The organism is Acinetobacter nosocomialis NIPH 2119, assembly GCF_000368085.1.
GTDB lineage: Bacteria > Pseudomonadota > Gammaproteobacteria > Pseudomonadales > Moraxellaceae > Acinetobacter > Acinetobacter nosocomialis.
Genome location: NZ_KB849239.1, coordinates 3,518,428 through 3,564,800, shown reverse-complemented (window position 1 = coordinate 3,564,800; position 46,373 = coordinate 3,518,428). Strand labels below are relative to the sequence as shown.

Here is a 46,373-nt window from a genome sequence, read left to right as displayed (position 1 = left end):
TTGGTGCGCTCAGAGAGATTCGAACTCCCGACCCCTTAGTTCGTAGCCAAGTGCTCTATCCAGCTGAGCTATGAGCGCGTAACTTGTGTGCTTTTCAGCGATTCGTTCTGTTTTTACTTGGTGCGCTCAGAGAGATTCGAACTCCCGACCCCTTAGTTCGTAGCCAAGTGCTCTATCCAGCTGAGCTATGAGCGCATTAAGTAAATGGCGGTGAGAGAGGGATTCGAACCCTCGATACCAGTAATAGGTATGCTTCCTTAGCAGGGAAGTGATTTCAGCCACTCATCCACCTCACCGGAACGAGCCGCCATAATACAAACTAAAACCTTATTGTTCAAGTCATCATACTTAAATTTTCTTATTTTTTCGTTCAATGAATTATTTTTTAAGCAATTTCCTTATTATTTTCGTCTTTTTCGATCAAACGCTTGTTAAGATAGATATTATTTCTTCATTAAAATACAGTAGCGCATAACACATTATTGCAAACCTAAACGTGCAGTTCGGGTCTGCATGACTTATGCTAAACTTATCTGCCAAGCGTGAAACCAAAAGACATGACAAAAAACTGGGCTGATCCCGAAGCGAAAGCTGAAGCTGAACGTTATGACAATCCTATTCCAAGCCGTACTCTAATATTAGATACGTTGGAACAATTGCAAACGCCGCAATCTCATGCAGAACTTGTTGACCATTTTCATATTCAAGACCAAAAAAGTATCGAAGCTTTAAGCCATCGCTTAAGTGCAATGGTTCGTGATGGCCAAATCATGAAAGAAGGGTTCAAGTTTCAGTTAGTGGCAGACCAACCAACCTATGAAGCCACTGTCTATATTAATAGTAAAGGTTTAGGCACTGCACATATTGATGGCCAAGATGATCTTTTGCTTCCTGAGCGCGAGTTACGTTTAGTCTTTAACGGCGATCGCGTCCGAGTTCGGCAGACCTCAGTAGACCGAAAAGGTAAACCGTGGGGTTTCATTACCGAGGTTCTCCAACACCGTGTAAAACAGTTAATTGGTAAATTGTCGATACACGAGGGTGAATACTTTATTCAACCCAATAATCCAAATCAGCATCAACCTATCCCATTAGAAAAAGAATTAGTTGCACATGCCAAAGCAAATGTTGGCGATATGCTTCGTGTTGCTATCGATACCTATCCAACCCGCGAAGAGTTTGCTACGGCGCATATTATTCAATCTATGGCCGATAAAGCGGATACAGAAATTATTATCCCACAAACCATTCTTGAGTTTGGCTTGCCTTATGAATTCCCAGATGAAGTTATAAAAGAAGCAGAAAGTTTTAAGGAACCTTCTGCACAAGACCGTGAAGGTCGAGTTGATTTAAGAGATTTAGCACTCGTCACAATCGATGGTGAAGATGCTCGAGATTTCGATGATGCTGTGTATGCAGAAAAACGTCCTGGTGGCGGTTATCGCGTTGTTGTAGCAATTGCTGATGTAAGCCACTATGTACGCCTAGGCTCGGCACTAAATGAAGAAGCAGAAGAACGTGGTACGTCAGTTTACTTCCCTCATTTTGTTTTACCAATGCTACCAGAAGCATTATCAAATGGATTGTGCTCACTTAACCCACACGTAGATCGTTTATGTATGGTCTGTGACTTGAAGCTCTCACGTACGGGCCGCGTAACTGGTTATGAGTTTTATCCATCGGTAATGCATTCAAAAGCGCGTTTGACCTATACACAGGTAGCGCAATACTTTGACGGTGCAACTGACGCAATTCCAAAAGATCGTGATATTCACAAATCGCTAAATACGCTTTTCCAGCTTTATCAGATTTTGAAAAATTTACGTGCTGATCGTCATGCAATGGAGTTTGAAACCATTGAAACGTACATGACTTTTGATGAGCTGGGCGGAATTAAAGAAATTTTGCCACGTACACGTAATGAAGCACACAAACTGATTGAAGAATGTATGTTGCTTGCTAACGTTGCTGCGGCTGAATATGCATTAGAACATGATATTCCAATGTTATATCGCGTACACGAAGCGCCTGAGTTCTCACGTATTCAGAAAGTAAAAGACTTTGTAAAACTTCTTGGCTTACCGTTCCCCGACCAACCAACTCAAGCAGATTATCAAAAAGTTATTGAGGCAACTAAAGACCGCATTGATGCGCCAAGCATTCATGCAGTGTTATTACGCTCAATGATGCAAGCTTACTATGGTGCAAAAAATGCCGGTCACTATGGTTTAGCTTATGAAGCTTATACACACTTCACTTCACCAATTCGCCGCTACCCAGATTTATTGTTACATCGTGCCATTAAAGCGCATCTTAAACAAAAGCCTTATCCGCTTTCTGGTGCGGCTTTAGATGATGCTGGTGAACATTTCTCTCAAACCGAGCGTCGTGCTGATGAAGCATCTCGTAGTGTAACGACTTGGTTAAAGTGCCACTACATGCAACAGCACTTAGGTGATGAGTTCATTGGTATTGTGAGTGCTGTCACTGAATTTGGTCTATTCGTTACTCTTAAAGACTTATATGTTGATGGCATGATTCATATTAGCCAACTCGGCGATGATTTCTTTATTTATGATCAAGCGAGTCAAAACCTTATTGGACAAAATCGTGGTCAGGTTTTCGGTTTAGGCGATGAAGTTAAAATTCAGGTTGCTGGTGTAAATCTAGAAGAACGTAAGATCGATTTCCAACTTATTCAGCAAGTGACACATGCTGGACGAGTAGTTCGTAGTCGTGCCCCACGCACAACCAGAACAGCGGCACAAGCAACTGAAGAAGTTTTTGGTAAACCATCTACTCCTTCGAATGATGGTGAAAAACCTGTCCGTAAAAAGAAGGAAAAAGGTAAACCTAGTTCATATAGTAAAAAGTCTGGCAAAAAAACCTCTACGAAAGCAGAAGCCAAGCCAGAAAAAGTAAAGAAAAAAGCGAAACCCAAAAAGAAAAAGTCGAATGCCAAGTCTAAGGCTGACTAATTCATAGGTGTTTCTATTCCCTTTTATTAAGCTCCCAAGCATGGGGGCTTAATACTTTTAAAACGTTTATTTTCAAATTAAGCTTGATTTCCTGCCTAACAATACCTACATCTAATACTATGTTTAAAAAATAATGTGGCTATTAGCAATGACTTTACAGCAAGCGACTCTACCTACTCCCCGCTTTGACCAAATTACATTAGATAATTTAAAACAAGATATTCAACAAGCGATTCAAGCAGGACAAGAGTTCTTAAATACCCTTACGGCTGCACCATCCGAGACAGATCAGCAACTTGCCGTGCTTGAACAAATTGATGCACTTGAAAATAACCTCAGTGAATCATGGGGAGTGTTGTCACATTTAAATGCTGTGATGAGTAATGCTGAAACTAGAGAGGTCTACCAGTCGCTCTTACCTGCTTTAAGTGAATATTACACTCAGCTTGGCCAACATACGGCACTGTACCAGACTTATCAACACATTCATGATGGTCAGAGCTATTCAACGTTAAGCCCCGCAAAACAAAGTGCGATCCGCCTTGCATTACGTGACTTTAAACTTTCTGGCGTTGCTTTAGAAGGTGAAGAGAAAAAACGCTATGCAGAAATTTCTGCACGTCTTTCACAGCTTTCTTCGGACTTCTCAAACCATGTGCTTGATGCGACACAGGCTTATTTTAAACCACTGACAGAAGATCAGCTAAAAGGTCTCCCAGAAAGTAATGTTGAGTTATTAAAACAGTACGGCAAACAGCGTGAGCTTGATCAAGCAGTAGCAACTTTAGATTTCCCAGCTTATTTTGCCATTATGACCTACGCAGATGATCGTGCTTTGCGAGAAGAGCTTTATAAAGCTTATGTCACTCGTGCATCAGATCAATCTGAACAAACAGAATTTGATAACAGCAAGATTATGGAAGAAATCTTGAGCCTTCGCCAAGAGATGGCAAAACTACTTGGTTTCAATAACTACGCTGAATATTCTCTTGCTAGTAAAATGGCTCCAGATGTTAAAACTGTTCATGACTTTTTAGCCGACTTAGCTGAGCATGCACGTACCCCTGCTCTCCAAGAAGTTGCTGAGCTACAAGCCATTGCCAAACAAGATGGGATTGATGAACTCAAACCTTGGGATACCACTTACTATTCTGAAAAGCTTAAACAACAACAGTTCAATTTGTCACAAGAAGCATTAAAGCCTTATTTCCCTGCTCCGAAAGTCATTCAGGGTTTATTCCAGATTGTGCAGCGCCTATACGGTATTAATATTGTTGAACGTGAAGCTCCAGTTTGGCATCCAGATGCACGTTATTTTGAGTTAGAAGACCAAGGCCAAGTGATTGGTGGATTCTACTTTGATTTATATGCACGTACAGGTAAACGCGGCGGTGCATGGATGAGTGGCTTCCGCTCACGTATGCAAACTGTTCATGGTTTACAAAAACCAATTTGCTATATGGTGTGTAACTTCACACCACCTGTAGGTAACCAGCCTGCCTTATTAACTCATGATGAAGTCATCACCTTATTCCACGAATTTGGCCATGGCTTACACCATATGCTCACTGAAGTAGATAATATTTCGGTTGCAGGTACTCACGGCGTTGCTTGGGATGCAGTCGAGTTACCAAGTCAGTTTATGGAGTTTTGGTCATGGGATAAAGAAAGTCTGGATGTTTTAAGTGAGCATATTGAGAGCAAGCAGACCTTACCTCAAGAGTTACTTGATGCTTTATTAAATGCACGTTTCTTCCAGTCTGGTATGCAAACTTTACGTCAGCTTGAATTTGCATTGTTTGATTTAACCATTCATACCAAAACACCTGCATTAAATAGTGAGCAAATTCAACAGACTTTAGATGCTATTCGTAAACAATATGCAGTGGTTCCAACTGTTGAATACAATCGTTTCCAACATAGCTTTAGTCATATTTTTGCAGGCGGCTACGCAGCGGGTTACTACTCTTACAAATGGGCGGAAGTTTTAGCAAGTGACGCATTTGACCGTTTCGAAAATGAAGGTATTTTCAATACTCAAACAGGTAAAGAATTCCGCCAAGCAATTTTAGCTGTAGGTGGAAAAGACACTGCTCTTGAAGCATTTGTGAATTTCCGCGGTCGTGAGCCAAAAATTGATGCATTGTTACGTCATCAAGGTTGGACGAATGACAATAAAACCGCTTAAACTATGGGCCTAAATTGATCGTGTGGTTAGGGTGATAAAGATGAAGAAACGTTTCATTGCTGGAGCTAAATGTCCAAAATGTGAAGCCATTGATCGGATTGTCATGCTAACCACCGTTGAAGACGAATGGATTGAATGTATCGAATGCGGATATAGCGAAAATCGACCGACTCATGTTGATGAGCCCGAAACGCCTGCTATACCTGATGAAGTTGGAGTAATACAGTTCAAGCCTCGTCGTTCTGACTAAAGGTCTTAGACATGCCACTACAAAGAAAACAAAACTCAAAATTATTGTGGATTTTAATTGGGGGCTTAAGCATTCTCGTAGTGCTTTTTTTCGCAGCACAATGGTTTTTCAAAAAAACTGAATCGTCAACGCCAATGGTTGATCCTCAACCAGCCTCGACACCTGTACCTCAAAAAACTACACAACCATCTGCAAGTTCGGAGCCTGTAGCTCAAACACACACTGCTAACTCGCAGCAACTTGTAAATGAAGATGTGCTCAAACAGCCTGTACCTGCGCAAGAGTCTTTAGCAAAAGAAGAAGTTTCTAAACTTAATGACATTCATCAGCAGCTGCAAGATCAGGAAGCAACACTAAAAGCCCAGCATGCCGATGCAGACCAACTCATTAAATTAAAAGAAGAGCAAGTAAAACTCCTTGAAGCTCAGGTTAAACAGCAATAGTATTTATTTAAATCTCATTATGATGCAAAAAGCTAGTTCACTCTGAACTAGCTTTTTATTTATTAAGAATTTTTATATCAAAATAACTACCACATAAAAAAACACCCTCCTTAAAGAGAGTGTTTTTATTGAGCTTACGTATTTAGATTATTGGTACCAACCAAATAGTTTGAGTACTAATGGAGCATAAGTGACTAATACCAATGATGAGAACAAAACAATAATTGGTAATAACCAACGTTCATAACGGTAATAGAAACTTGTATATTTCTCTTTCGCTTCTGCATCGGCAGCATTTACCTCATCATCACCAACGGATAACCGCGTCAATAGATGGTTCAAGGCAACTGGTGGGGTTACATAACCAAACTCGAATGCAACCAATACAATCATCCAGAAGTGAATTGGATGAATACCATTTTCGTAGGCTACAGGTGCAATCGTTGCTGCTACTAAAATTACCGCACCAAATGGATCGGTACACATACCAATAATGGCAAGTAGTAATGCAATAAATGCTAGCGAAATATAAATATTACCCAAATGAGTCGGCAACATTTCAACAATTTCGGTACGCTCGATTAAACCACCCACACTTGCTGACAATGCCATCAAAATAATAAGTGCACCAATATGTCCAACTGTTTCTGATGTTGCAAAACGTAATGCTCCACCAAAACCCAGACGGAACTGTGAACTATGCGGATCGTGTGATTGTAAGAACGGAGATTTTTTCTCATGTTCACGAATAATTGCTTCATGAATATTTAAAGCTGGTGCCTCTTTAGGCATAACCATTTTATCGTACAAGATCATCGCAATCAGCACGAGTGGCAGAATTACTGGTGCAGTAAATTCGTTCATTCCGGTATCTAATGCATATTTATAAAATGCAAGAACAACTACTGTAATTAAGATATATGGAATAACGGGTACGAAAGCTCGTGCCATACCTGGAAGTGCTACTTTCGGCGAGTTCACGCGGAACTTCTCTTCTGCCAAGAAAAGAGAGACACCCAAGAAAATAAATGCAGTTAACCAGAAGACATAAATACCATGTCCAAACAATTCATCAGATGTAACATGGCGGCTGTCCAACATGGCAATTAAAACCACCAAAAGACAAGGACGCACCACTACACCTAGTGAACCAGACATTGCAGATACAGCGAGTGCATATTGGCGGCGAGCACCTGCATTCCAAACTTCTTTATAAATAATCGCACCGGCTGCGATTACGAAAATTCCAGAAGCACCCGTATAAGCAGTCGGCACAGCAGCAGCGATTAAAATTAACCAAGTTAAAGTTTCTGGGGCCAAGTTCCATGGACGAAGTACGTTTAGGAATAAATCCATAACACGTGTTTGTGTGAGTAACATACCCGCCCAAATAAATAAGGCAAGGTTTAAGAAAATGCCCGAGAACTCTACCAACTGACCAAGGTAAATCCCTTGGCCCATTGGATAATCCATAAAGAATGTAAAAGCTACACCTGTAATCACAGCCATATACGCATACAAAGGTACACATAATAAAGCTAGGCCAATATTGCCACCCTCACGTTTTGGCGCAGGGGAAACAAATAGCTGATAAAGGCTAATTAAGGTCAGAATGACAAACAAGATCATCCATAACCAATAAATAATGATTGTTTCATGAGTTGGAGAAACCCCTGAATTAATCACAGAACGGTACTGGCTAATTACTGAAGAACTGAGCAATGCATTACCAAGCAACATAAAGAAGGCATACACTTTGTAGTCCAGCTTTGTTGCAGGGTTACGTAAACCAATATGGTGAAACTTTAACGATGCAGTAATCGCTGAAATCAAAACCATAAAGACCAGCAAAATTGCGCGATTTTCTGTACCAAATTTAAATATACCAAAGAAACCCGTTTCAATCGTACGATATGTACGTACCCCTGGATGTGCTTCAATATATTTAATGGTTTTATCATAAGCCAAATATTTATCTTCACATTGCTGCTGTGCTGCTAGTAAGGATGCACGGACATCACTTTCTGAAGCTGCACCAAAGAAGCTTGCGAAATCATCAGATGCATTCGCTTTCATTTGCTCTTTTACTTGAGCATCAATATTTGGGTGTCGATCACAAGATGGCTTTTCAGGCTCAGCACGCAAAAACGAATATTGCATGCCTGAAGCAGGGTCACCATAAAGGCGTTCCCCGATACGTAATAATTGTCCGTGGATCATTTCCCCGGTACCAATTATGAGCGTCATTAATAACAAAATGAGGATCACGAATGTTGAGATCCATTCGTTCCATACATAACCCAGCAGACCTAATCCAGATCTTTTTTCTTGATATTCTTGCATAAATATTCCAATTTTGTTCTCTCAAATCCCTCATAACAAAGGCTTTGAGTCATGCAATTTCCTTGGTCAGGGGTATCGTCCATTCCCCTTCTACCAATCCCTTTATTCAACGATCAAATTTGCATCAAACTTTATCAATAAAGAATGACTAAAATCTCTTTTTTAACAGTTTGTATTGTCAATCTTTCTATTTGAATCTTTGTATTAGCCAATAGCATCCTCCAAAGATTGCACCGCCTATCGCCCCATATAAATGAGCTTCGGTTAAAACAGGACTTCCAATCAGCTGTGCTGTGCCTGTTTGACCAAATGTATTTTCCCAAATTAGCTTGGCGATAATTAAACCTAAAACCAGTAATGCAAAATTCCGCTCTTTACGGTATTGCAAATAAACTAAAGCAACAGCCGTATACAGCCCATGGAGCACTCCAGATAGACCGGCATATGCATCGATATAAGGCAAATAAAAATAGAAAACCAAACTAATAAAAGGCGGCAGAAGAAAAAGAAGACTTAAAATATGCCACACTTTGGTATGCGGAAATATGAAGGGCAAACATGCAAATGCCATCATATTTAATAAAAAATGAATCCAGCCGACATGTACCCAGTGTGCTGTCCACAAACGCCAAAATTCACCAAGTAAGCTTTCGCGCCAATAAATAAAATAGTCTGGAAATACCTGCAGACATGCAGAAACAGAAATGCACCCTGCGACCAAAAGCACTTTTTTATTGAGTACATGATCTTTCATAGCACACTCCTTTTAAAACTGAACTCCTTACGATTAATACGAAAATCAGTAGTAACGCAAGGAGTGAGTTTCTTCAGATCTTTTTACTGTGCAGGTGCAGTTGTTGAGTCAGCTGGAACTTCTGAGGCAGCCCCACCATCAAATAACTCATCCAGTTCTGCTGAACCTTCGTTTTTCTCATCCCAGAAATGAGACATACCACCATCGCCTGTACGAACACCGGTATGCTCAGTCCAGTAACGGTCAGAAATGCCACGAACGATTAAACCAGCCATACTATCAATTAACTTAAAGTTCGGATTAACTGGTTTATCATCTGCTTGAGATGCTGCATATGTTTTTAATGCATCACGGATTTTTGCATCGTCACCACTCGCCTGAGCAGCTACAGCATAGAGTGCGTGAGACAAACGAACACCTTTTTGTTCACCAATTTGGACTGACTGTTTTAAAGTCTCATACGGATCAGGCTTACCTTCGTTAGCCCCTGGTAATAAAGTCCAGATCACCGCACGTGTTGCATTTGGTGCACCCCAGAACTTTTGGTTATCAAGGCAGACCATACCACGCTCTACAATAGCAGCGATATCTTTCGGAACATTGACAGAACCACCTGAGTTAATATCATTCGTCACCGCTTGAAGACCGCTGATCATTCCAAGTAGATATACAGTCTGATCAGTATCACTACGCATAGTTGGACATGAGTCACCTAAATGGTACTTATATTTAGATTCCCAACGATCAGCGAATAATTTATAGCCGGTATATTGGCGTTCAGCAGCAATAGCAGCCCAACGCTTCTGCGCAATACGTGCATCTTGAGCTTCTGTGACCTGTCCTGCTTTTGAAGCGCGCAAGTAACGTAGCTCCTGTTCTAATGCTTGGTTTTCCGCGCATACACCTGAAGCAGCATACATTAAGACAGCAACACGAGTAGGATCTGCACCCATACCCTTAGTCGACATGATTGCAGGAGTTAAGGCACTACCAGTATTACAAACCATTTCCGCATCTTGCATTGCTAAAATAGGTGGAACAACGTGCTTTTCCGTAAAACCTAAAGCAACATTTGCTCCACTTTTCACGACGTATGAACAACCTGATAAAACTGAAGCTGCAAGAAAACTCATCGCCAAACCTTGGCTTATTTTTTGGACTTTAGACATCTTCCTGTCCTCGATGTAATTTGTTTTTTCCTTTTCAGATGTACATTAGCAGATGCATATCTTGAATAAAAGAGTAATTACTCTAATTGTAGCGCTTATACTTTGACACACTTCACAGCAGATAAAATTGACAGTTTTTCAGGCAAACAAAAATTTTAGGCAAAAAAAAGTAGCATTGCGACGGTTCAGCACATGCTACTTATTAACTGGGATAAGCTTTTAACGGCTTATATTATTGTTGTTCTATATAATCCTTGAGTAAAGTTCCTGCTCTTCCTACTACTACAGCCATAACAACTGCAATTAACAGAAACATCCACATTGAAATCTCCATGAGAGACCTCCTTACTACATTCGCACCCAGTAAAACTGGACACTTGATGAAATTAATCGATTAACCAATTAAACTATTGACTGACCGACGACCTTTGCATCCTCTGTCTCTTAACTTTGCTATAATTAGCTTTATTAAGATGTTCCCTGAGTAAAGTTCCTGCTCTTCCTATCACCACTGCCAGAATGATGGCAATGACCAAGAACGACCATGTTGGCATCTCCATTTGAGACCTCCGACACACTTTACGTTGGTGTTTGTACTTTAACCGATAGAATAATAACCATATTGAGAAATTGTCCGACAATTAACTTTCTTGCTCTTTTTTCTGTATTTTAACTAGACAATTTAAATTTCATGAAAAGAAATAAATATTAATTATTTGATTTTTAATGCTTTTAAATAAATATACAAATGTAGAATTGTCTAACAATTAATAAAATTTTTCTAAGGTTTTAAGTTGTTTCCAGTGAGATAGAGGCATTTGATCAAACCAAATAACAGAAGTTAATGTCTTACGCCCTTCAAAATAGACCACTATGAAAATCTGATAATCAATTATTTTTAAAATCTCTACCCGAGAAATTGTTTGTTCTGAATGAAAGCTAAGTGACCATAATTTTTGATCTAAATGAGCAATTTGAGCGAGCTGTGGCCGCTTTAAAAAGAAAATAAAACTTATGAATAGTAAACTGACCGTAACCAACCACCATAGTATTGGTAGGAGTTGATAAAATAGAACTGCCAAACTTAAGCCAATAAAAAACTGAAATATAATCGCAAAACGGCTATATTTCAGTTTGAAATTCAAATGGTTGGTCAAAACTAATCAGCCATGAACATAATGCTTTAATTTATGGATAAAATCACGTAACTCTGTACGTGGCGGTTCAGATACTTCCATAAACCAATCAAGTAAATCAGGATCTTCCTGCTCTACTAATTCAGCAAACAATGCTTTTTCTGCTGGATCTGCCTTTAAATAATAATTTTTCACATACGGGTCAAAATAGACATCAATTTCCTTTAAACCGCGGCGTGCGCGATAAACTACTTTACGTTCTTCCAAGGTCATTTCTTCAGACATTTATTTCCCCATCTGCGTTGATAGTGCGCCTAGTTTACCTGATCACATAAGAAAGTTCGCTAAAAATCTCAAATTGACCAAACTTATCACTTCATAGCTATAAATGAGCATTCATCACATTGTTAGACCTAGTAAGCTTCCCGTATGTTTAGACTTATAACATCAAGCCCAAACCAAGGAAGAAATACAATGCAATCTGGTGCTATTCGTCCCATTCCAAATATGTTACCTCGCCGTCTATTAAATGAAGAACATGAAGCTTTCCGAGAAACTGTACGCAAGTTTTATGAAAAAGAAGTGGTACCAAATACTGAAAAATATGAAAAACAACAACATGTTGACCGAGATCTTTGGAATAAAGCTGGTGCCTTAGGCTTACTGTGCACAACCATGCCTGAACAATACGGTGGCTCAGGTGTTGACCGCCTATACAGTATGATTCTTATTGAAGAACAAGCCTATGCAATGGACTCAAGTACAGGTTTTTCACTGCATTCCGATATTGTCGCGAACTATATCAATAACTTTGGAAACGAAGAACAAAAGCAAAAATGGCTCCCTAAAATGGCGACTGGTGAAACAGTAACCGCGATTGCCATGACCGAGCCAGGAACAGGATCCGATTTACAAGCTGTGAGAACGACTGCTGTTCTTGATGGCGATGAATATGTCATTAATGGTTCAAAAATATTTATTACCAATGGTTATTTGTGCGATATGGCTATCGTTGTTTGTAAAACAGGCAACAGTGATAAAGGCTCTGCCAATTTATCACTTATTATTGTTGAAGCTGATCGTGCAGGTTTTACTAAAGGTAAGCCACTCAACAAAATTGGCATGAAAGGCCAAGATACATGTGAACTTTTCTTCGACAACGTCCGTGTTCCTAAAGAAAATCTTTTAGGCATGGAAGGTATGGGCTTTATTATGCTCATGAAAGAATTAGCATGGGAGCGTATGTTGGTGGCAATTATCTGCCAAGCTGGTGCAGAAGCAGCGTTTGCTCATACTGTTCAATACACAAAAGATCGTAAAGCATTTGGCAAGCCAATTAGTGCTTTCCAGAATACACGTTTCAAACTCGCAGAATTACGTACAGAAATTGATTTCTGCCGTACCTATTTAGATCGTTGTATGGAATTACAACTCGATGAAAAATTGAGTGTTGAAGCAGCTGCTGCTGCAAAATATAAAATTTCAGATATGTTCTCAAAAGTTGTAGATGAATGTCTTCAATTACATGGTGGTTATGGCTATATGCTGGAATATCCAATTGCTCGCGCTTACATCGATCACCGAGCAAACCGTATCTATGCAGGTACCAATGAAATTATGAAAGAACTAATCTCTAGAACTCTTTAATGTTCACAATAAAAAGGAGGCTTATAGCCTCCTTTTTATTTTTGAATATCAAGATACTAATTTTGGTTTACGTGTAGTAACTTCTGAATGCTTATGAAAGCGTAGAACACCATCATCAAATTTTGCATTTTTTAATGATTTTCGGTCTTCAAGATAATTATTGGTTACCTGCCATGGTGCTTGTTTACCTTGTTTAGGAATCACGTCAGCAGCACGACTAATATAACCAGATGATAAGCTACCCATGACTGTGTCCTCTTCCATCACAGTCTTATCACCAAATGGGATGACTTCATCATAATTATTCTTATCCATATAGTTTAATAAACGACAGATATAATCTGCTGCAATATCAACTTTTAATGTCCACGAAGCATTTACATAGCCAATAATCATCGCCATATTTGGTACATCGCTGAGCATCACGCCGTTATAAAGCATGTGTTCAGATGATTTAACTGGCTCTCCATCAATAGTTGCCTGCACACCACCCATGATTTGAACCTGTAAACCAGTTGCAGAAACAATGATATCTGCATCAAGATGTTTACCTGATTTTAATTGAATACCGGTCTCAGTAAATTTTTCAATTTGATCAGTTTCAACACTCGCCTTACCTTCACGAAGAATTTTAAATAAATCACCATCAGGTACCACACACAAACGCTGATCCCAAGGGTTATATGAAGGTGTAAAATGTTTCATATCTACTTTACCCTTAAGCTGCATTTCAATTGCTTTTAAGAGTAAACGACGAACTGTCTTCGGATGCTTTTGAGACAATGCATAAATTGCCCGCTGCATACCAATATTACGTGCACGTGTAAATTTATAAGCCGCCTCTTCAGACATAAATCTACGTGTTTTTTCATAGATGAAATCAATAGACGGAACAGAAGCAATATAAGTCGGTGAACGTTGTAGCATCGTCACATGACCTGCGCCACCTTTTGACATAGCTGGTACTAAAGTAATTGCAGTAGCTCCACTACCAATAATTACTACTTTCTTACCCGTGTAGTCTAAATTCTCTGGCCAATGCTGCGGATGAATAAGTTGACCTTTGAAAGCATCTTGATTTGGGAATGTCGGCGCATAGCCTTGATCATAATTATAATAACCTGTACAACCTACAACAAAGTTGGCTACCCAAGTCTGCTGTTTTTTATTACTGTCTTCGACAACAACATTCCACTTCTTAGATGAAGAATCATAATTTGCAGAAAGTACACGATGACCAAAATGAATTTTTTCTTTTAATTTAAATTCATCAATAACTTCGCCTAAATATCCTTTGATAGAAGCTCCATCAGCCAATACATTTGCTTTACGCCATGGTTTAAAGTTAAAACCAAAAGTTGACATATCTGAGTCTGAACGAATACCAGGATAACGAAAGAGGTCCCAAGTCCCACCAAAAGATTCACGACGTTCTAAAATTTCAAACTGACGTTGTGGAGAATTTTTAGATAAATGGGCAGCCACTCCGATTCCTGAAATGCCGGCACCAATGATTAGAATATCAACTTGCTTTTCCATTTTATTTTTATACCCATTGTTGAGAATATGACTTTATTAAAGCACAATTTTGACAATACACAATGTCAAGTTTGACCGTTTATCCGTTTTTTTATGTCACTTGAGGACATTTTTTATTTTTATAGTTCCCAGAAAATAAAAAAGACCGGCATAAAGCCGGCCTTTTCCGAATAATATCAATTATTCAGCTGAAGTGTTCACTTCACGATCTACAAGCTCAACGTAAGCCATCGGTGCTGCATCACCAGCACGGAAGCCCGCTTTAAGAACACGTAGATAACCGCCGTTACGTTCTTTGTAACGAGGGCCGAGTACGGTAAATAATTTACCAACAGTTGCAGCATTACGAGTACGAGCAAATGCTAAACGACGATTTGCTACAGTATCGTTTTTTGCTAGAGTGATTAAAGGCTCAGCAACACGACGTAATTCTTTAGCTTTAGGAACAGTTGTTTTGATCAACTCGTGTTCAAATAAAGAATTAGCCAAGTTTTGGAACATCGCTTTACGATGGCTGCTTGTACGGCCTAATTTCACACCACTATTACGATGACGCATGGTGATAGTCCTACTTAATTAACGGCTACGATAGGCAAAACGGTCGTCCATACGAAGACTAGCTGGTGGCCAGTTTTCAAGACGCATACCGAGTTGTAAGCCTTTCGATGCCAAAACATCTTTGATCTCTGTTAACGATTTTTTACCAAGGTTAGGAGTTTTTAACAACTCAACTTCAGTACGTTGAACGAGATCACCAATGTAGTAAATATTTTCTGCTTTCAAACAGTTAGCAGAACGAACAGTAAGCTCTAGATCATCTACTGGGCGAAGCAAGATTGGGTCAACTTCTTCACGAGGCTCTTGAGCAACTGGAGTTTGGTCTTTCTGAAGATCAACAAAAATTGCAATTTGTTGTTGCAAGATTGTTGCCGCTTTGCGGATTGCTTCTTCAGGATCAACCGTTCCATTTGTTTCAAGGTCGATTACCAGCTTATCTAAATCGGTACGTTGTTCAACACGCGCATTTTCAACGGTGTAAGAAACACGTTTAATTGGGCTATAAGAAGCATCTAATTGCAAACGCCCTACAGGACGTGTTTCACCTTCAGGGAAACGAGAATCAGAAGTTTCATAACCACGACCTTGAGCAACTTTCAAGCGCATTTTTAATGAACCTGAAGCACTCAAAGTACCGATTAAATGATCTGGGTTAACCACTTCAACATTATGAGGTAAACGAAGGTCGGCAGCAGTAATATCGCCAGGACCTTGTTTTTCTAATGTTAAATAAGCTTCATTTTGATCGAACAGCTTAATAGACAATCCTTTTAGGTTCAGCAAGAGCTCGACGATGTCCTGCTGCAAGCCTTCTAAAGTACTGTACTCGTGCTCGACACCTTCTATCTCTACTTCAACCACAGCAGCGCCAGGTAAAGAAGACAATAGAATGCGACGTAAAGCATTACCTAGAGTATGGCCAAAACCACGCTCTAAAGGTTCTAGAATCACTTTTGCCGAGGTCCCGCTTACCGCTTCGACCTTGATCGCTTGCGGAGTGAGAAACTCGTTTGCAGTACGCGTCATTATTGCTACCTCAAGGATTATTTAGAATACAATTCTACAATCAAGCTTTCGTTGATTTCAGCAGGTAAATCAGAACGATCTGGTGCAGCTTTAAACGTACCTTCAAGTTTAGAATGATCAACATCAATCCAAGCTGGAATACCACGTTGAGCAGCTAATTCAATCGCGTTTTTGATACGCAATTGTTGTTTAGCACCTTCGTGAACCGCAATTACATCACCCGCTTTAACTTGAATAGATGCGATGTTTACACGACGACCATTCAAAGTAATGCTACGGTGACTTACTAACTGACGAGCTTCTGCACGTGTAGAACCAAAACCCATGCGATAAACAACGTTATCAAGACGGCTTTCAAGCAATTTCAACAAGTTCTCACCAGTTGCGCCTTTTACACGAGCTGCTTCTTTATAGTAGTTACTAAATTGACGCTCTAACACACCGTAAATACGACGGACTTTTTGTTTTTCACGTAATTGTAGTGAATACTCAGATTGCTTACCACCGCGAGCCTGACCGTGTTGACCAGGTGCTTTGTTAGCTTTTTTTGTTTTGACGTCAAATGGTTTAACGCCAGATTTAAGTTGCAGGTCTGTCCCTTCGCGGCGAGAGAGTTTGCATTTTGGACCAATATAACGAGCCATGAATGTTTCTCCTTACACGCGACGTTTTTTAGGTGGACGGCAACCGTTGTGAGGAATTGGAGTCACATCGGTAATGCTGTTAATCTTATAACCCACTGCGCCTAATGCACGAACCGCAGACTCACGACCTGGACCAGGACCTTTTACAAGGACGTCAAGGTTTTTCAAACCGTAATCTAAAGCTGCTTTACCAGCAACTTCAGCAGCTACCTGAGCAGCAAACGGAGTTGATTTACGTGAACCACGGAAGCCTTGTCCACCTGAGGTGGCCCAAGCCAATGCATTACCTTGACGATCGGTAATCGTAACAATGGTGTTATTAAAAGACGCGTGAATGTGTGCAACACCTTCAGAGACGGTACGAGTGACCTTCTTGCGTGTGCGAGTATCTTTAGCCATCTTTTAGCTTCCAGAAATCTTACTTTTTAATCGGTTTGCGCGGACCTTTACGGGTACGTGCGTTAGTTTTGGTGCGTTGACCACGGACAGGCAAGCTGCGACGATGACGAAGGCCACGATAGCAACCTAAATCCATTAAACGTTTAATGTTCATGGAAATTTCGCGACGTAAGTCACCTTCGGTAGGAACCTTAGCAACTTCTGCACGAATCGCATCAAGCTGAGCATCGTCCAACTCACGGATCTTAGTAGTCTCAGTAATACCAACTGTAGCTAAGATATTCTTAGCAGTGTGGCGACCGATACCAAAGATGTAAGTGAGGGAGATAACAGCATGCTTGTTATCCGGAATGTTTACACCGGCAATACGAGCCATTCACTTTTCTCCAAAAAGGCAGTAGAGATAATCAACCGCCCCACAAAAATCTTGAGGGGCGGATATTAACCCAATTCGCCTACTGAAATCAACAGGTCTTGATTAGATTAACCTTGACGCTGCTTATGACGAGGTTCTGCGCTACAAATCACGCGAATAACCCCATTACGACGGATAACTTTACAGCTACCACAAATTTTCTTTACAGAAGCTTGTACTTTCATGATGAAACCTCTAAGTGCGCTTATCCCTTAGGATGAGCAGTCGTTTTTCTCATTAATGTTTGATTGTCATATTGATGAGATGTTAAATGCGCTTGTAGCTGAGCCATAAAGTCCATAACAACAACGACTACGATCAGTAATGAGGTACCACCCAAATAGAATGGAATACCAAAAGAACTTTGTAGAATCATTGGCATCAAACAAATGACTGTAATATAAATCGCACCAATAAACGTCAAACGATTAAGAATATGATCTAAGTAACGAGCAGTTTGCTCACCTGGGCGAATACCAGGCACATAAGCTCCGCTGCGTTTTAGATTTTCTGATACTTCCTTAGGGCTAAATACTAAAGCCGTATAAAAGTAACAGAAAAAGATAATTAACGCACCAAAGAGCACCAAATACAAAGGCTGTCCAGGCGACAATACCAAAGCTAAATCTTGTAAGCTACGTTTAATTAAACCAGCATTCGGATCTGCACTACCCACCCATTGTCCAAGACTTGCTGGGAACAATAGTAAAGAACTTGCAAAAATCGCAGGAATCACACCAGCCATATTAATTTTTAATGGTAGATGTGTTTGCTGAGCTGTAAATATACGACGCCCTTGCTGCTTCTGCGCATAGTTTACTGGAATACGACGCTGTGCTTTTTCAATAAACACAATCGCAGCCAATACACCAAGAGACAAAAGACCAAAGATAACAAGACCAATTAAACTTGTTTGACCATTATCTACAGATGACACTGATTGCATAATTAACTTAGGCAAACCAGCTACAATACCTGCAAAAATAATCATTGAGATACCATTACCGATACCTCTTTCAGTGATTTGTTCACCTAACCACATTAAGAACATAGTTCCAGCGATAAGTGATGTAACTGCAGGTATATAGAATGCAAGTCCTGTAGACAGAGTAATACCCTGACCAATAAGGCCTGCACACATACCTACTGCCTGAACCACTGCAAGTAGTAATGTACCTTGACGCGTATATTGATTAATTTTTCGCTTACCTTGCTCCCCTTCCTTTTTCAAGGCTTCAAGAGAAGGAATCACTGTTGACATTAACTGCACAATAATAGATGCAGAAATATAAGGCATGATCCCTAAAGCAAGAATCGACATTCGCTCTAAAGCACCGCCAGAAAACATATTGAATAGCCCAAGAATAGTTCCTTGGTTTGCATGAAATAAATTTTCTAACGCAGCATTATTAATGCCTGGTACTGGAATATGCGCTCCTAGTCGAAAGACCAGCAATGCACCGATTAGAAAACTCATCCGGCGAATAATTTCACGGTATTTCACATGAAATGGCTGACCTTTCATCATGTTGACATGACCTGAAGAACTAGGAGACATAGACACTCGAGATTACTCCTCGACTTTACCGCCAGCTGCTTCAATTGCAGCTTTAGCGCCTTTAGTCAATGCAACACCTTGAACAGTGAATGCACGAGTGATTTCACCAGAAAGCACGATACGAGCACGAATTTGATCGCGACGAACAACATTCGCAGCTTTTAAAGTTTCAAGGCTAACAATGTCGCCTTCCACTTTAGTTAACTCAGACAAACGTACTTCAGCAGTTTTTAAAGCGATTTGGCTAGTGAAACCGAATTTAGGTAAACGACGATAAATCGCTGTTTGACCGCCTTCGAAACCTGGACGAACGCCACCACTTTTACGTGATTTTTGACCTTTGACACCACGGCCACCAGTCTTACCAACGCCAGAACCGATACCACGGCCTAAACGACGGTGTTCACGTTTTGCACCTTCTGCAGGTGCAAGCTCATTTAAACGCAGAGTCATGGCTTATTCCTCTACACTAACCATATAGTAGACTTTGTTGATCATACCACGGTTAGAAGGCGTATCTTGCACTTCTACAGTATGACCAATACGACGCAGACCTAAACCTTGTAAGCAAAGCTTGTGATTTTTCAAGCGATGTGAAGAAGATTTAGTCTGGGTAACTTTAATCGTTTTCATGATTGATTACCCTTGAATTTCTTCTACTGATTTACCACGTTTCGCAGCGACTTTCTCAGGAGAAGTCATATCACGCAAACCTTTAAAAGTTGCGTTTACTACGTTAGCAGCATTTGTAGAACCATAACATTTAGCAAGTACGTTATGTACACCTGCAGCTTCAAGAACGGCACGCATTGCACCACCAGCGATTACGCCAGTACCTTCTGAAGCAGGTTGCATGTATACACGGCTTGCACCATGACGAGCATTCACAGGGTGTTGTAAAGTAGTACCAGCAAGGTCTACAGTGATCATGTTGCGACGAGCAGCTTCAAGTGCTTTAGAAATAGCAGCAGGAACTTCACGTGCTTTACCACGACCAAAACCAACACGACCATTACCATCACCCACAACAGTTAATGCTGTGAAAGAGAAGATACGACCGCCCTTAACAACTTTGGCTACACGATCAACGGCAACCAGCTTTTCAACAAGACCTTCGTTTTGTTCAACTTTAGCCATGATTAGAACTCCAAGCCGTTTTCACGAGCAGCATCAGCCAAGGCTTTGATACGACCATGATATTTAAAACCAGAACGGTCAAATGCAACTTTAGTTACACCAGCTGCTTTCGCGCGTTCTGCGATTAAAGCACCTACTTTAGTAGCTGCATCTACATTACCTGTAGTACCGCTACGTAAAGATGCATCCAAAGTTGAAGCTTGCGCTAAAACTTTGCCACCATCTGCTGAAATAACTTGAGCATAGATGTGACGCGGAGTGCGGTTTACACACAAACGAGTCGCACCCAATGCACGAATGTGCAAGCGTGTGCTTTTCGCACGACGCAAACGGGATTGTTTCTTTTCGTTCATAAGAACCTCGCGCCTTATTTCTTCTTAGCTTCTTTACGAAGAATGACTTCATCCGAATAACGAACACCTTTACCTTTATATGGTTCAGGAGCACGGTACGCACGGATTTCTGCCGCTACTTGACCTAACAACTGCTTGTTTGCTGATTTCAAAATGATTTCAGTTGCAGTTGGAGTTTCCGCTGTTACACCTTCTGGTAAAGCGTAGTCAATTGGGTGTGAATAACCAAGGTTAAGGTTTACAACAGTACCTTTAACCGCAGCTTTATAACCAACACCAACTAGCTGTAACTTACGTTCGAAGCCTTCGCTAACACCTTTTACAAGGTTGTTCAATACAGCGCGAGCAGTACCAGCTTGCATCCAAGCATCTTTCGATTCTTTAACTGGAGCAAGTTGAAGTTTACCTTCTTCCTGTTTTAGCTCGACCAGCGCATGCAGGTTGAAAGACAATGTACCTTTGCTGCCTTTCACTTCGACCTGCCGGCCGTTCTGAGTAACTGCTACACCATTAGGTACAGTTACTGGGGCTTTAGCCACACGAGACATGAGGAATCACCTATTAAGAAACAAAAGCAATAACTTCACCACCAACGCCTGCAGCACGTGCAGCGCGATCAGTCATGATGCCTTTGCTTGTAGAAACAATTGCAATACCTAAACCTTGCTTAACGCTTGGAAGTTTATCTTTACCACGGTATTGGCGAAGACCTGGACGGCTTACGCGCTTAACCATTTCGATAACTGGTTTGCCTTCGAAATATTTTAAAGTAATTGTCAAAGTAGATTTTGTCTCTTCTTGAGCAACTTCTACATTTGAAATATAACCTTCTTGTTGAAGTACGTTTGCAATTGCAACTTTCAACTTAGAAGAAGGCATAGAAACAGTTTGTTTCTTAGCCATTTGTGCGTTACGAACACGTGTTAGCATGTCGGCAACGGTATCTTGCATACTCATTTAGTCGCTCCTTACCAGCTTGCCTTAACAACGCCTGGTACATCACCCTGCATTACTGTGTCACGTAATTTGTTACGGCTTAAACCGAACTTACGGAAGTAACCATGAGGACGACCAGTTAAACCACAACGGTTACGAAGACGTACCGGAGATGCATTACGTGGCAATGCTTGTAACTTTAACATCGCTTCGAAACGCTCTTCTTCACTTGCGTTTACGTTTGCAATTGTAGCTTTTAATTCAGCACGTTTTGCAGCGTATTTAGCAACTGTTTTTTCGCGTTTCAATTCGCGATTAATCATACCTTTCTTAGCCATATCGACCTCTTATTTGAACGGGAAGCCGAATGCACGCATAAGCGCACGGCCTTCGTCATCGGTGCGAGCAGTCGTAGTAATGGTAATATCCATACCACGAATACGATCAATCTTATCGAAATCGATTTCAGGGAAAACGATTTGCTCTTTCAAACCCATTGAGTAGTTACCACGACCATCAAATGATTTCGAAGAGAAACCACGGAAGTCACGGATACGAGGGATTGCGATAGAGATCAAACGGTCCAAGAATTCGTACATTTGGTCGCCACGTAAAGTAACTTTACAACCAATTGGCCAACCATCACGGATTTTGAAACCTGCGATAGATTTACGAGCAAGTGTAATTACTGGTTTTTGACCAGCAATTAATTGCATGTCGACTACAGCGCCATCTAATAATTTCTTATCAGTTGCAGCTGCGCCTACACCCATGTTTAGGGTAATTTTTGTGATGCGTGGAATTTCCATCACGTTCTTAATGCCAAGTTCTTCTTTTAACTTTGCTTTAAGTTCATCGTTGTAACGTGCTTTAAGTCTGGCCATTGCCTTTTCAACCTATTACTTCGCTACCGCCACTGATTCACCATTTGATTTATAAACGCGAGTTTTCACGCCATCAATCACTTGGTAACCAACACGGTCAGCCTTCTGGGTTGTAGCATTTAAAATTGCCACGTTTGAAATATGAAGCGAAGCTTCTTGAGTAACTACACCGCCTTCAGCGCCAGTTACACGGTTAGGCTTTTGATGCTTCTTCACTAAGTTAAGGCCTTCAACCTTAACGCGGTCTTCAGAAACAGACAACACAGTACCCTGTTTGCCTTTTTCTTTACCTGCGATCACGATAACTTGATCGCCTTTTTTAATCTTAGCCATGATTGCCTCTTATAGAACTTCAGGAGCCAATGAAATGATTTTCATGAACTGTTCAGTACGAAGTTCACGAGTCACTGGTCCGAAGATACGAGTAGCAATCGGAGCTTTGTTGTTGTTCAAAATAACTGCAGCATTATCATCAAAACGGATCACAGAACCATCTGGACGACGAATGCCGAATTTAGTACGAACTACAACCGCATTCATCACGTCACCTTTTTTAACACGTGCGCGTGGGATTGCTTCTTTTACAGTAACTTTAATAATGTCGCCAACAGAAGCATAACGACGATGTGAACCACCAAGTACTTTAATACATTGTACGCGGCGAGCACCACTGTTGTCTGCTACGTCGAGCATAGTTTCGGTTTGAATCATTGCCCTACTCCAAAACCGAGCATCACCGGTCACAATTTCGAAAGGCTCAAAGAGTACTCGAAATTGACCGATGATGCAACAAGAACGTCGAATTACTCAGCAGCTGCTTCAACTACTTCCACTAAAGTCCAAGCTTTAGTTTTAGAAATTGGGCGGCTTTCTTTAATGGTTACAACATCACCAATTTTAGCAACGTTGTTCTCATCATGAGCGTGTAACTTAGTTGAACGGCGAATTGACTTGCCATACAACGGGTGTTGAACGCGGCGTTCAATAAGAACAACAATAGATTTATCCATTTTGTCACTTACGACTTTGCCGGTTAACGTGCGGACTGTTTTTTCACTCATTGTCCGTTCCCCTGTTTTTCGGTAAGGAGTGTCTTAATACGAGCAATTGTCTTACGAGCAACTTGCACTTCGTGCGATTTACCCAACTGACCAGTTGCTTTCGCCATACGAAGACGGAATTGGTTAAGCTGCTGCTCATCAAGCAAAGCTTTCAACTCTTCTACCGATTTTTCACGTAGATCTTTAGTTTTCATTACATTACCGTCCGAGTCACGATAGTGGTTTTAAACGGAAGTTTAGCAGCAGCTAAAGCAAATGCTTCACGCGCTAATTCTTCGTTCACACCTTCAATTTCGTACAGGATCTTACCTGGTTGGATCTGGCAAACCCAGTATTCCACGCTACCCTTACCTTTACCCATACGCACTTCAAGAGGCTTTTGAGTAATTGGTTTATCCGGGAATACGCGAATAAAGATTTTACCACCACGCTTAATACGGCGGCTAATAGTACGACGTGCAGCTTCAATCTGACGCGCAGTCATACGACCACGTTCAGTTGCTTTAATTGCAATCGAACCAAATGATACTGTACTACCACGATGCGCTAGACCAGTGTTACGGCCTTTGTGCACTTTACGGAATTTGGTACGTTTAGGTTGCAACATGGATTATTCTCCCTTGTCAGCAGCACGGTCACCGCGACGACCACGACGCTCTTGACCTTCACCACGACCACGACCACGTTTAGCTGGACGATCTTCAGCAGGAGCAGGGTTCATGACTTGTTTCATGCCACCTAAGATCTCGCCACGGAAAATCCAAACTTTAACACCAATCGTACCGTAAGTTGTTTCTGCACGCATAGTTGCATAGTCAATGTCTGCACGTAATGTATGCAAAGGTACACGACCTTCACGATACCATTCTGTACGAGCAATCTCTGCACCACCTAAACGGCCAGACACTTCAACTTTGATACCTTTAGCACCAGCACGCATAGTGTTTTGAACCGCACGCTTCATAGCACGACGGAACATAACACGCTTTTCTAATTGAGAAGCAATTGCTTCAGCAACTAAACGCGCATCTAAGTCTGGGCGATCAATTTCGTTGATACTTACTTGCGCTGGAACACCCATGATGCTGGTAAGTTCGCGCTGTAATTTCTCAATATCTTCGCCTTTTTTACCGATTACGATACCAGGACGAGCTGTGCTAATAGTTACTTTAGCAGCGCCTGATGGACGTTCGATAAGAATATTGCTTACCATCGCATTCTTAAGTTTTTTAGTTAAAAACTCACGAACTTGAAGATCTTTAAGCAAGTATTCAGCGTATTGTTTCGGATTCGCATACCAGTTAGCGTTATGACGTTTCACAACACCTAGGCGGATACCGATTGGATGAACCTTCTGACCCATATCAAACCCCTACCTTAACGGTGATGTGACAAGTACGCTTAGTAATACGATCTGCACGGCCTTTAGCACGTGGCATAATACGTTTAAGGCTCATGCCTTCATCAACGTAAATCGTAGAAACTTTAAGATCGTCAACATCTAAACTGTTATTGTGTTCAGCGTTTGCAATCGCAGATTCCAATGCTTTTTTTACCAAAACAGCAGCTTTTTTATTGCTGAAGTTTAAGATGTTTAAAGCATGCGCAACAGATTTGCCGCGAATAAGATCTGCAACCAAACGTGCTTTTTGTGCCGAGATAGCGGCACCGCGTAATTTAGCAGTTACTTCCATCATGACACCTATTAACGTTTAGATTTCTTGTCAACACCGTGACCACGATAGGTACGAGTTGGCGCGAATTCACCGAGTTTATGACCAACCATATGCTCAGTAACAATTACTGGAACGTGATTACGACCATTATGAACAGAGATTGTTAAACCAACAAAATCTGGAAGGATCATCGAACGACGAGACCAAGTTTTGATCGGCTTGCGAGAGTTACTAGCAACAGCCGCTTCAACCTTAGCGAACAAGTGCGCATCGACGAATGGGCCTTTTTTCAGAGAACGAGGCATTAGTCAGATTCCTTTACTTGACGCGACGGTCGCGAATAATCATCTTAGTCGTACGCTTATTGGTACGTGTCTTGTACCCTTTAGCTTTTTGACCCCATGGGCTTACAGGTTGAATACCTTTGTTACGCCCTTCACCACCACCGTGTGGGTGGTCAATCGGGTTCATCGCCATACCACGTACGGTAGGACGAACACCACGCCAGCGTGAAGCACCAGCTTTACCCAATGAACGAAGGTTGTTTTCTTGGTTAGAAACTTCACCAATTACAGCGCGGCATTCAACATGCACTTTACGCATTTCGCCTGAACGAAGACGAATAATCGCGTAAGAACCATCACGACCCAACAACTGAACAGAAGCACCAGCAGAACGCGCTAATTGTGCACCCTTACCAATTTTAAGTTCAACGTTATGAAGTGTAGAACCGATCGGCATATTACGAAGTGGCAAGCAGTTGCCTGGACGAATTGGAGCATCGTTACCAGATTGTACTTTATCGCCAGCACGTAAACCTTTAGGTGCAATGATATAACGACGCTCACCGTCAGCATATTTCAATAAAGCAATATGTGCTGTACGGTTTGGATCGTATTCAATACGCTCTACAACAGCTGGGATGCTGTCTTTGTTACGCTTGAAGTCAACGATACGGTAGTGTTGTTTATGACCACCACCAACGTGACGAGTAGTAATGTGACCGTTGTTATTACGACCACCAGTACGTTTTTTAGCTTCAACCAACGGTGCGTAAGGAGCGCCTTTGTGAAGATGGTCATGAACCACTTTCTCTACAAAGCGACGTCCTGGAGACGTTGGCTTACATTTTTGAATCGGCATAATTTTCGTCCTTATTCCGCTGCGCTTTCAGCGGTATCGCCCAAGTCAGCCATTTCAACATCTTGGCCGGCTTTCAGGGTGACGTATGCTTTTTTAACATCAGAACGACGTCCTAATGTACGACCAAAGCGCTTAGTCTTACCTTTAGTAATAGTTGTGTTAACTTTAACAACTTCTACACCAAAAAGTTTTTCAACTGCTTTTTTGATTTCAAGTTTAGTAGCATTGATGTCTACTTTAAATACTTGAACACCAACAGTATCACCTAAAACTTGTGCCTTTTCTGAGAAGACTGGTCCTTTAAGGACTTGATAGATACGTTCGTTGTTCATCCGAGTTCTACCTCAATTTTCTTAGCAGCAGCTACAGACATCACAACTTTATCAAACGCGATCAAGCTTACAGGATCGATTGCAGTTGCATCTACCACATCTACATGTGGAAGGTTACGTGCTGCAAGATATAAGTTCTCATCTACAGCGTCAGTAACGATTAATGCACGAGCAGCATTTAAGTCGTTAAGTTTTGCAAGCAATTCTTTAGTTTTTGGAGCTGCAACAGCAAACTCTTCAACTAATACAAGGCGATCTTGGCGAACAAGTTCAGCTAAGATACATTGCATTGCACCGCGGTACATCTTACGGTTTACTTTTTGAGACCAATCTTGTGGACGAGCAGCAAAAGTTTTACCACCACCAACCCAGATAGGGCTACGAATAGAACCCGCACGAGCACGACCAGTACCTTTTTGACGGAATGGTTTTTTACCACCGCCAGAAACGTCTGCACGCGATTTTTGAGCACGAGTACCTTGACGACCACCTGCTAAATAAGCAGTAACAACTTGGTGTACAAGAGCCTCGTTAAATTCACGTCCGAAAGCAACTTCAGACAATTCAACAGCAGAGCCGGAAACAGTTTTCAAATTCACGGTATTTCCCCTCAGGCCTTGATGGTAGGACGTACAATTACGTCACCGCCAGTTGCACCAGGAATTGCACCTTTAACAACTAAAACAGAACGTTCAGCGTCAATAGATACGATTTCAAGACCTTGTACTGTTACGCGTTCATCACCTAAGTGACCAGCCATTTTTTTGCCTTTGAACACGCGTCCAGGAGTTTGGTTTTGACCTGTAGAACCTAATACACGGTGAGAAACTGAGTTACCGTGAGTAGCGTCTTGGGTACGGAAGTTCCAACGTTTAACACCACCTTGGAAACCTTTACCTTTTGATTGACCAGTTACGTCAACAATTTGACCAACTGTGAACAAATCAACGCCAATAGTACCGCCAACTTCACGACCTTCAAGCTCAGCTTCAGTAACACGGAATTCTTTAACCAAGCGACCAGCAGCAACACCAGCTTTCGCGAAGTGACCTTTCTGAGCGTTAGTTACGCGAGATTCGCGACGTTCACCAGTAGTTACTTGAACAGCTTGATAACCATCAGTTTCAAGTGTTTTGATTTGCGTAATGCGGTTTGGATCGACTTCGATGACTGTAACAGGTACAGAAACACCAGCATCTGTAAAGATGCGAGTCATACCACATTTGCGACCGACTAAACCAATAGCCATGTGCATAAACCTCTAAAAAAGCGGCCTAATTAACTAATCGTTAATTAACCGAAAGCCTTAACCCAAAGCGATCTGAACATCAACACCAGCTGCAAGATCTAACTTCATCAATGCATCAACAGTTTTATCTGTAGGTTGAACGATGTCGATCAAACGTTTGTAGGTGCGGATTTCGTACTGGTCACGCGCATCTTTGTTAACGTGCGGTGAAGTAAGAACGTTGAAGCGTTCGATGCGAGTAGGCATCGGAATTGGACCACAAACTTGTGCGCCGGTACGCTTAGCGGTTTCTACGATCTCTTGAGCAGATTGATCAATCAGACGATGATCAAAAGACTTAAGACGGATACGAATTCTCTGGTTAGACATACCAGTAAACTCCAAGCCAAATATATAAAGAATCACCTTTGACGCATCTCACCTATTGGTAAGTGTCAAAGGCAGTGATAATCACCAAGGTCGTGATCGATGCCACGACTGTAATGCACATTTACTACTTTCTTCGCAGTAAATGCCCTCTTCTTGAGGGTCGCTCATTATAACGATTGTTTAAGTCTTATGCAATTCTCTTTTTCTATTTTTTGCTCAAATTCCACTTTAGCTACGTATTAATAATTCATTCTATGCATTTATTACAAACTCAATTGCTTTATTTAAGAGTTGATTACCTTGTTCAAATTTCTGTGCTTCTGAAGATTGCAGTTCATGTGCAGATTGAACATATTCTCCGTCAAAAATAGATAGCTCTTCTTCATTTTCCAGTAAAAGCTGTAAAGCTGCTGGTGTCATTTCCGGATGAAATTGAAAACCTAATACATTTTTCCCAATCTGATACATTTGATTACGGCAAGCAATGCTCTCAGCCAAACGTATAGCTCCTTTAGGTATTTCAAATGTTTCACTATGCCACTGCATCACATTGATTTCTTCAGGTAGCGGAAAACTTTCTTGTGGTAAGTTTGCAACTCTTTGAACTGTCGACCATCCTAGTTCTTGATAACGATTACGGCTTACTGCTGCACCCAATGCATTCGCAATTAGCTGCCCACCCAAGCAAAGACCTATTGCTGGTTTCCCTGCTGCCAAATATCGACGCAACCATCTTTTTTCTATTTTAAGCCATGGATAGTTTGCCTCGTCATTTACACTCATGGTCCCACCCATAATTAGTAGTAAGTCAACTTCTTCAATCCGAGGTAAAGCTTCTATTTCAAGTGACCGATCTACGGGAAGTGCAAAGAATTCTGTAGAGCTAATAGTGGCGTGATGCGCTTTTAAAAACGAATAGCAGCTTCCAAAACCTTCGCCAGCAATATGTTGAAAATAGTGAACACGTAAATGCGACTTCATGCGCTTAAACCTATTGTTGTTAGAATGTTGGTTTGATCTTTGCAAAAATAAAGCCAAGTTTTTAGTGAATGTTACAGTAGTAACGAAACATCTTAGAATTAACCAAAAATCTGGCGAATAAATCAGTTTTCTCTTAATCTAATCTTATTATTTAAAGCATAGCGCCCCATGAAAAAGCATAACAATTTCCAAACCCGACTCATTCATGCACCACGAAAAGCACCACAATTTATTGAAACTGTGCAACCTCCCTTATTTCGTGCATCGACTATTATTTTTAAATCAACTACGCACCTTTTTGACCGCCACTGGACCGACCCTTATGATTACAGTTATGGAACGCACGGTACACCAACCACATTTACCTTAGGCGACAATATTGCTCAAATTGAAGGTGGCTTGTACTGTTTACTTGCACCCAGCGGCTTATCTGCAATTAACTTAGTTAACTCTGCTTTTTTAGCAACAGGCGATGAAGTTTGGGTCCCGGACAATATATATGGCCCAAATCTAGAGCATCTAAACCACTTAAAAGATCAATACGGTATTAGTGTCAAAATTTATAATTCAATTAATGTATCAAGTTTTAAGCCGACTGAAAAAACCAAGCTCTTATGGATAGAAGCAGCAGGTTCAGTGACTCTTGAATTTCCCGATCTTAAAGAACTTGTTAAAAAAGCCAAGTCACATGGAGTTGTAACTGCTTTAGATAATACTTGGGGCGCTGGACTTGCATTTAATGCTTTTGATTTCTCTGATGAGCACTTGTCGGTAGATCTAACCGTACATGCGCTAACAAAATATCCAAGTGGTGGTGGTGATATTTTAATGGGAAGTGTTGTAGCACGTGATAAAAAACTGTATCACCGCCTGTTCCGTACACATGCCATTCTAGGTATTGCTATCTCAGGAGATGATGCAGCACAAGTTCAGCGCAGCCTCGCACATATGTCACTACGGTATAAACAGCAATCAGATAATGCAAAAACCTTATTGGAATGGTTAAAGCAACAGCCTCAATTTGCACAAGTTCTACATCCAAGCGATAAAGCCTCTCCAGGTCATCAATATTGGCAAGAGATTTGCACTACAGGTAAGAGTGCAGGATTAGTCAGTGTCATATTTAAACCTGACTATGATATTTCAGCAGTACGCCGTTTTTGTGACGCTCTTAAGTTATTTAAACTTGGCTTTAGCTGGGGCGGACCGGTTAGTCTGGTTATGCTTTATGATTTAAAAATGATCAGGAAACTTGAGAATACACATTTACAACAAGGTTTATTGGTTCGTTTGTGTATAGGGCTAGAAGATCCTCAAGATTTAATTCAAGATATCGAAAATGCACTAAAACATTTGTAAAACGACAACATCAATAGTGGCTCGCTCCAAGGGATAAAAATATATGGGTACACCGATTGTTATTGCAAAAAACATTAATGACACATCAAAAGAAATTGTTTTGCTTTCTCAATTTGCCAACCGACATGGCCTGATTGCAGGTGCTACGGGTACAGGTAAAACTGTCACCCTAAAAGTTCTTGCAGAAAGTTTTTCTCGAATCGGTGTTCCCGTCTTTCTTGCTGACGCAAAGGGTGATGTTTCAAGTCTTGCAAAAGCTGGCGAGGCCTCGGATAAATTTAATGAACGCTTAAAGCTTCTACAAATTGATAGTGTTCCATTTGCGGCTAATCCCGTTATTTTTTGGGATCTATTTGGGCAACAAGGCCATCCTATTCGGACCACTATTTCTGAGATTGGACCAATTTTATTAGCACGCATACTTAACCTAAATGATACTCAAGAAGGTGTTTTATCTGCTGTATTCCGCATTGCAGATGATCAAGGATTACTGTTAGTCGACTTTAAAGATCTGAAAGCTATGATCACCTTTGTGAGTGAACATGCGGCAGAATTTAAAGCCGAGTACGGCAATCTATCTCCAGCTAGTTTAGGAGCAATTCAGCGTAATTTGCTCGCTCTTGCCGACCAAGGTGGAGACCAGTTCTTTGGAGAGCCAGCTTTAAATATTCTAGACTTTATACAAACTGATGCTAATGGTCGTGGCTATATCAATATTCTTGCTGCAGACAAGCTCATGAATACACCTAAGCTATACGCCACTTTCTTGTTATGGATGCTTTCTGAATTATTTGAACAACTTCCTGAAGTTGGTGATATGGATAAACCAAAACTCGTGTTTTTCTTTGATGAAGCTCACTTGTTATTCGACAACGCCAGTCAAGCTTTACAACAAAAAATTGAACAAGTTGTACGTTTAATTCGTTCTAAAGGCGTCGGTATTTACTTTATCACTCAAAACCCACTTGATTTACCAGAAAGTGTTTTGGGTCAGCTCGGTAACCGTGTGCAACATGCTCTACGCGCCTTTACCCCCAAAGATCAAAAAGCAGTAAAAACTGCTGCAGATACATTCCGTTCAAATCCTGATTTTAAAGTGGATGAGGCAATTACACAGCTAGCCGTGGGTGAGGCACTTATTAGTTGTCTAGATGAGCAAGGTACTCCACAAATTGTTGAACGTGGCTGGGTTATGCCTCCTTACTCTTCTTTTAGCCCTATCACACCTGAAGAACGAAAAACTTTAATTGAGCAAAGTATTATTGCTGGCGTCTATGAACAAGTCGTAGACCGTGAGAGTGCATATGAAATGCTCCAAAATAAAGTCGCTGAGCGTGAACAACAAAAACAAGATGCGGAGCTTGCCAAAGAGCAAGAAGCTTTAGCGAAACAGCAAGCTAAAGAACAAGAACGTCTAGCACGTGAACAGCAGAAAGAAGAAGAACGTGCAGCAAGAGAACGAGCAAAATTGACTCAAGATATTGTTGGAACTTTTGCAAAAAGTGCCGCTCGAAGTTTAGGGGGTAGTACTGGACAAAAATTAGTACGAGGATTACTCGGTTCATTATTTGGAAAATAAAAAATAATCAAATCAATTAATTAAATTAAGGGATGTAATATCCCTTATTTTTTTTAAGGTTTTTGTAAAAAAGCTATTGCCACAATTTTCTTAAAGATGTATTTTAAATACATCTTATATAGCCAGATAATTAAGGTCTAGCCATGACTCCACAACAAATTGAACTCGTTAAATCTACTGTACCTGTATTGCGCGAACATGGTGTTACTCTGACCACATACTTTTATAAACGTATGTTGAATAACAACCCAGAATTAAAAAATGTTTTTAATCTTGATGATCAAACCAGCCTACGCCAACCTCGTGCTCTTGCAGCAGCAGTACTCGCATATGCTGAAAATATTGAGAATCCTACAGTACTTGCCAAAGCAGTTGAACGCATTACCACGAAGCACGTGAGTTTAGACATTCAGCCAGATCAATATGCAATTGTGGGCGATAACTTGCTTCATTCAATTAGTGAAGTTTTAAATGTTCCTTTTGAATCAGAACTCATTGAAGCGTGGAAACAAGCTTATTTACAGTTAGCAGATATATTAATTGGTGTTGAAAAACAAAAATATGCGCAACTTGAGAGCTTAAAAGGTGGATGGGCTGGTTGGCGTTCATTTGAAATCACACAAATTGATCCACTTGAGTCTGGCAAACGTTTCACTTTAAAAGCAACTGACCATGAAGATGTATTAACTGGCCCAGCAAATGCCTTTATTTCTGTAAAAGTTCAAGTTCCCGACCAACAGCTTGAACAACCTAAAGCATTTAAGTTCACAGAGGCTCAAGAAAATAATACTTATCATTTTGATGTTCAGCCTGAAGAAAACCATACAGAGTTCTCAGTTTCGAACATTTTGCTTGAACACTATAGAGTTGGTGATCAAGTACAAGTTTCAGCTCCTTTAACGCTGTAATTGAAAAAGCTTTAGCCTGAAAGTTTTATTCTTTAGACTTTCAGGCTAAGATGATCAACCTCTTATCCTTTTGTTTTGGTGATCATGCAACTTAATAAATTTACCGATTATGCTTTAAGAATATTAATGTATGTCGCTCGTCCAAGTGATGCACCGTATACAATTGCAGAAATCGCTCAAGATTTATATGTTTCACAAAATCATCTCGTGAAGGTTGTCCATTTTATGGGTAAACAAGAGTGGATTATTACCATTCGAGGTAAAGGCGGTGGAATTCGTTTAAATCCAAAAGCTTTAGATTTAAAGCTCGGCGCAATTGTGCGAATTTTACAAGGTGATCATCAAATTGTTGAATGCAATACTCCTCCTTGTGTTTTACGCTCGCATTGTGGTTTAAAAGGAATTCTTGATCAGGCTTTAGAAAGTTTCTATCAAAGTTTAGATGAGCATACCTTAGGTGAAGTTTTACAACAGCCTAAAACTGCAGCTAACACATCCCCTATTTCCTTTTTGCAAATCTAATGTTTGTAATTCTATTTATCTTTACAACCAAGCTTACTGAAAATTAGCAAGAATAACCAAGCTCCTTTATACTAAGCGCGAGCCCTCTCATTTAAAAAGTTATTTTTTATGCGTCGTAGTGAAAAATCGAAAGACACCAAAGCCAGACTAGCACCCAAGCAAAAGATCAGTTATGAAAAAAAACCAGACCCGGCGATTACGGAATATGCCGTACAATCTTTGAACTGGTTACGCCAAGCTGAGTTTTTAATGAGTGCACCCAAATTGGCACTTTGTGTTGAAGATAGTGGCTACGAGATTGCTTTTGCAGGACGCTCAAATGCTGGTAAGTCTAGCGCTATTAATGCTTTAACCAACAAAAAACAACTCGCGCGTGCCTCAAAAAAACCTGGCCGTACGCAAATGATTAACTTCTTTAGTTTAGGTAATCCCGATCAACGTTTAGTTGACCTTCCAGGCTATGGTTATGCGGCTGTACCAGAGGATATGAAACGTATTTGGCAAAAAGAATTGGAGAACTACTTAATCCATCGTAAAAGTTTACAAGGATTAGTTTTACTCATGGATATTCGCCATCCTTTACAGCACTTTGACATGATGATGCTAGAGTGGGCTTATTCCCGCCATTTATTTGTTCATATTCTTTTAACCAAAGCAGATAAACTTAACCGTGGTCCAGCAAACAAAGTTTTGCTTGAAGTTAAACAACAATTGAAAAAAATGAAGCTTGATTTCTCAATTCAGCTTTTCTCTTCATTAAATAAACTAGGCTTAGAAGAACTCGCAAGTGTAATGGCTGGACGTCTACACTTTACGCTTGAGCAACAGCTTGAATTTGACGTCGATGCGATTCCTGAAGCAAGCGATGAGGATGCAGAAGAGTAAATCGTCAAAACAGATACAATTTCTTTATTAAATTTATATTCAATTGGCCCCTATTGCTAAACACAAATGTAGGGGCTTTTTTTATACTCGTTATAACTTCATCGAGTTAAAAATCAGGACTAAATGATGAAATTGCTATCTTTTTTGAAGAATAAGGCTTTAGGTTCTTCTATTGATTATAAAATTCTTCCACGCAAGGTAAAATTTGACTGGAAAGATACCCCTGTAGACTGGATTCCAAACCAACCGTTTGCAAGTTATTTTATTAATGAAATTAATAATATCTTGCCTGCTGGAGAGTTCTGGTTCTGTCGACTCTATAATAAGGTTTTACCTCGTATTACCGATGAAAAACTTAAACAGGATGTCCAAGCATTTATTCGCCAAGAAGCAATGCACGCAAATGCACACACTTCTGCCAATAAAGAATATTTAAGCGCACGTAATATTGATATCCAGAGAAATCTGGACATTATGAATTATCTATTTACCACTGCTTTAGCAGATAAACCTTTTGATAAAGAAGTTCCTCAGTTCTTGCAGGAACAATGGGATTTATTTCGTTTAGGTGTTATCGCAACTGTTGAGCATATGACCTGTGTACTCGGTAAATATGCGCTTTATAACAACCGTTGGGAAGAATTAGGCGCAGATCCAGAAATGGTAGATCTGGTTAAATGGCATGGTTCTGAAGAAATTGAACATCGCACCGTAGCCTTTGACTTATATCGTCATCTTGGTGGTGGTTACATCCCACGTTACTATTTAAGCCTTGCTGTTATTACCCTTGTCCTTGGATTATGGGTAGACGGCGCTGCGCATATTATGAAGCAAGATCCTCGCTTTGCCGATGCGGCCAAATCTAAATTTTTTCCAGTTTGGGTTGCTGTAGAATGGTACAAGATTAGCCGTAAAGATAATCAGGTATTACCAAATCCATTTTGGCTTATTGCTCAGCAAATTGACTATCTCATGCCTTGGTACGATCCAGTTAAAGAAGGTAGCACTGAAGATGCGGTAAGTTATTTATCTCAATCTCCAGCAGCAAAAAGAGCCGAGCTACAAGCCGCTTAAAAATAAAAAAGCAGGATTTTAAATCCTGCTTTTTTATTTAGCGCTTAGAAACTGATATCTTTCTCTTTAGTATATCGATCTACAACTACACTAATCATCATATCGCCCTGTACATTTACCACCGTTCTTACCGTATCGAGTAAACGGTCGATTGGAAGTAAAATAGCAATTGCTTCAGCTGGTAACCCCACAGATTGCAATACCATAATCATGGTGACCATACCCGCACTCGGAATTCCTGGTGCACCAAGTGATGCAATCATCGCTGTTAAGCACACAACAATTTGCTGGGTCAGGTTTAAGTCTAGTCCCACTAAATTTGCAACAAAGAGCGCAGCAGCAGCTTCATATAAAGCTGTACCATCCATGTTAAGTTGAGAACCTAATGGAATCACAAAACCTGCCGTTTGAGGACGAACACCTAAGTTTTCCTGTGTGCATTTCATGCTCAGCGGCATTGTTGCAGAGCTCGAACTTGTTGCAAACGCAGTAATTAAGGCTGTACGTGTACCTTTGAAAAAAGTCCAAGGGCTCATACGACCAACAATCCAGAGCAGTAATGGCAAAACAACAGCACCATGGAAAATAGTGGTTCCAGTTACAACAACAGCGAACTCTGCCAAGCGGCTTAATACTGAAATATCTTCGGTAGCCATTAATTTAGCAAGTAATGCAAAAATTCCTAATGGCGCCAACTTCATGACCCATCCCACTAGCATCATCATCATTTCAAAAAACTGATGACTCAATAAGCGGATACTCTTAAAGCGTTCACCACCTTGAACCAATGCAAAACCCACAAATAGTGCAAACACCACAACAGCTAAAACATTTCCATCACTAAATGCTTTAAAGGGATTAATTAACGTATTTTGAATAAAGTTAGTAAAGAAAGTTGCTGGGTTTAAGCTATCTGGTGCTTGATAGTTTTGCATTGATGCCTGAAAAATTGAAATATCTACGCCTCGCCCCACCTCAAATAAATGAGCACAGCCAATACCCAAGATTAAGGCTAATGTGGTGGTCGTGATAAAACATAAAAACGTAATTTTCCAAACAGGACCTAGCTGCCCTCCTGCCTGTAAATTTGAAACTCCCACAACAATAGAGCTGAAAATTAACGGCACCAACAACATTTTAAGCAGCCCAATAAAGACACTACTTAATATGCCTAACCCGTATAAGCTATGCTTTACAAAAGCAGTATCAGGATACATGGTAAGCATGAAGCCAAAGGCTAAACCTAAAATGGCAGCAATCAGAATTTGTGTATTTAAGTTCATATCAGCATTATTTTTTTCAGTAGGCAATCCTTTTGCAAATATGACATGAGCTTGCTTTTCATTCGAGCAATTTTTTGTCACATCCTTTCAATTAAAATAAAAAAGCCATCTTATGAGATGGCTTTATAAATAAGTTTACTGTGTTTCAATTTCCCGCAAACGAATTAAACCCTCTTGTACCGTACTACATACAAGTTGGCCATTTTGCCACATACGGCCAAAATTCAAACCACGAGAAGCTGCACTAACTGTTGCTTCCATGTCATAGAGCATCCATTCATCAGCGCGAAGTGGGCGATGGAAATAAATGGCATGATCAATACTGGCACACTGCAAACTTGGAGAAATATAGCTAAGACCATGTGGTCTTAAAGCCGTAGTCATCAAAGTAAAGTCCGAATAAAACGCCACAATTGCTTGATGTAAAGCGATATCATCGAGTTGTTTTGGAATACGGTCATGGGTACGGATATAGTGCGCATTATATGGCGCTTCCGGTTGTGGTTGAAATGGATTGACTGGATCAATCGGTCGTATTTCAACATGACGTTCACGCATGAAACTTGCACGAACATTTTCCGGTACAAAATTAAGAATACCTTCTTTCAGTTCATTTTCCGACTTTAACGTCTCAGGAGCTGGATATTCTGGTTCTGAATGTTGGTAGTTCAAGCCTTCTTCAGGATTGGCGAAAGATACCATTGCAGAGAAAATAACTCGTCCATGTTGGACTGCCCGAACCTGACGACTGACAAAGCTTTTTCCATCACGCAAGCGATCTACTTCATAGATGATTGGAGCATTAATATCGCCACCATATAAAAAGTAAGCGTGCATAGAATGCGCGGGACGGTCAGTTGTATAAGAAGCTGCACGTAAAGCCTGCCCTAAAACTTGACCTCCAAAAACACGTTTACCGACCAAATTACGGCTAATTCCACGGTAAATATTTTCTTCAAGCTTTTCTAAAGTGAGCAGCTCAACCAGTTCTTGGGTTAACGCATTCATGAGAGATACCTTCATATTGCAGGCAAAATTGGTATTAAAGGACAGATGTGTAGAATCTATTGTGCCATAAAAAACTATTTGTACATGGAACAATCAGTCAACTTCTGACGAACATTGCCCTTAAAGCAGCTAAAAATACGATTTTTAACGATAAAAAATGCCAAAAGCATTATAATTTATAAGAAAGTAGCATATTGTTTTTTTTAATAAATGCCTCAAAATAATTACCCTCTGCATTTGGTGCTGGGATTTGTCTTTAAGAAGTAGGAGTTCTTATGTCCAAGAGTGGGTTTGGTCAAATGTATCGTCGGCTTTCAAGTAAGCTACTTGACCTCGTGGTAACACCACATGTTCTTGGGGAAGTTCCTACTGAACCAGTATCAGAAACATCGGAAACTGAAGCAAAGACTGAGCGCCAAAAGGTAGTGTGCTACGTCTTGCAAAATCATTCTCGCAGTAATGCGTTAGTGGTGGATGGGGAAACTCGCCGTTTAAATTTAAAACCTGCATTAGATCCGTTAGTCATCGGTTCTCATCAGGAAAAAGCATCAGTTTTATTTTTACAACATAATGATGAAAATAACCTATTAAATCCCCCTCCTCATGCTTTTCCACCTCGTTTAATTAAACTGATTGAAGTTTTACAAGCAAATCCTGAGCTCGATATAGAACTGGTTCCAGTAACCGTTTTATGGGGCCGCTCTCCAGATAAAGAAGACTCTTGGTTTAAGCTATTGTTCTCAGACACATGGGCAACACCAAGTACTGTTAAACAGCTTGTGAATATTGGTTTACATGGTCGTCAATCTTATTTAGAGTTCCATGAACCACAGTCTTTGCGTGACCTCGTTGAATATGCTCAACAGCATTATCCGAACCTTTCACCAGCGACTTATATTGTGAGCACTTTAAATGACTATCTTGACCGCCAACGTGAAGTTGTTTTAGGACCTGACTTATCAGATCGCCGCAATGTCATGCAGTCGGTATTAAAGTCTCGTGATGTTCAAGAAGCTATTCGACGCGAAAGTATTCGTGGCAAAATCAGCATGCTTGAAGCAGAGCGCCGTGCGATTGGTTATGTCAACGAAATCGTATCTGACTATTCTCACTCAGCAGTTCGTTTTGCAGATTTAGCATTAACACGCTTATGGACTCAGCTTTATGACGGGGTAGAAGTTCATAACTTCAGCACTGTTCGTGAGCTCGCAAAAGACTATGAAATTGTGTACACACCATGTCACCGTAGCCATATTGACTACTTATTACTGTCTTATGTGATCTATAAACGTGGTTTGATGGTTCCGTATATTGCTGCGGGCGACAACTTAAACTTACCTTTCGTTGGTCAGCTTTTACGTGGTGGCGGTGCCTTCTTTATTCGCCGCTCTTTCCGAGGTAATGGCCTTTATACTTCGGTATTTAAAGAATATTTATATAGTATTCTTTCTCGCAACACACCACTTGAATACTTTATTGAAGGTGGACGTTCACGTACAGGTCGTTTATTACCACCGAAAACTGGCATGCTCGCAATGACAGTTCATAGCCATTTACGTGGCCGTGCCAAGCCAATTGTATTTGTGCCAACTTACATTGGTTATGAGCGCCTTATGGAAGGTTCAACCTATGTAGGCGAAATGCAAGGTAAACCAAAAGAAGCTGAGTCTATTTTTGGTATTTTAAAAACACTTCGAAAAATTGAACGCATTTTCGGTAAGGTACACGTTAACTTTGGTGAACCTGTTTTTCTAGACGACTTGCTTAAACAGCACAATGCAGAAAATGTCTACATTGAAAAGAATGATGACCCAGTACCACCAGCTGTTTCAGAAGCAGTGAATAGCTCTGCAAATGCAATTTTAGAGAATATTAACCGTGCGGTAGTGATTAACCCGGTTTCTTTACTTTCAATTATTTTACTTGCAACACCAAAGCATACGCTTGATGAAGAAATCTGTATTAAACAGCTTGAAGCTTATCGCAATTTGGCATCAAATTTCCCTTATGATGCACGTACAGAAGTAACGCCTTTATCTGGCAAGGAAATTATTGCTTACGGCTTAAAACTTAAACTCATTAAGCGCGTACAGCATGCTCTTGGTGACATTATTGCGATTGAAGATAACCAAGCCGTTCTCCTCACTTATTTCCGTAATAACATTTTACATGCTTTCGTTTTACCTTCATTGGTTGCATCTCTTGTTGAGCATAACGGAAAAATCAGTCGTACTGATTTAAGTAATGTCATCTATACACTTTACCCGTTCTTAAAAGCTGAACTATTCCTTAAATGGAAAAGTAGTGAACTTAAAGAACAGATTGAACAATATGCAGATGCATTAGTTCAATCAAAACTTATTGAGCAAGATGATGAAGGTAACTTGATTAGCTCTGCACCAAATACTGAAGAGCACAATCAGCTTGTTGTATTGGCGACACCTGTTAAACAAAGTCTTGAGCGTTATTACATGACGTTAGCTTTAATCACTCAGCGTGGTTCAGGCAATATTTCAACAAAACAAGTTGAAGAGTTAAGTCATTTGTTAGGCCAACGTTTGTCTGTACTTTATGAGTTTAATTCTCCAGAGTTCTTTGACAAAGCATTGTTCCAAAGCTTTATCAAAGTCTTAACTCAACAAAATTACATTCGAACGAATGACCAAGGCCAAATCGAGTTTGATGATAATTTCCGTCAAATGGCAGCAGGCGCACAGTTAGTACTTGATGAAGTAACGTTACAGATGTTGCAACACATCACCACCTTTACTGATGAAGAGTTAAAAGAAGCCCTTGAAGCAATGGCTTCTCAACAAGCTAAACGCCGTTTAAAACGTAAGAAATCTTAAATTTTTAGTCAAAATAAAAGGCAACTCAGGTTGCCTTTTATTTTATCGACGCATAGAACATTCAAAGTAACGTGGATCATCGATACAACGTAAGCGTTTCATTAGCTCAACAAAGTATGCATCATAATATCCAGAGCGAACATATTGATTCCGTATTTTGGCCACCATAATGTCATAGCTCTGCTTTTCGTAAAAAGAAACATCTACCCAATAATAGGCAGGTAAATGATTTTCCCACTGCATTGCTCTATTCGTTAGTAATTGACTATTTTGCACAAACCAAGCCCGAATTTTTCGTCCAAAATTGGCAGGATAAGCTTGAGGTTTAATAATTAGATTTACCCCGAAATAAGCCAATGGAAAATTAATCACTTGAGTGTCTGGCCCGAAATCTTTCTGTAAGTTATAAGGTAAAAGACCATAAATCGGTGCAGGCATAATATCGATTTTATTTTGCTGGAACTGGGCAATTGCATTGGATAAATCAACATAGACTGGCTGCGCCCCTACACTTCTCACCAAAGCCTGCTGTGGCGGATTATTAGCCAAGACTCCGACTCGCTGGCCTCTAAGCTGTGCAACTTTTGATATTTTTTTGTTTTTCATGACCATGTAAGCTGTTCCTACTGGAATCATACCGACCACTTCATAGTCTTGATTAATGAGTTTTTTCTCAATTGTAGGATGGTTTAAAAGCTGCAATAAATTTCGAGCGGTTCGGTTATTAGGTATAAGACCAATACCCGAACTACTCCCCATAAAATGATTGTACTGATAAGTATTAAAGTTACTGGCTGCTAGACCGGAACATTTCCCTTCATCAAAAGCTTGTATAGCTTGCTGCTCTTTTTGATAACTGACGACCTTGAACTTGACTTGATATTGCTGAGCATATAATCGAATGTCGTTTAAACGACGCGTTATATCCCCTTGGGTACCCATAGGATCATATGTACACCACACCTGATCTTGAGCCCAACTCGCAACTGACATTACGCTCAAAATAAGAGCTAAACAAAATTTCTTCACTTGCAACCTTTTTTTCTTTATCGGCAATTTGATTGCCTCTTCTGGTATTTCTATTGTTATTTAAAGTTTAGTCTAAATTTTAATTTGTACCATGAGCATTTAAACATAATAAATAGTCATTAAAGCAAATTGGGTGTTCAAGCTGAAAACCTGTTTCAAATAAATGTTTCGCATATATTTTTTTACCTGAAACATGAGCTGAATCTAAAGTAAGAAGTGGTAAATCCAACTGACTTTGGAACCACAGTAAAACCTCATGTAAAGGTACAGGGGCATTATTTGCAACAAGATAACTCTTATGCGGTTTTTCAAAATCGGCTAAAAATGCTAAAAATCTTGCTAAATCATCGATATGAATACGATTACTATAGTGAATATTGGGATAGGTCTGCGTGTTTTCAGCCATGCGTTTTAATCGGTCAATCGAAGTACCATAAATCCCGGTAGGACGTACAATCACGCACTGAGCTGGAAAGTATTTCTGCCAAAGCAATTCCATATTATGCAGGATATGTCCTTGAGCATCATTCGGGTGAATCTCACTATCATCATTAATAGTTTCACCAGAATTTTCACCATATACCCGCGTAGATGACACCACAATTAATCTTTTGACTGGATGTGATTTTAAGGCCTGTCGAATAGGCTCAATACTATCCACGTAAGTATGTTGATAACCTTGAACTGTACTATCCTCTGGAGAAAGTAAAATATACACTACATCTACAGGCTCAATTTCACTTAAATCAAGTGTAAAAATATCCTGTACGAGGTGTTTCCCGTAAGGATCTGTTTTTTCGCTACGGCTGATTGTGGTAATTTGATGTCCTGTCTCAAATAGTTGTTTAGCAACACGCTGAGATGTTTTACCATAACCGATAAATAATATATGCATAGAGAACTCGTTGAGGGGACATGACTTCAGTCCATCAGTTACAAGGCGTTGGATCGGCTTCAGCAGCCCTACTCGAAAAACTAAATATTTTTACCACAGATGATTTACTGTTTCATCTGCCCCGTGATTATGAAGATCGCAGTACCATTATTCCTATGAATCAATTGGTGGTTGGTCGTAGTTATTTACTCGAGGGTGAAGTCAAATCTGTTGATTTCCCTCCAGGTAAACGTAAATCTATGGCCGCATTAATACAAGATGAATTTGGTAAGGTGACTTTACGCTTTTATCATATTTATAAAAATTTAACCGACAAAATAAAACCAGGCCATCGTTTACGTATTTTTGGTGAAGTTCGCGTAGGTGCACGAGGACTTGAGCTTTATCATCCAGAAATTCAGCTCATTAATGAGCATACGCCTCTACCCAAAACGCAGCTCACGGCAATTTACCCAAGTACTGATGGTTTAACGCAACCTAAGTTACGTGAATATGTTAAACAAGCGTTGAAGCATCATAGTGATGCTCTACCTGAGCTGCTTCCTAAACAATATACAAATGGATACGCACTCAAAGAAGCCCTACATTACATTCATGAGCCACCTGTCGATGCCAATATGATTCAATTGGCCCAAGGGTCTCATCCTGCTCAGCAACGCCTTATTTTTGAAGAGTTGGTCGCACATCAAATTAGCCTTCTCACGCGACGTGCTTATATTCGTCAAATTACCTCACCTGCTTTTCCGAGTAGTAAAGTACTTGCAAAAAAACTGTTAGAAGCTCTTCCCTTTCAAATGACCAACGCACAAAAGCGTGTATCAAAAGAAATTTTAAGCGACTTAAAACAACACCAACCGATGTTACGCTTGGTACAAGGTGATGTAGGTGCAGGTAAAACTTTAGTTGCGGCAGTTGCGGCATGTCATGCCTTAGAAGCAGATTGGCAAGTTGCCTTAATGGCACCTACCGAAATTTTAGCAGAGCAGCATTATTTAAATTTTAAACGCTGGTTTGAACCTTTAGGTATTACAGTAGCTTGGCTGTCAGGCAAACAAAAAGGTAAAGCACGAACACAAGCTGAACAACAAATCAAAGAAGGCCAGGCCGAGCTTATTGTAGGTACGCATGCTTTGTTTCAAGATAATGTTGAGTTTGCCAAACTAGGGCTCGTGATTATTGATGAGCAGCACCGCTTTGGGGTGGATCAACGATTAGCCTTACGCAACAAAGGTGCAGAACAACTCACACCACATCAACTCGTCATGACTGCAACGCCAATTCCTAGAACATTAGCAATGAGTGCTTATGGCGATTTGGATACATCGATTATTGATGAATTGCCGCCAGGCCGAACTCCAATTCAGACCGTCACAATTCCGCTAGATCGTCGTGAAGAAGTGCTAAATCGAATTGCTACAAATTGCCGAGAAGGTAAACAAGCCTACTGGGTATGTACTCTGGTTGAACAGTCCGAAACTTTAGATGCTCAAGCTGCGGAAGCCACTTATCAAGAAATGAAAGAGCGCTTTCCTGAACTTAATATTGGTTTGGTTCATGGCAAAATGAAAGCTGATGAAAAGCAATCTGTCATGCAAGCATTTAAAAACAATGAACTTCAACTGCTAATTGCAACAACTGTTATTGAGGTTGGGGTAGATGTACCTAATGCCTCAATTATGGTCATTGAAAATGCTGAACGCTTAGGTCTTTCACAACTACACCAATTACGAGGTCGTGTCGGACGAGGTGCAAAGGCTAGTTTTTGTGTTCTTCTCTATAAACCCCCACTTTCACAAAATGGGCAAGAAAGACTTTCAATTTTAAGAGAAAGTAACGACGGCTTTGTCATTGCTGAAAAAGACCTTGAATTACGAGGTCCGGGTGAATTATTAGGAACAAAACAGACAGGTGATATGGGCTTCCGTGTCGCACGTTTAGAACGAGATGATCATTTACTGAGTCAAGCACATTACGTCGCACAACAAGTTCTAAAAGATTACCCTGAGCAAGCTGACGCCCTCTTAAAACGCTGGCTACCTGAAGCACCTCGATATGCTTATGTTTAAGTTGTTCAATCCTCAATATCTTTTTCAGTTATTGTCCCCTTGCCTATTATGTGAAATAGGAACACGGGAAAAATATTCACTTTGTAAAGAATGTTGGGAACAACTACCGTGGCTTAAGCAAACAGTTCAGCGCAATGATCAATCTGTTCTTGTGGCTTGCCACTACGCATATCCAATTAACCGCATAATTCAGCAGTACAAATATGAACAAAAATTACACTATCAAACCTTACTTGCCGAGGTTTTACAGCAAATAAAATTTCCTAAGGTACAAGCCATAGTACCTATGCCTATTTCTAAACAACGCTTAACTGAACGTGGTTTTAATCAATCATTATTGCTCGCCAAACTTTTAAGTAAACAATTAAAAATACCTGTTTGGCAGCCTGTGCAGCGCCTAAATGAACGCTCTCAAAAAGGGTTGTCTCGACTCGAAAGATTTGAAAATATTGAACAGCAATTTGTTGCGATGACTCAAGAAAAACGGCGTTACCGTCGTGTGCTGATTATTGATGATGTAATCACAACAGGAAGTTCAATTCACGCTTTAAGTCAGGCGCTAAAACAGCTAGGGTGCACATCTATTTATGCAAGTTGCCTAGCTGCTGCTTCATCTACATCATATTAAAATTATAGAGTTGTAGATAAGTTCTGCTCACACCACGGAATTACAATTTCTTTGGTTAATGGCGCAAGTTTTGTCTCGGAATCATTAAATTTTATCCACTTCATTTCAGCAATCTCGGCTGCAATTTGTGGAGACTGTTTCAAACGAACTAAATATAAATGACTAATCAGCGTATGATCCGGTTCATTGGCTGCTGCTGTCTCAAAACGGCCTATAAACCGCTCTATTATACATGGGCTACCTACTTCTTCCAAGATTTCACGTTGTATAGCAGTTTCCGGAGCCTCATTCGGCTCCAGTTTACCGCCTACTTGCATAAAAGCCTGTGTATTACGCTTTCTAACAAGCAATAATTCATTTTGTTCATTTAAGATCACCGCAGCGGCGACCGTAATTGTTTTCACCTATCTAACCTCATTTATGGTTGAACATCCGCATTTGTCCATTTCGGAGCAGGCGGCTGATATTGTTCAAATTGCTGAAGAATATCCTCAATTTTATCCGAAGCGATCAATTTATCGGCAAACCTTGCTTGGCTAAAACCTTTATCTACAGTTCCTTGAACCATTTTAAGCAAATCTTCATAAAAGCCCGCTACATTTAGAAAAGCACACGGCTTTTGATGAATACCTAATTGTGCCCATGTCCATTGTTCAAAGATTTCTTCCAATGTACCTGCCCCACCTGGTAAAGCAATAAAACCGTCCGATAGATCTGCCATTTTGGTCTTACGCTCATGCATATTCTCGACGACATATAGTCTTGTCAGCCCGGGATGAGCTAACTCGCGATCGACTAAAGCACGAGGAATGACGCCAATGACTTGTCCACCGGCTTGTAAAGCACTATCAGCGACAACGCCCATTAAACCCGAACGACCACCACCATAAACAAGAGTTTTACCTTGTTTAGCAATAGTTTGACCGGTTAATTGAGCAATTTGTTGAAAGATTGGGTCTGAACCTAAAGATGAACCACAGAAAATACAAATTGAATTCATAGTATAAAAACCGTTTTATTGAACTGTCATGCTGACAAACTAGACTATCGACAGAGTTTTTTTTTGCAAAATAGCGTATTGGCAAGTGTTTTTCGGCAAATCCTTGTCTAAAATACACCC

Annotated in this window: 54 protein-coding genes, 3 tRNA genes and 1 pseudogene; 14 read left to right on the top strand and 44 right to left on the bottom strand. The window is 40.4% G+C overall.

From position 1 onward, the window contains the following. Position 1: 1 nt before the first annotated feature. From F984_RS20555 to F984_RS20545, 3 genes are all read right to left on the bottom strand, one after another. Positions 2-78, bottom strand: a tRNA-Arg gene (locus tag F984_RS20555). Between the two features lie 40 nt (positions 79-118). After that, positions 119-195: transfer RNA gene (locus F984_RS20550), tRNA-Arg, on the bottom strand. A gap of 10 nt (positions 196-205) precedes the next feature. Continuing rightward, positions 206-296, bottom strand: a tRNA-Ser gene (locus F984_RS20545). Between the two features lie 261 nt (positions 297-557). Here F984_RS20545 and rnr point away from each other — a divergent pair. From rnr to F984_RS20525, 4 genes are all read left to right on the top strand, one after another. Further along, on the top strand, positions 558-2,978 hold the full coding sequence (gene rnr, locus F984_RS20540) for a ribonuclease R (protein ID WP_004711833.1): 2,421 nt from the start codon (positions 558-560) through the stop codon (positions 2,976-2,978). 133 nt (positions 2,979-3,111) lie between these two features. Further along, positions 3,112-5,166 carry a M3 family metallopeptidase gene (locus tag F984_RS20535; RefSeq protein ID WP_004711831.1) on the top strand — a complete coding sequence of 685 codons (2,055 nt, stop codon included), beginning with the start codon at positions 3,112-3,114 and terminating at the stop codon, positions 5,164-5,166. 40 nt (positions 5,167-5,206) lie between these two features. Next, complete coding sequence (locus F984_RS20530; protein WP_004711830.1) at positions 5,207-5,416, top strand: YheV family putative zinc ribbon protein; 210 nt, start codon at positions 5,207-5,209, stop codon at positions 5,414-5,416. Between the two features lie 11 nt (positions 5,417-5,427). Beyond that, positions 5,428-5,859, top strand: coding sequence for a hypothetical protein (locus F984_RS20525; RefSeq protein WP_004711828.1), 432 nt, complete (start codon positions 5,428-5,430; stop codon positions 5,857-5,859). Positions 5,860-6,006: 147 nt separating this feature from the next. Here the strand turns inward: F984_RS20525 and F984_RS20520 are convergent, their stop codons facing one another. The 5 genes from F984_RS20520 to F984_RS20505 all read right to left on the bottom strand — a co-directional run bounded on the left by F984_RS20520 (position 6,007) and on the right by F984_RS20505 (position 11,546). After that, a complete protein-coding gene (locus tag F984_RS20520; protein WP_004711827.1) occupies positions 6,007-8,202 on the bottom strand; it encodes a TRAP transporter large permease subunit in 2,196 nt (731 codons plus the stop codon). Between the two features lie 187 nt (positions 8,203-8,389). Next, positions 8,390-8,956: a rhombosortase gene (rrtA, locus tag F984_RS20515; RefSeq protein ID WP_004711824.1), complete on the bottom strand. Its 567-nt coding sequence runs from the start codon at positions 8,954-8,956 to the stop codon at positions 8,390-8,392. 83 nt (positions 8,957-9,039) lie between these two features. Continuing rightward, positions 9,040-10,125, bottom strand: coding sequence for a hypothetical protein (locus F984_RS20510; RefSeq protein WP_002049690.1), 1,086 nt, complete (start codon positions 10,123-10,125; stop codon positions 9,040-9,042). A gap of 767 nt (positions 10,126-10,892) precedes the next feature. Beyond that, a complete protein-coding gene (locus F984_RS0104115) occupies positions 10,893-11,282 on the bottom strand; it encodes a hypothetical protein (RefSeq protein ID WP_025469375.1) in 390 nt (129 codons plus the stop codon). A 6-nt stretch (positions 11,283-11,288) separates the two neighbouring features. Next, positions 11,289-11,546: an FAD assembly factor SdhE gene (locus F984_RS20505; protein ID WP_002049719.1), complete on the bottom strand. Its 258-nt coding sequence runs from the start codon at positions 11,544-11,546 to the stop codon at positions 11,289-11,291. Between the two features lie 189 nt (positions 11,547-11,735). On the opposite strand from F984_RS20505, the gene F984_RS20500 reads away from it, so the two are divergent. Continuing rightward, positions 11,736-12,908, top strand: a complete 1,173-nt coding sequence (locus tag F984_RS20500) for an acyl-CoA dehydrogenase family protein (protein WP_002049748.1) — start codon at positions 11,736-11,738, stop codon at positions 12,906-12,908. Between the two features lie 48 nt (positions 12,909-12,956). Here F984_RS20500 and F984_RS20495 read toward each other — a convergent pair whose 3' ends face one another. From F984_RS20495 to F984_RS20350, 30 genes and pseudogenes are all read right to left on the bottom strand, one after another. After that, positions 12,957-14,447, bottom strand: coding sequence for a flavin-containing monooxygenase (locus F984_RS20495; protein ID WP_004711820.1), 1,491 nt, complete (start codon positions 14,445-14,447; stop codon positions 12,957-12,959). Between the two features lie 180 nt (positions 14,448-14,627). Continuing rightward, positions 14,628-15,005 carry a 50S ribosomal protein L17 gene (gene rplQ, locus F984_RS20490; RefSeq protein WP_002049717.1) on the bottom strand — a complete coding sequence of 126 codons (378 nt, stop codon included), beginning with the start codon at positions 15,003-15,005 and terminating at the stop codon, positions 14,628-14,630. Positions 15,006-15,023: 18 nt separating this feature from the next. Next, the gene (locus F984_RS20485; RefSeq protein WP_002049752.1) at positions 15,024-16,031 is read right to left on the bottom strand and encodes a DNA-directed RNA polymerase subunit alpha; all 1,008 of its coding nucleotides are present in this window, start codon (positions 16,029-16,031) and stop codon (positions 15,024-15,026) included. 17 nt (positions 16,032-16,048) lie between these two features. Further along, positions 16,049-16,675 carry a 30S ribosomal protein S4 gene (gene rpsD, locus F984_RS20480; RefSeq protein ID WP_002049716.1) on the bottom strand — a complete coding sequence of 209 codons (627 nt, stop codon included), beginning with the start codon at positions 16,673-16,675 and terminating at the stop codon, positions 16,049-16,051. Between the two features lie 12 nt (positions 16,676-16,687). Then, complete coding sequence (rpsK, locus tag F984_RS20475; protein ID WP_001040166.1) at positions 16,688-17,074, bottom strand: 30S ribosomal protein S11; 387 nt, start codon at positions 17,072-17,074, stop codon at positions 16,688-16,690. A gap of 19 nt (positions 17,075-17,093) precedes the next feature. After that, the gene (rpsM, locus tag F984_RS20470; protein WP_000090816.1) at positions 17,094-17,450 is read right to left on the bottom strand and encodes a 30S ribosomal protein S13; all 357 of its coding nucleotides are present in this window, start codon (positions 17,448-17,450) and stop codon (positions 17,094-17,096) included. A gap of 107 nt (positions 17,451-17,557) precedes the next feature. Continuing rightward, positions 17,558-17,674 (bottom strand): 50S ribosomal protein L36, encoded by a 117-nt coding sequence (gene rpmJ / locus F984_RS20465; protein ID WP_000867907.1) that lies wholly within the window; start codon positions 17,672-17,674, stop codon positions 17,558-17,560. 20 nt (positions 17,675-17,694) lie between these two features. Continuing rightward, complete coding sequence (secY, locus tag F984_RS20460; protein ID WP_170318186.1) at positions 17,695-19,014, bottom strand: preprotein translocase subunit SecY; 1,320 nt, start codon at positions 19,012-19,014, stop codon at positions 17,695-17,697. Positions 19,015-19,059: 45 nt separating this feature from the next. Beyond that, positions 19,060-19,500, bottom strand: a complete 441-nt coding sequence (rplO, locus tag F984_RS20455; RefSeq protein ID WP_002049750.1) for a 50S ribosomal protein L15 — start codon at positions 19,498-19,500, stop codon at positions 19,060-19,062. Between the two features lie 3 nt (positions 19,501-19,503). Beyond that, positions 19,504-19,680, bottom strand: coding sequence for a 50S ribosomal protein L30 (gene rpmD / locus F984_RS20450; RefSeq protein ID WP_000849088.1), 177 nt, complete (start codon positions 19,678-19,680; stop codon positions 19,504-19,506). A 6-nt stretch (positions 19,681-19,686) separates the two neighbouring features. After that, positions 19,687-20,184, bottom strand: a complete 498-nt coding sequence (gene rpsE / locus F984_RS20445) for a 30S ribosomal protein S5 (RefSeq protein ID WP_001141025.1) — start codon at positions 20,182-20,184, stop codon at positions 19,687-19,689. Between the two features lie 2 nt (positions 20,185-20,186). Then, a complete protein-coding gene (gene rplR, locus F984_RS20440) occupies positions 20,187-20,537 on the bottom strand; it encodes a 50S ribosomal protein L18 (RefSeq protein WP_002049741.1) in 351 nt (116 codons plus the stop codon). Positions 20,538-20,551: 14 nt separating this feature from the next. Then, positions 20,552-21,085, bottom strand: a complete 534-nt coding sequence (gene rplF, locus F984_RS20435) for a 50S ribosomal protein L6 (RefSeq protein ID WP_002049709.1) — start codon at positions 21,083-21,085, stop codon at positions 20,552-20,554. 13 nt (positions 21,086-21,098) lie between these two features. Next, entirely contained in the window at positions 21,099-21,494 is a 396-nt protein-coding gene (gene rpsH / locus F984_RS20430; RefSeq protein ID WP_002049732.1) for a 30S ribosomal protein S8, read from the bottom strand. 11 nt (positions 21,495-21,505) lie between these two features. Beyond that, the gene (gene rpsN, locus F984_RS20425; RefSeq protein ID WP_002049689.1) at positions 21,506-21,811 is read right to left on the bottom strand and encodes a 30S ribosomal protein S14; all 306 of its coding nucleotides are present in this window, start codon (positions 21,809-21,811) and stop codon (positions 21,506-21,508) included. Positions 21,812-21,820: 9 nt separating this feature from the next. Continuing rightward, positions 21,821-22,357: a 50S ribosomal protein L5 gene (gene rplE / locus F984_RS20420; protein ID WP_002049698.1), complete on the bottom strand. Its 537-nt coding sequence runs from the start codon at positions 22,355-22,357 to the stop codon at positions 21,821-21,823. Between the two features lie 15 nt (positions 22,358-22,372). Beyond that, positions 22,373-22,690: a 50S ribosomal protein L24 gene (gene rplX, locus F984_RS20415; protein WP_002049703.1), complete on the bottom strand. Its 318-nt coding sequence runs from the start codon at positions 22,688-22,690 to the stop codon at positions 22,373-22,375. A 9-nt stretch (positions 22,691-22,699) separates the two neighbouring features. Next, positions 22,700-23,068, bottom strand: coding sequence for a 50S ribosomal protein L14 (gene rplN / locus F984_RS20410; protein ID WP_001982634.1), 369 nt, complete (start codon positions 23,066-23,068; stop codon positions 22,700-22,702). A 92-nt stretch (positions 23,069-23,160) separates the two neighbouring features. Beyond that, positions 23,161-23,418, bottom strand: coding sequence for a 30S ribosomal protein S17 (gene rpsQ, locus F984_RS20405; protein WP_001291845.1), 258 nt, complete (start codon positions 23,416-23,418; stop codon positions 23,161-23,163). Then, entirely contained in the window at positions 23,415-23,612 is a 198-nt protein-coding gene (gene rpmC / locus F984_RS20400) for a 50S ribosomal protein L29 (RefSeq protein WP_000849928.1), read from the bottom strand. The genes rpsQ and rpmC overlap by 4 nt, the downstream gene beginning before the upstream one ends. After that, a complete protein-coding gene (rplP, locus tag F984_RS20395; protein WP_002049688.1) occupies positions 23,612-24,025 on the bottom strand; it encodes a 50S ribosomal protein L16 in 414 nt (137 codons plus the stop codon). The genes rpmC and rplP overlap by 1 nt, the downstream gene beginning before the upstream one ends. Beyond that, a pseudogene (gene rpsC / locus F984_RS20390) lies at positions 23,965-24,781 on the bottom strand (30S ribosomal protein S3). The gene rplP and the pseudogene rpsC overlap by 61 nt, the downstream one beginning before the upstream one ends. Position 24,782: 1 nt before the next feature. Then, entirely contained in the window at positions 24,783-25,112 is a 330-nt protein-coding gene (gene rplV / locus F984_RS20385) for a 50S ribosomal protein L22 (protein ID WP_001982638.1), read from the bottom strand. 11 nt (positions 25,113-25,123) lie between these two features. Continuing rightward, a complete protein-coding gene (gene rpsS, locus F984_RS20380; protein WP_001138119.1) occupies positions 25,124-25,399 on the bottom strand; it encodes a 30S ribosomal protein S19 in 276 nt (91 codons plus the stop codon). 13 nt (positions 25,400-25,412) lie between these two features. After that, entirely contained in the window at positions 25,413-26,237 is an 825-nt protein-coding gene (gene rplB / locus F984_RS20375) for a 50S ribosomal protein L2 (protein ID WP_002049686.1), read from the bottom strand. Between the two features lie 11 nt (positions 26,238-26,248). Further along, positions 26,249-26,569: a 50S ribosomal protein L23 gene (gene rplW / locus F984_RS20370; RefSeq protein ID WP_002049693.1), complete on the bottom strand. Its 321-nt coding sequence runs from the start codon at positions 26,567-26,569 to the stop codon at positions 26,249-26,251. Then, positions 26,566-27,168: a 50S ribosomal protein L4 gene (gene rplD / locus F984_RS20365; RefSeq protein WP_002049755.1), complete on the bottom strand. Its 603-nt coding sequence runs from the start codon at positions 27,166-27,168 to the stop codon at positions 26,566-26,568. The genes rplW and rplD overlap by 4 nt, the downstream gene beginning before the upstream one ends. 11 nt (positions 27,169-27,179) lie before the next feature. Then, on the bottom strand, positions 27,180-27,818 hold the full coding sequence (rplC, locus tag F984_RS20360) for a 50S ribosomal protein L3 (protein WP_002049740.1): 639 nt from the start codon (positions 27,816-27,818) through the stop codon (positions 27,180-27,182). Between the two features lie 57 nt (positions 27,819-27,875). Continuing rightward, positions 27,876-28,187 carry a 30S ribosomal protein S10 gene (rpsJ, locus tag F984_RS20355; RefSeq protein WP_000070912.1) on the bottom strand — a complete coding sequence of 104 codons (312 nt, stop codon included), beginning with the start codon at positions 28,185-28,187 and terminating at the stop codon, positions 27,876-27,878. Positions 28,188-28,439: 252 nt separating this feature from the next. Then, positions 28,440-29,168 (bottom strand): type 1 glutamine amidotransferase, encoded by a 729-nt coding sequence (locus F984_RS20350; RefSeq protein ID WP_004711809.1) that lies wholly within the window; start codon positions 29,166-29,168, stop codon positions 28,440-28,442. A 168-nt stretch (positions 29,169-29,336) separates the two neighbouring features. On the opposite strand from F984_RS20350, the gene F984_RS20345 reads away from it, so the two are divergent. The 6 genes from F984_RS20345 (at position 29,337) to F984_RS20320 (ending at position 35,495) form a co-directional block, all read left to right on the top strand. Beyond that, positions 29,337-30,527, top strand: a complete 1,191-nt coding sequence (locus F984_RS20345) for a PLP-dependent transferase (protein WP_004711807.1) — start codon at positions 29,337-29,339, stop codon at positions 30,525-30,527. 43 nt (positions 30,528-30,570) lie between these two features. After that, positions 30,571-32,106, top strand: coding sequence for a helicase HerA-like domain-containing protein (locus F984_RS20340; RefSeq protein WP_004711804.1), 1,536 nt, complete (start codon positions 30,571-30,573; stop codon positions 32,104-32,106). 143 nt (positions 32,107-32,249) lie between these two features. After that, positions 32,250-33,014 carry a globin domain-containing protein gene (locus F984_RS20335; protein WP_004711803.1) on the top strand — a complete coding sequence of 255 codons (765 nt, stop codon included), beginning with the start codon at positions 32,250-32,252 and terminating at the stop codon, positions 33,012-33,014. Between the two features lie 84 nt (positions 33,015-33,098). Continuing rightward, entirely contained in the window at positions 33,099-33,536 is a 438-nt protein-coding gene (locus tag F984_RS20330; protein ID WP_004711800.1) for an RrF2 family transcriptional regulator, read from the top strand. A gap of 108 nt (positions 33,537-33,644) precedes the next feature. Beyond that, entirely contained in the window at positions 33,645-34,421 is a 777-nt protein-coding gene (gene yihA, locus F984_RS20325; RefSeq protein WP_004711798.1) for a ribosome biogenesis GTP-binding protein YihA/YsxC, read from the top strand. A gap of 123 nt (positions 34,422-34,544) precedes the next feature. Then, entirely contained in the window at positions 34,545-35,495 is a 951-nt protein-coding gene (locus F984_RS20320; RefSeq protein ID WP_079378128.1) for a metal-dependent hydrolase, read from the top strand. A gap of 44 nt (positions 35,496-35,539) precedes the next feature. Here F984_RS20320 and F984_RS20315 read toward each other — a convergent pair whose 3' ends face one another. Further along, positions 35,540-36,805 (bottom strand): dicarboxylate/amino acid:cation symporter, encoded by a 1,266-nt coding sequence (locus F984_RS20315; protein WP_031944200.1) that lies wholly within the window; start codon positions 36,803-36,805, stop codon positions 35,540-35,542. Between the two features lie 108 nt (positions 36,806-36,913). Beyond that, entirely contained in the window at positions 36,914-37,786 is an 873-nt protein-coding gene (locus F984_RS20310; RefSeq protein WP_002049736.1) for an acyl-CoA thioesterase, read from the bottom strand. Positions 37,787-38,061: 275 nt separating this feature from the next. On the opposite strand from F984_RS20310, the gene plsB reads away from it, so the two are divergent. Next, complete coding sequence (plsB, locus tag F984_RS20305; protein WP_004711794.1) at positions 38,062-40,635, top strand: glycerol-3-phosphate 1-O-acyltransferase PlsB; 2,574 nt, start codon at positions 38,062-38,064, stop codon at positions 40,633-40,635. 42 nt (positions 40,636-40,677) lie between these two features. Here plsB and adeT2 read toward each other — a convergent pair whose 3' ends face one another. Both adeT2 and F984_RS20295 read right to left on the bottom strand, forming a co-directional pair. Next, positions 40,678-41,664 (bottom strand): putative multidrug efflux protein AdeT2, encoded by a 987-nt coding sequence (adeT2, locus tag F984_RS20300; protein WP_004711792.1) that lies wholly within the window; start codon positions 41,662-41,664, stop codon positions 40,678-40,680. A gap of 79 nt (positions 41,665-41,743) precedes the next feature. Beyond that, entirely contained in the window at positions 41,744-42,559 is an 816-nt protein-coding gene (locus F984_RS20295) for an NAD(P)H-binding protein (RefSeq protein ID WP_004711791.1), read from the bottom strand. Between the two features lie 20 nt (positions 42,560-42,579). Between F984_RS20295 and recG the strand changes: the two genes are divergently transcribed. Next, entirely contained in the window at positions 42,580-44,625 is a 2,046-nt protein-coding gene (recG, locus tag F984_RS20290) for an ATP-dependent DNA helicase RecG (protein ID WP_004711788.1), read from the top strand. After that, a complete protein-coding gene (locus F984_RS20285) occupies positions 44,618-45,253 on the top strand; it encodes a ComF family protein (protein ID WP_025469374.1) in 636 nt (211 codons plus the stop codon). The genes recG and F984_RS20285 overlap by 8 nt, the downstream gene beginning before the upstream one ends. A gap of 2 nt (positions 45,254-45,255) precedes the next feature. Here F984_RS20285 and F984_RS20280 read toward each other — a convergent pair whose 3' ends face one another. Continuing rightward, on the bottom strand, positions 45,256-45,657 hold the full coding sequence (locus F984_RS20280; RefSeq protein WP_004711784.1) for an NUDIX hydrolase: 402 nt from the start codon (positions 45,655-45,657) through the stop codon (positions 45,256-45,258). A 14-nt stretch (positions 45,658-45,671) separates the two neighbouring features. Continuing rightward, a complete protein-coding gene (locus F984_RS20275; RefSeq protein WP_002049746.1) occupies positions 45,672-46,253 on the bottom strand; it encodes an LOG family protein in 582 nt (193 codons plus the stop codon). Positions 46,254-46,373: the final 120 nt, after the last annotated feature.

Bases quoted from the DNA above. Each gene is read 5' to 3' on its own strand.
- rnr (WP_004711833.1), top strand. From the start codon at position 558: ATGACAAAAAACTGGGCTGATCCCGAAGCGAAAGCTGAAGCTGAACGT.
- F984_RS20535 (WP_004711831.1), top strand. From the start codon at position 3,112: ATGTGGCTATTAGCAATGACTTTACAGCAAGCGACTCTACCTACTCCC.
- F984_RS20530 (WP_004711830.1), top strand. From the start codon at position 5,207: ATGAAGAAACGTTTCATTGCTGGAGCTAAATGTCCAAAATGTGAAGCC.
- F984_RS20525 (WP_004711828.1), top strand. From the start codon at position 5,428: ATGCCACTACAAAGAAAACAAAACTCAAAATTATTGTGGATTTTAATT.
- F984_RS20520 (WP_004711827.1), bottom strand. From the start codon at position 8,202: ATGCAAGAATATCAAGAAAAAAGATCTGGATTAGGTCTGCTGGGTTAT.
- rrtA (WP_004711824.1), bottom strand. From the start codon at position 8,956: ATGAAAGATCATGTACTCAATAAAAAAGTGCTTTTGGTCGCAGGGTGC.
- F984_RS20510 (WP_002049690.1), bottom strand. From the start codon at position 10,125: ATGTCTAAAGTCCAAAAAATAAGCCAAGGTTTGGCGATGAGTTTTCTT.
- F984_RS20505 (WP_002049719.1), bottom strand. From the start codon at position 11,546: ATGTCTGAAGAAATGACCTTGGAAGAACGTAAAGTAGTTTATCGCGCA.
- F984_RS20500 (WP_002049748.1), top strand. From the start codon at position 11,736: ATGCAATCTGGTGCTATTCGTCCCATTCCAAATATGTTACCTCGCCGT.
- F984_RS20495 (WP_004711820.1), bottom strand. From the start codon at position 14,447: ATGGAAAAGCAAGTTGATATTCTAATCATTGGTGCCGGCATTTCAGGA.
- rplQ (WP_002049717.1), bottom strand. From the start codon at position 15,005: ATGCGTCATCGTAATAGTGGTGTGAAATTAGGCCGTACAAGCAGCCAT.
- F984_RS20485 (WP_002049752.1), bottom strand. From the start codon at position 16,031: ATGACGCGTACTGCAAACGAGTTTCTCACTCCGCAAGCGATCAAGGTC.
- rpsD (WP_002049716.1), bottom strand. From the start codon at position 16,675: ATGGCTCGTTATATTGGTCCAAAATGCAAACTCTCTCGCCGCGAAGGG.
- rpsK (WP_001040166.1), bottom strand. From the start codon at position 17,074: ATGGCTAAAGATACTCGCACACGCAAGAAGGTCACTCGTACCGTCTCT.
- rpsM (WP_000090816.1), bottom strand. From the start codon at position 17,450: ATGGCTCGTATTGCCGGTGTAAACATTCCGGATAACAAGCATGCTGTT.
- rpmJ (WP_000867907.1), bottom strand. From the start codon at position 17,674: ATGAAAGTACAAGCTTCTGTAAAGAAAATTTGTGGTAGCTGTAAAGTT.
- secY (WP_170318186.1), bottom strand. From the start codon at position 19,014: ATGAAAGGTCAGCCATTTCATGTGAAATACCGTGAAATTATTCGCCGG.
- rplO (WP_002049750.1), bottom strand. From the start codon at position 19,500: ATGACTCTGCGTTTAAATGAGCTTGCACCTGCAGAAGGTGCAAAACGT.
- rpmD (WP_000849088.1), bottom strand. From the start codon at position 19,680: ATGAAAACGATTAAAGTTACCCAGACTAAATCTTCTTCACATCGCTTG.
- rpsE (WP_001141025.1), bottom strand. From the start codon at position 20,184: ATGGCTAAAGTTGAACAAAACGAAGGTCTTGTTGAAAAGCTGGTTGCC.
- rplR (WP_002049741.1), bottom strand. From the start codon at position 20,537: ATGAACGAAAAGAAACAATCCCGTTTGCGTCGTGCGAAAAGCACACGC.
- rplF (WP_002049709.1), bottom strand. From the start codon at position 21,085: ATGTCTCGTGTGGCTAAAGCCCCAGTAACTGTACCTAATGGTGTAGCA.
- rpsH (WP_002049732.1), bottom strand. From the start codon at position 21,494: ATGAGTATGCAAGATACCGTTGCCGACATGCTAACACGTGTTCGTAAC.
- rpsN (WP_002049689.1), bottom strand. From the start codon at position 21,811: ATGGCTAAGAAAGGTATGATTAATCGCGAATTGAAACGCGAAAAAACA.
- rplE (WP_002049698.1), bottom strand. From the start codon at position 22,357: ATGGCCAGACTTAAAGCACGTTACAACGATGAACTTAAAGCAAAGTTA.
- rplX (WP_002049703.1), bottom strand. From the start codon at position 22,690: ATGGCTAAGATTAAAAAAGGCGATCAAGTTATCGTGATCGCAGGTAAA.
- rplN (WP_001982634.1), bottom strand. From the start codon at position 23,068: ATGATTCAAACCGAAACTATGCTCGACGTAGCAGACAACAGTGGTGCT.
- rpsQ (WP_001291845.1), bottom strand. From the start codon at position 23,418: ATGAGTGAAAAAACAGTCCGCACGTTAACCGGCAAAGTCGTAAGTGAC.
- rpmC (WP_000849928.1), bottom strand. From the start codon at position 23,612: ATGAAAACTAAAGATCTACGTGAAAAATCGGTAGAAGAGTTGAAAGCT.
- rplP (WP_002049688.1), bottom strand. From the start codon at position 24,025: ATGTTGCAACCTAAACGTACCAAATTCCGTAAAGTGCACAAAGGCCGT.
- rplV (WP_001982638.1), bottom strand. From the start codon at position 25,112: ATGGAAGTAACTGCTAAATTACGCGGTGCCGCTATCTCGGCACAAAAA.
- rpsS (WP_001138119.1), bottom strand. From the start codon at position 25,399: ATGCCTCGTTCTCTGAAAAAAGGCCCATTCGTCGATGCGCACTTGTTC.
- rplB (WP_002049686.1), bottom strand. From the start codon at position 26,237: ATGCCGATTCAAAAATGTAAGCCAACGTCTCCAGGACGTCGCTTTGTA.
- rplW (WP_002049693.1), bottom strand. From the start codon at position 26,569: ATGAACAACGAACGTATCTATCAAGTCCTTAAAGGACCAGTCTTCTCA.
- rplC (WP_002049740.1), bottom strand. From the start codon at position 27,818: ATGGCTATTGGTTTAGTCGGTCGCAAATGTGGTATGACTCGCATCTTT.
- rpsJ (WP_000070912.1), bottom strand. From the start codon at position 28,187: ATGTCTAACCAGAGAATTCGTATCCGTCTTAAGTCTTTTGATCATCGT.
- F984_RS20350 (WP_004711809.1), bottom strand. From the start codon at position 29,168: ATGAAGTCGCATTTACGTGTTCACTATTTTCAACATATTGCTGGCGAA.
- F984_RS20345 (WP_004711807.1), top strand. From the start codon at position 29,337: ATGAAAAAGCATAACAATTTCCAAACCCGACTCATTCATGCACCACGA.
- F984_RS20340 (WP_004711804.1), top strand. From the start codon at position 30,571: ATGGGTACACCGATTGTTATTGCAAAAAACATTAATGACACATCAAAA.
- F984_RS20335 (WP_004711803.1), top strand. From the start codon at position 32,250: ATGACTCCACAACAAATTGAACTCGTTAAATCTACTGTACCTGTATTG.
- F984_RS20330 (WP_004711800.1), top strand. From the start codon at position 33,099: ATGCAACTTAATAAATTTACCGATTATGCTTTAAGAATATTAATGTAT.
- yihA (WP_004711798.1), top strand. From the start codon at position 33,645: ATGCGTCGTAGTGAAAAATCGAAAGACACCAAAGCCAGACTAGCACCC.
- F984_RS20320 (WP_079378128.1), top strand. From the start codon at position 34,545: ATGATGAAATTGCTATCTTTTTTGAAGAATAAGGCTTTAGGTTCTTCT.
- F984_RS20310 (WP_002049736.1), bottom strand. From the start codon at position 37,786: ATGAATGCGTTAACCCAAGAACTGGTTGAGCTGCTCACTTTAGAAAAG.
- plsB (WP_004711794.1), top strand. From the start codon at position 38,062: ATGTCCAAGAGTGGGTTTGGTCAAATGTATCGTCGGCTTTCAAGTAAG.
- F984_RS20295 (WP_004711791.1), bottom strand. From the start codon at position 42,559: ATGCATATATTATTTATCGGTTATGGTAAAACATCTCAGCGTGTTGCT.
- recG (WP_004711788.1), top strand. From the start codon at position 42,580: ATGACTTCAGTCCATCAGTTACAAGGCGTTGGATCGGCTTCAGCAGCC.
- F984_RS20285 (WP_025469374.1), top strand. From the start codon at position 44,618: ATGTTTAAGTTGTTCAATCCTCAATATCTTTTTCAGTTATTGTCCCCT.
- F984_RS20275 (WP_002049746.1), bottom strand. From the start codon at position 46,253: ATGAATTCAATTTGTATTTTCTGTGGTTCATCTTTAGGTTCAGACCCA.